At 73.0% G+C, this 54494-nt stretch carries 55 protein-coding genes and 1 pseudogene (1 of these 56 running past the window's edge); 34 read left to right on the top strand and 22 right to left on the bottom strand.

Features of this window, described 5'->3' with window-relative positions; all coding sequences use genetic code 11:
- The 4 genes in view from AB0E62_RS28190 to AB0E62_RS28175 are tightly spaced (each overlapping or abutting the next) and all read left to right on the top strand, a layout consistent with a single transcriptional unit that may run on beyond the window.
- Nucleotides 1-1245, top strand: the 3' portion of a protein-coding gene (locus AB0E62_RS28190) for a sugar ABC transporter substrate-binding protein (protein ID WP_362199629.1). The gene continues 72 nt to the left of window position 1, outside the view; the window shows 1245 of its 1317 coding nt (coding positions 73-1317); its start codon lies off the left edge, out of view; the stop codon is at nucleotides 1243-1245.
- Nucleotides 1242-2180 (top strand): sugar ABC transporter permease, encoded by a 939-nt coding sequence (locus AB0E62_RS28185; RefSeq protein WP_362199626.1) that lies wholly within the window; start codon nucleotides 1242-1244, stop codon nucleotides 2178-2180. Before AB0E62_RS28190 ends, AB0E62_RS28185 begins: the two co-directional genes overlap by 4 nt.
- The gene (locus AB0E62_RS28180) at nucleotides 2177-3082 is read left to right on the top strand and encodes a carbohydrate ABC transporter permease (RefSeq protein WP_362199623.1); all 906 of its coding nucleotides are present in this window, start codon (nucleotides 2177-2179) and stop codon (nucleotides 3080-3082) included. The genes AB0E62_RS28185 and AB0E62_RS28180 overlap by 4 nt, the downstream gene beginning before the upstream one ends.
- Complete coding sequence (locus AB0E62_RS28175) at nucleotides 3079-4110, top strand: LacI family DNA-binding transcriptional regulator (RefSeq protein WP_362199620.1); 1032 nt, start codon at nucleotides 3079-3081, stop codon at nucleotides 4108-4110. The genes AB0E62_RS28180 and AB0E62_RS28175 overlap by 4 nt, the downstream gene beginning before the upstream one ends.
- A 42-nt stretch (nucleotides 4111-4152) precedes the next feature.
- Here AB0E62_RS28175 and AB0E62_RS28170 read toward each other — a convergent pair whose 3' ends face one another.
- Nucleotides 4153-4335 (bottom strand): hypothetical protein, encoded by a 183-nt coding sequence (locus AB0E62_RS28170; RefSeq protein WP_362199617.1) that lies wholly within the window; start codon nucleotides 4333-4335, stop codon nucleotides 4153-4155.
- Between the two features lie 126 nt (nucleotides 4336-4461).
- Between AB0E62_RS28170 and AB0E62_RS28165 the strand changes: the two genes are divergently transcribed.
- Together AB0E62_RS28165 and AB0E62_RS28160 are read left to right on the top strand one after the other, a co-directional pair.
- Nucleotides 4462-4668: a hypothetical protein gene (locus tag AB0E62_RS28165; RefSeq protein WP_362199614.1), complete on the top strand. Its 207-nt coding sequence runs from the start codon at nucleotides 4462-4464 to the stop codon at nucleotides 4666-4668.
- A 378-nt stretch (nucleotides 4669-5046) separates the two neighbouring features.
- Complete coding sequence (locus AB0E62_RS28160; protein WP_362199611.1) at nucleotides 5047-5301, top strand: hypothetical protein; 255 nt, start codon at nucleotides 5047-5049, stop codon at nucleotides 5299-5301.
- Here the strand turns inward: AB0E62_RS28160 and AB0E62_RS28155 are convergent.
- The gene (locus AB0E62_RS28155) at nucleotides 5265-6047 is read right to left on the bottom strand and encodes an oxidoreductase (RefSeq protein ID WP_362199607.1); all 783 of its coding nucleotides are present in this window, start codon (nucleotides 6045-6047) and stop codon (nucleotides 5265-5267) included. The two genes, AB0E62_RS28160 and AB0E62_RS28155, sit on opposite strands and share 37 nt — an antisense overlap.
- A gap of 77 nt (nucleotides 6048-6124) precedes the next feature.
- Nucleotides 6125-6703 carry a TetR/AcrR family transcriptional regulator gene (locus tag AB0E62_RS28150; protein ID WP_362199604.1) on the bottom strand — a complete coding sequence of 193 codons (579 nt, stop codon included), beginning with the start codon at nucleotides 6701-6703 and terminating at the stop codon, nucleotides 6125-6127.
- Between the two features lie 237 nt (nucleotides 6704-6940).
- On the opposite strand from AB0E62_RS28150, the gene AB0E62_RS28145 reads away from it, so the two are divergent.
- Nucleotides 6941-7147, top strand: coding sequence for an NUDIX domain-containing protein (locus tag AB0E62_RS28145; protein WP_362199814.1), 207 nt, complete (start codon nucleotides 6941-6943; stop codon nucleotides 7145-7147).
- 164 nt (nucleotides 7148-7311) lie between these two features.
- On the opposite strand, the gene AB0E62_RS28140 is transcribed toward AB0E62_RS28145, so the two are convergent.
- The 3 genes from AB0E62_RS28140 to AB0E62_RS28130 form a co-directional block, all read right to left on the bottom strand.
- Complete coding sequence (locus tag AB0E62_RS28140) at nucleotides 7312-8868, bottom strand: hypothetical protein (RefSeq protein ID WP_362199601.1); 1557 nt, start codon at nucleotides 8866-8868, stop codon at nucleotides 7312-7314.
- A gap of 326 nt (nucleotides 8869-9194) precedes the next feature.
- Entirely contained in the window at nucleotides 9195-9323 is a 129-nt protein-coding gene (locus AB0E62_RS28135; RefSeq protein ID WP_362199598.1) for a hypothetical protein, read from the bottom strand.
- Between the two features lie 48 nt (nucleotides 9324-9371).
- Nucleotides 9372-10274, bottom strand: a complete 903-nt coding sequence (locus AB0E62_RS28130; protein WP_362199595.1) for an alpha/beta hydrolase — start codon at nucleotides 10272-10274, stop codon at nucleotides 9372-9374.
- A 41-nt stretch (nucleotides 10275-10315) separates the two neighbouring features.
- On the opposite strand from AB0E62_RS28130, the gene AB0E62_RS28125 reads away from it, so the two are divergent.
- The gene (locus AB0E62_RS28125) at nucleotides 10316-10789 is read left to right on the top strand and encodes a MarR family transcriptional regulator (protein ID WP_362199592.1); all 474 of its coding nucleotides are present in this window, start codon (nucleotides 10316-10318) and stop codon (nucleotides 10787-10789) included.
- Between the two features lie 705 nt (nucleotides 10790-11494).
- On the opposite strand, the pseudogene AB0E62_RS28120 reads toward AB0E62_RS28125, so the two are convergent.
- The 3 genes and pseudogenes from AB0E62_RS28120 to AB0E62_RS28110 all read right to left on the bottom strand — a co-directional run.
- Nucleotides 11495-11671 (bottom strand): annotated as a pseudogene (locus AB0E62_RS28120) (IS5/IS1182 family transposase); the annotation flags it as partial.
- Between the two features lie 92 nt (nucleotides 11672-11763).
- On the bottom strand, nucleotides 11764-11928 hold the full coding sequence (locus tag AB0E62_RS28115) for a hypothetical protein (protein WP_362199589.1): 165 nt from the start codon (nucleotides 11926-11928) through the stop codon (nucleotides 11764-11766).
- Nucleotides 11929-12526: 598 nt separating this feature from the next.
- The gene (locus tag AB0E62_RS28110) at nucleotides 12527-13504 is read right to left on the bottom strand and encodes a TauD/TfdA family dioxygenase (RefSeq protein WP_362199586.1); all 978 of its coding nucleotides are present in this window, start codon (nucleotides 13502-13504) and stop codon (nucleotides 12527-12529) included.
- Nucleotides 13505-14024: 520 nt separating this feature from the next.
- Here AB0E62_RS28110 and AB0E62_RS28105 point away from each other — a divergent pair.
- The 10 genes from AB0E62_RS28105 (at nucleotide 14025) to AB0E62_RS28060 (ending at nucleotide 27490) form a co-directional block, all read left to right on the top strand.
- Nucleotides 14025-15269 carry an ROK family transcriptional regulator gene (locus AB0E62_RS28105; RefSeq protein ID WP_362199583.1) on the top strand — a complete coding sequence of 415 codons (1245 nt, stop codon included), beginning with the start codon at nucleotides 14025-14027 and terminating at the stop codon, nucleotides 15267-15269.
- Between the two features lie 49 nt (nucleotides 15270-15318).
- Nucleotides 15319-15402, top strand: coding sequence for a putative leader peptide (locus AB0E62_RS28100; RefSeq protein ID WP_362199811.1), 84 nt, complete (start codon nucleotides 15319-15321; stop codon nucleotides 15400-15402).
- Between the two features lie 303 nt (nucleotides 15403-15705).
- Nucleotides 15706-17298, top strand: coding sequence for an ABC transporter substrate-binding protein (locus AB0E62_RS28095; protein ID WP_362199580.1), 1593 nt, complete (start codon nucleotides 15706-15708; stop codon nucleotides 17296-17298).
- Nucleotides 17299-17300: 2 nt separating this feature from the next.
- The gene (locus AB0E62_RS28090) at nucleotides 17301-18245 is read left to right on the top strand and encodes an ABC transporter permease (protein ID WP_362199577.1); all 945 of its coding nucleotides are present in this window, start codon (nucleotides 17301-17303) and stop codon (nucleotides 18243-18245) included.
- Between the two features lie 4 nt (nucleotides 18246-18249).
- Entirely contained in the window at nucleotides 18250-19113 is an 864-nt protein-coding gene (locus AB0E62_RS28085) for an ABC transporter permease (RefSeq protein WP_362199574.1), read from the top strand.
- On the top strand, nucleotides 19110-20984 hold the full coding sequence (locus AB0E62_RS28080) for an ABC transporter ATP-binding protein (RefSeq protein WP_362199571.1): 1875 nt from the start codon (nucleotides 19110-19112) through the stop codon (nucleotides 20982-20984). Before AB0E62_RS28085 ends, AB0E62_RS28080 begins: the two co-directional genes overlap by 4 nt.
- Before the next feature lie 98 nt (nucleotides 20985-21082).
- Nucleotides 21083-21910 carry a formylglycine-generating enzyme family protein gene (locus AB0E62_RS28075; protein WP_362199808.1) on the top strand — a complete coding sequence of 276 codons (828 nt, stop codon included), beginning with the start codon at nucleotides 21083-21085 and terminating at the stop codon, nucleotides 21908-21910.
- Nucleotides 21907-23754, top strand: a complete 1848-nt coding sequence (locus AB0E62_RS28070) for a sulfatase (RefSeq protein WP_362199569.1) — start codon at nucleotides 21907-21909, stop codon at nucleotides 23752-23754. The genes AB0E62_RS28075 and AB0E62_RS28070 overlap by 4 nt, the downstream gene beginning before the upstream one ends.
- Nucleotides 23751-26063 (top strand): arylsulfatase, encoded by a 2313-nt coding sequence (locus AB0E62_RS28065; RefSeq protein ID WP_362199566.1) that lies wholly within the window; start codon nucleotides 23751-23753, stop codon nucleotides 26061-26063. Before AB0E62_RS28070 ends, AB0E62_RS28065 begins: the two co-directional genes overlap by 4 nt.
- Before the next feature lie 218 nt (nucleotides 26064-26281).
- Nucleotides 26282-27490 carry a S8 family peptidase gene (locus AB0E62_RS28060; protein ID WP_362199563.1) on the top strand — a complete coding sequence of 403 codons (1209 nt, stop codon included), beginning with the start codon at nucleotides 26282-26284 and terminating at the stop codon, nucleotides 27488-27490.
- 210 nt (nucleotides 27491-27700) lie between these two features.
- On the opposite strand, the gene AB0E62_RS28055 is transcribed toward AB0E62_RS28060, so the two are convergent.
- Together AB0E62_RS28055 and AB0E62_RS28050 are read right to left on the bottom strand one after the other, a co-directional pair.
- Nucleotides 27701-28384: a response regulator transcription factor gene (locus tag AB0E62_RS28055; RefSeq protein ID WP_362199560.1), complete on the bottom strand. Its 684-nt coding sequence runs from the start codon at nucleotides 28382-28384 to the stop codon at nucleotides 27701-27703.
- Nucleotides 28381-29250, bottom strand: coding sequence for a histidine kinase (locus AB0E62_RS28050; RefSeq protein ID WP_362199558.1), 870 nt, complete (start codon nucleotides 29248-29250; stop codon nucleotides 28381-28383). The genes AB0E62_RS28055 and AB0E62_RS28050 overlap by 4 nt, the downstream gene beginning before the upstream one ends.
- A gap of 140 nt (nucleotides 29251-29390) precedes the next feature.
- On the opposite strand from AB0E62_RS28050, the gene AB0E62_RS28045 reads away from it, so the two are divergent.
- The 4 genes from AB0E62_RS28045 to AB0E62_RS28030 all read left to right on the top strand — a co-directional run bounded on the left by AB0E62_RS28045 (nucleotide 29391) and on the right by AB0E62_RS28030 (nucleotide 33390).
- Complete coding sequence (locus AB0E62_RS28045; RefSeq protein WP_362199556.1) at nucleotides 29391-30098, top strand: ABC transporter ATP-binding protein; 708 nt, start codon at nucleotides 29391-29393, stop codon at nucleotides 30096-30098.
- Entirely contained in the window at nucleotides 30095-32404 is a 2310-nt protein-coding gene (locus AB0E62_RS28040; protein WP_362199554.1) for an FtsX-like permease family protein, read from the top strand. Before AB0E62_RS28045 ends, AB0E62_RS28040 begins: the two co-directional genes overlap by 4 nt.
- 164 nt (nucleotides 32405-32568) lie before the next feature.
- The gene (locus AB0E62_RS28035; RefSeq protein ID WP_362199551.1) at nucleotides 32569-32919 is read left to right on the top strand and encodes a VOC family protein; all 351 of its coding nucleotides are present in this window, start codon (nucleotides 32569-32571) and stop codon (nucleotides 32917-32919) included.
- Between the two features lie 72 nt (nucleotides 32920-32991).
- Nucleotides 32992-33390 (top strand): MarR family transcriptional regulator, encoded by a 399-nt coding sequence (locus AB0E62_RS28030; RefSeq protein WP_362199548.1) that lies wholly within the window; start codon nucleotides 32992-32994, stop codon nucleotides 33388-33390.
- A gap of 67 nt (nucleotides 33391-33457) precedes the next feature.
- Here the strand turns inward: AB0E62_RS28030 and AB0E62_RS28025 are convergent, their stop codons facing one another.
- The 4 genes from AB0E62_RS28025 to AB0E62_RS28010 form a co-directional block, all read right to left on the bottom strand.
- Complete coding sequence (locus AB0E62_RS28025; RefSeq protein WP_362199545.1) at nucleotides 33458-33856, bottom strand: SseB family protein; 399 nt, start codon at nucleotides 33854-33856, stop codon at nucleotides 33458-33460.
- A 117-nt stretch (nucleotides 33857-33973) separates the two neighbouring features.
- A complete protein-coding gene (locus tag AB0E62_RS28020) occupies nucleotides 33974-35443 on the bottom strand; it encodes a cytosine permease (RefSeq protein WP_362199805.1) in 1470 nt (489 codons plus the stop codon).
- Nucleotides 35444-35707: 264 nt separating this feature from the next.
- On the bottom strand, nucleotides 35708-36031 hold the full coding sequence (locus AB0E62_RS28015; RefSeq protein ID WP_362199542.1) for a DUF2795 domain-containing protein: 324 nt from the start codon (nucleotides 36029-36031) through the stop codon (nucleotides 35708-35710).
- Between the two features lie 20 nt (nucleotides 36032-36051).
- Nucleotides 36052-36195: a hypothetical protein gene (locus tag AB0E62_RS28010; protein WP_362199539.1), complete on the bottom strand. Its 144-nt coding sequence runs from the start codon at nucleotides 36193-36195 to the stop codon at nucleotides 36052-36054.
- 175 nt (nucleotides 36196-36370) lie between these two features.
- Between AB0E62_RS28010 and AB0E62_RS28005 the strand changes: the two genes are divergently transcribed.
- Entirely contained in the window at nucleotides 36371-36565 is a 195-nt protein-coding gene (locus AB0E62_RS28005; RefSeq protein ID WP_362199536.1) for a DUF2795 domain-containing protein, read from the top strand.
- Nucleotides 36566-37027: 462 nt separating this feature from the next.
- Nucleotides 37028-37951, top strand: coding sequence for a CAP domain-containing protein (locus AB0E62_RS28000; protein ID WP_362199533.1), 924 nt, complete (start codon nucleotides 37028-37030; stop codon nucleotides 37949-37951).
- Here the strand turns inward: AB0E62_RS28000 and AB0E62_RS27995 are convergent.
- Nucleotides 37918-39189 carry an MFS transporter gene (locus tag AB0E62_RS27995; protein WP_362199530.1) on the bottom strand — a complete coding sequence of 424 codons (1272 nt, stop codon included), beginning with the start codon at nucleotides 39187-39189 and terminating at the stop codon, nucleotides 37918-37920. The two genes, AB0E62_RS28000 and AB0E62_RS27995, sit on opposite strands and share 34 nt — an antisense overlap.
- 54 nt (nucleotides 39190-39243) lie before the next feature.
- On the opposite strand from AB0E62_RS27995, the gene AB0E62_RS27990 reads away from it, so the two are divergent.
- Nucleotides 39244-40005, top strand: a complete 762-nt coding sequence (locus AB0E62_RS27990) for a helix-turn-helix transcriptional regulator (protein ID WP_362199527.1) — start codon at nucleotides 39244-39246, stop codon at nucleotides 40003-40005.
- Nucleotides 40006-40060: 55 nt separating this feature from the next.
- Here AB0E62_RS27990 and AB0E62_RS27985 read toward each other — a convergent pair whose 3' ends face one another.
- Complete coding sequence (locus tag AB0E62_RS27985) at nucleotides 40061-41836, bottom strand: sigma-70 family RNA polymerase sigma factor (RefSeq protein WP_362199524.1); 1776 nt, start codon at nucleotides 41834-41836, stop codon at nucleotides 40061-40063.
- Between the two features lie 152 nt (nucleotides 41837-41988).
- A complete protein-coding gene (locus tag AB0E62_RS27980; protein ID WP_362199521.1) occupies nucleotides 41989-42396 on the bottom strand; it encodes a helix-turn-helix domain-containing protein in 408 nt (135 codons plus the stop codon).
- Between the two features lie 107 nt (nucleotides 42397-42503).
- On the opposite strand from AB0E62_RS27980, the gene AB0E62_RS27975 reads away from it, so the two are divergent.
- From AB0E62_RS27975 to AB0E62_RS27965, 3 genes are all read left to right on the top strand, one after another.
- On the top strand, nucleotides 42504-43370 hold the full coding sequence (locus tag AB0E62_RS27975) for an alpha/beta hydrolase (RefSeq protein WP_362199519.1): 867 nt from the start codon (nucleotides 42504-42506) through the stop codon (nucleotides 43368-43370).
- 151 nt (nucleotides 43371-43521) lie between these two features.
- A complete protein-coding gene (locus tag AB0E62_RS27970) occupies nucleotides 43522-44595 on the top strand; it encodes an NAD(+)/NADH kinase (protein WP_362199516.1) in 1074 nt (357 codons plus the stop codon).
- A gap of 249 nt (nucleotides 44596-44844) precedes the next feature.
- Complete coding sequence (locus AB0E62_RS27965; RefSeq protein ID WP_362199513.1) at nucleotides 44845-45345, top strand: peptidylprolyl isomerase; 501 nt, start codon at nucleotides 44845-44847, stop codon at nucleotides 45343-45345.
- Between the two features lie 61 nt (nucleotides 45346-45406).
- Here the strand turns inward: AB0E62_RS27965 and AB0E62_RS27960 are convergent, their stop codons facing one another.
- Nucleotides 45407-46186 carry an alpha/beta fold hydrolase gene (locus tag AB0E62_RS27960; RefSeq protein ID WP_362199510.1) on the bottom strand — a complete coding sequence of 260 codons (780 nt, stop codon included), beginning with the start codon at nucleotides 46184-46186 and terminating at the stop codon, nucleotides 45407-45409.
- A 163-nt stretch (nucleotides 46187-46349) separates the two neighbouring features.
- Between AB0E62_RS27960 and AB0E62_RS27955 the strand changes: the two genes are divergently transcribed.
- Genes AB0E62_RS27955 through AB0E62_RS27945 form a run of 3 tightly spaced genes read left to right on the top strand, consistent with a single transcriptional unit; the run spans nucleotide 46350 to nucleotide 49207 of the window.
- Complete coding sequence (locus AB0E62_RS27955; RefSeq protein ID WP_362199507.1) at nucleotides 46350-47003, top strand: PAS domain-containing protein; 654 nt, start codon at nucleotides 46350-46352, stop codon at nucleotides 47001-47003.
- A gap of 14 nt (nucleotides 47004-47017) precedes the next feature.
- Nucleotides 47018-48187, top strand: a complete 1170-nt coding sequence (locus AB0E62_RS27950) for an alanine racemase (RefSeq protein ID WP_362199504.1) — start codon at nucleotides 47018-47020, stop codon at nucleotides 48185-48187.
- Between the two features lie 51 nt (nucleotides 48188-48238).
- Nucleotides 48239-49207, top strand: coding sequence for a threo-3-hydroxy-L-aspartate ammonia-lyase (locus AB0E62_RS27945; protein WP_362199501.1), 969 nt, complete (start codon nucleotides 48239-48241; stop codon nucleotides 49205-49207).
- 103 nt (nucleotides 49208-49310) lie between these two features.
- On the opposite strand, the gene AB0E62_RS27940 is transcribed toward AB0E62_RS27945, so the two are convergent.
- From AB0E62_RS27940 to AB0E62_RS27930, 3 genes are all read right to left on the bottom strand, one after another.
- Entirely contained in the window at nucleotides 49311-49817 is a 507-nt protein-coding gene (locus tag AB0E62_RS27940; RefSeq protein WP_362199802.1) for an NUDIX hydrolase, read from the bottom strand.
- Between the two features lie 323 nt (nucleotides 49818-50140).
- Nucleotides 50141-51250 carry an enoyl-CoA hydratase/isomerase family protein gene (locus AB0E62_RS27935; protein ID WP_362199498.1) on the bottom strand — a complete coding sequence of 370 codons (1110 nt, stop codon included), beginning with the start codon at nucleotides 51248-51250 and terminating at the stop codon, nucleotides 50141-50143.
- Between the two features lie 232 nt (nucleotides 51251-51482).
- Nucleotides 51483-52220, bottom strand: a complete 738-nt coding sequence (locus AB0E62_RS27930) for a class I SAM-dependent methyltransferase (RefSeq protein ID WP_362199495.1) — start codon at nucleotides 52218-52220, stop codon at nucleotides 51483-51485.
- A gap of 296 nt (nucleotides 52221-52516) precedes the next feature.
- Between AB0E62_RS27930 and AB0E62_RS27925 the strand changes: the two genes are divergently transcribed.
- Genes AB0E62_RS27925 through AB0E62_RS27915 form a run of 3 tightly spaced genes read left to right on the top strand, consistent with a single transcriptional unit; the run spans nucleotide 52517 to nucleotide 54443 of the window.
- On the top strand, nucleotides 52517-52855 hold the full coding sequence (locus AB0E62_RS27925; RefSeq protein WP_362199493.1) for an antibiotic biosynthesis monooxygenase family protein: 339 nt from the start codon (nucleotides 52517-52519) through the stop codon (nucleotides 52853-52855).
- Complete coding sequence (locus AB0E62_RS27920; RefSeq protein WP_362199490.1) at nucleotides 52852-53739, top strand: NAD(P)-dependent oxidoreductase; 888 nt, start codon at nucleotides 52852-52854, stop codon at nucleotides 53737-53739. Before AB0E62_RS27925 ends, AB0E62_RS27920 begins: the two co-directional genes overlap by 4 nt.
- A complete protein-coding gene (locus tag AB0E62_RS27915; protein WP_362199487.1) occupies nucleotides 53736-54443 on the top strand; it encodes an amidohydrolase family protein in 708 nt (235 codons plus the stop codon). Before AB0E62_RS27920 ends, AB0E62_RS27915 begins: the two co-directional genes overlap by 4 nt.
- Nucleotides 54444-54494 lie beyond the last annotated feature (51 nt).

The raw sequence follows: 54494 nt of genomic DNA, 5'->3' as shown, positions 1-54494 counted from the left end.
GCCTGTGGCTCCGGGGACGACAGCAAGGCCGAGTCGGGTCCCGTGTCGCTGACGTACTGGACCTGGACACCCGGCATGGACAAGGTCGTCGACCTGTGGAACAAGGGGCCGGGGAAGAAGGAGCAGATCACCGTCACGGTGAAGAAGCAGGCGTCCGGCGACACGCTGGTCACCAAGATCCTCACCGCGCACAAGGCGAAGAAGGCCCCCGACCTGGTGCAGGCCGAGTACCAGGCACTGCCGACGCTGGTCAGCAACGACGCCCTGGCCGATGTGTCCGACGACGTCGACGGCGTCAAGGACAAGTTCGCCGAGGGCGTCTGGCAGCAGACCACGCTCGGCACGGACGCCGTCTACGCGGTGCCGCAGGACATCGGCCCGATGATGTTCTACTACCGCGAGGACCTCTTCAAGCAGTACGGCCTCAAGGTTCCCACCACCTGGGAGCAGTTCGCCGAGACCGCCCGCCAACTGAAGAAGAAGGCGCCGGACAAGGACCTGACCACCTTCTCCGCCAACGACTCCGGTCTCTTCGCGGGCCTCGCCCAGCAGGCCGGCGCCAAGTGGTGGACCACCTCCGGCGACAAGTGGAAGGTCGGCATCGACGACGCGGCCACCCGGAAGGTCGCCCAGTTCTGGGGCGGCCTGGTCAAGGAGGGCGTCATCGACAACCAGCCGATGTACACCCCCTCCTGGAACAAGGCGCTGAACACCGGCAAGCAGATCGCCTGGGTCAGTGCCGTGTGGGCGCCCGGCACGCTGAACACGGCCGCGCCGGACACCAAGGGCAAGTGGGCCATGGCCCCGCTCCCCCAGTGGTCGGTCGAGCAGGACGTCACCGGCAGCTGGGGCGGCTCCTCCACGGCGGTCACCACCGACTCCGCGCACCAGGAGGCCGCCGCCAAGTTCGCGGTCTGGCTGAACACCGACCACGACGCCCTGAACGCGCTGGCGAAGGAGGGCGGCATCTACCCGGCGTCCACCTCCGCCCAGCTCAGCGGCGCCTTCTCCAACCCGCCGGCGTACTTCTCCAACCAGCCGGACTTCTACACCAAGGCCGCCGACATCGCGAAGACCACCGCGCCCGCGTCCTGGGGCCCGAACGTGAACGTCGCCTACACGTCCTTCAAGGACGCCTTCGGCGCCGCCGCCAAGAACAAGTCGGACTTCGCCGCCGCCCTGAAGAAGATGCAGGACGACACGGTCGCCGACATGAAGAAGCAGGGCTTCGGGGTTTCCCGGTGAGCAGCTCCGCCACGCGGAGGGGGTACGGGGTCAAGGCGGCCCCCTACACCTTCCTCATCCCCGCCACGCTCCTGTTCGCCCTCTTCTTCGCGCTGCCCATCGGCTACGCGGTGTGGCTCAGCTTCCGCAAGGTGCGTGTCTCCGGGCTCGGCCTGGGCTCGGGTGCGCGGCACGAGGTCTGGGCCGGCCTCGAGAACTACCGCGCGGCCTTCCAGGACAGTGAGCTGCTGCACGGCGCGCTGCGCGTGCTCGGCTACGGCTGCGTCGTCGTCCCGGTGATGCTCGGCCTCGCCCTGCTGTTCGCGCTGATGCTGGACTCCGAGAAGGTGCGCCTCGCCCCGTTCACCCGGCTCGCGATCTTCCTGCCGTACGCCATCCCCGGCGTGGTGGCCGCGCTGCTGTGGGGCTTCCTGTACCTGCCGGACGTCAGCCCGTTCTACTTCGTGCTCGACAAGCTGGGCCTGCCGCAGCCGGACCTGCTCGACGGCGGCCCGCTCTACCTCGCCCTGTCGAACATCGCGGTGTGGGGCGGCACCGGCTTCAACATGATCGTCATCTACACCTCGCTCAGGTCGATCCCGGCCGAGGTGTACGAGGCGGCGCGGCTGGACGGCGCCACCCCGCTGCAGATCGCGCTGCGGATCAAGATCCCGATGGTGGCGCCCTCGCTGGTGCTGACCTTCTTCTTCTCGATCATCGCGACGCTCCAGGTGTTCAACGAGCCGACCACCCTGAAGCCGCTCACCAACTCGGTCAACACGACCTGGAGTCCGCTGATGAAGGTGTACCAGGACGCCTTCGGCCGCAACGACATGTACTCGGCGGCGGCCGAGGCGACGCTGATCGCCGTGGTCACGCTGCTGCTGTCGTTCGGGTTCCTGCGGGCATCGAACCGCCGCGACAAGCGGGACGTCAGTCAAGGAGGGGCGCGATGAGTGCTCTCGCCGTCCACGAGGCGGCCCCGGCCGCCGGCACCACCCCCGGCACGGCGCGGCGCCCGCCGCTGCGCCGCCGGATCGCGCTGGTGCCGACGGTCACCCTGCTGCTCGGCGCGGTCTACACCCTGCTGCCGGTCGCCTGGGTGGTGATCGCGTCGACCAAGTCCGGGCACGAGCTGTTCTCCACGTTCACGTTCCTGCCCGGCACCGGCTTCGCCGACAACATCAGGGATCTCGACGCCTACCGGGGCGGGGTCTACTGGACGTGGATGGGCAACTCCGCGCTGTACGCCGGTCTGGGCGCCCTGCTGTCCACCGCGGTGTCGGCGTTCAGCGGCTACGCGCTCGCCACGTACCGCTTCAGGGGCCGCGAGACGATGTTCAACGTCCTGCTCGCGGGCGTGCTGATGCCGCCGGTGATCCTCGCGATCCCGCAGTACCTGCTGCTGGCGAAGGCCGACCTCACGGACTCCTACCTGTCCGTGCTGCTGCCGCAGATCCTCTCCCCGTACGGGGTCTACCTGGCCCGGATCTACGCGTCCGCCGCCGTGCCGGCCGACGTGGTGGAGGCCGGGCGGATGGACGGGGCGAGCGAGTGGCGGATCTTCACCCGGATCGCGCTGCCGATGATGATCCCCGGCATGGTGACGGTGTTCCTGTTCCAGTTCGTCGCGGTGTGGAACAACTTCCTGCTGCCGTACATCATGCTCAGCGACGACGAGAAGTTCCCGCTGACGCTGGGCCTTTACACGCTGCTGGAGCAGGGGGCGAACACGCCCGCGCTGTACACGCTGGTGATCACCGGCGCGTTCCTCGCGGTGCTTCCGCTGATCGCGCTGTTCCTGGTCATCCAGCGGTTCTGGAGCCTGGATCTGCTGTCCGGGGCCGTAAAGTCATGACCATGAGCAATACGGGGGGCCGGCGCAGGGCACCGACGATCCACGACGTGGCGCGCGAGGCCGGGGTCTCGCGCGGCACCGTCTCGCGGGTGCTCAACGGCGGGCACTATGTGAGCCCTGCCGCGCAGGAGGCGGTCAACGCCGCGATCCGCAGGACCGGATACGTCGTGAACCGGCACGCCCGTTCGCTGATCACGGGGCGTTCGGACTCGGTCGGCTTCCTGCTGACCGAGCCGCAGGAGCGGTTCTTCGAAGACCCGAACTTTAATGTGCTGCTGCGCGGTTGCACCCAGGCGCTGGCCGCGCACGACATCCCGCTGCTGCTGATGCTGGCGGGCACGCGGGACGAACGGCGCCGGATCACGCGGTACATCACCGCCGGGCATGTCGACGGGGTGCTGCTGGTCTCCAGCCACTCCGGCGACCCGGTCGCCGAGGAGCTGCGGGCGGCGGGCGTGCCGCTGGTCGCCTGCGGCAAGCCCATCGGCCTGGGCTCGAAGGTGAGTTATGTCGCCGCCGACGACCGGGACGGTGCCCGGGACATGGTGCGGCACCTGCTGTCGCTGGGGCGGCGCCGGATCGGCGTGGTCACCGGTCCGCCGGACACCCCCGGTGGTGTGGAGCGGCTCGCCGGGTACCGGGAGGTGCTCGCCGAGGCGGGCCTTCCGGCCGACGAGCGGCTCGTCGTCTCCGGCGACTACAGCCGGGCCAGCGGTGAGGCGGGGGCGGAGCGGCTGCTGGCCCAGGCGCCCGACATGGACGCCGTGTTCGTCGCCTCCGACCTGATGGCGCAGGGCGTGCTGGCGGCCCTGCACCGGGCCGGGAAGCGGGTGCCGGAGGACATCGCCGTCGGCGGTTTCGACGACTCCCCGGCGGCCACCGCCGCGACGCCGGCGCTCACCACGATCCGCCAGCCGTGGGACCGGATCAGCAGCGAGATGGTCCGGGTGCTGCTCGCCCAGCTCGGCGGTGAGGACCCGGCGGCGGTGATCCTTCCCACGGAGCTGGTGCGGCGCGCATCCGCTTAGAGTTTTCCTGACGGTATGCGGCTCGCAGGCGGCGCCGGCGGATCAGCGAGCGGGCGAGCCTGAGAACGCCCCCTGCGGCGCCTGCAGCCTGATGTCGTACTTCATCGTCCGGCGCGTGAGGGTGTTCAGGCGCGCGTACGTGAGGTGGGCCAGGCAGCGGGTCAGCTGGGCCCGCCTGCACGCCGTGCACGGCTTCACCGAGGACACCGCGAACGAAGCCGGCATCGGCGGGCTCCTCCAGGCTCCTCGAAGATCAGGCGCCGCGCACGCAGGCGGTCGTGCGCCTGACGATCATGGGCTTCCCCGACACCGAGATCGCCGAGCGGCTGAAGCTCACCACCGCCGCCGGGCGTGAGCGTACAGAACCTCCCGACCCTGTTCTTGGCGTTGGTCACCCTCGCCGCGGTCTCCGCCATCGCAGGTCTGATCGGATACGACGTCGCCCGCGAGGGAGGAGCGCCCATCTCCGCCGCCATCGGACGCGGCGGCTTCGTGTGCTTCAGCGCCATGACGCTCTTCACCGCGCCGCCGGCCGTCCTGGTCCCAGTCCTGACGTGAGGCAGGGGGTCCGGCAGACCGGCCGAGACGTTCGGCCGGCCCGGGGCCTTGCGGCGGCGGCTGGGAGTCACTCGGGGGAAAATCCCCCGTGGCGGTGCAGCGAGTGGCGGCCTGGACGCTGAGGCCGAACAGCTCGCAGAGCATCCGAGCATCACCGCCTGCCGCATGGACCTCGTCGTCGAGGATGCGGTCGCTGCGTAGCAGGTGGCTGGAGGCGGGGTAGTGCCGGTACCGCCAGGGCCTGCTGGGGGGACGGGCCCGCCTCCTTCACCGTCGAACACCACCTCATCCGCTGGGGCGGCTACGCGACCCTCGGCATCCGGAAGCCGTTCGCCCCGCGTGCCATGGCCCCCGCCCCCCGAGAAGGACGTGACCTGCGTGATGAACGAGCGCGGCGAGATGCGCATGCTCCGGCCCTTGCCCGACGGCGGCCACCACGTCACCCTCACCGGCCGGCACGGCACCGCGGAGGCCCAGATCACCAGCCGGACCCTGGACGAACCGGCCCTGCGCCACCTCCTGGACACGCTGCACCCGGTTTCGGACGCGGAACTGGAGTGCCTGATGGAGGAGAAGGCGATCGTCCGAGGGATCGGTCAGAGCGTTTTGACCGTGCCACCGTCGATGACGTAGTCGGCGCCGGTGATGTTGCCGGCGATACCGGAGAGCAGGAACGTGATCAGGGCCGCCACCTCTTCGGGTTCGGTGATCCGGCCGGTCGTGATGGCGAAGGCCTCCGGGATCCGCTCGAGGAAGGCCGCGTGCTCGGCGCCGGCCCCAGCCGCCACCTTGGCGCCGAAGCCTTGGGGGTCGTCCCAGATGGAGGTGCGGACCACTCCGGGGGAGACGGTGTTCACGCGCACGCCCTGGGGACCGAACTCCTCGGCCAGCGACTTGCCCAGTGCGGCGAGGGCCGCCTTGGCCGCGCTGTAGGCGACCGGGCCGGCGGCGGGCAGCCGGGAGTTGATGGAGGAGACGTTGACGATCGATCCGCGGCGCTCGATCAGGCTGGGCAGGGCGGCGCGGGTGACCCGGACCGCACTGAGCAGGTTGAGGTCGAGTATGCGGGACCACTGGGTGTCATCGGTGTCGAGGAAGCCGACGGGCTCCACGTCGTCCCCGGCGCCGACGTTGTTGACCAGCAGGTCGATGCCTCCCAGCTCGGCGAAGGCGCTGTCCATGAGGGTGGCGACGCCGTCGGCCGTGCTCAGGTCGGCCGACACCGTGTACGCGCCGGTCTCCTTCAGTTCGGGCGTGATGGTGCGGGCCGCGCCCATGACGCGGACGCCTTCGGCCGTCAGGGCCCGCGCGGTGGCGAGTCCGATGCCCCGGCCGGCACCGGTGACGACGGCCGTCTTGGAAGCGAGGTCGAGATGCATGACGCTCCAGTTCTTGAACTATAGGTACAAAAAATCGGCAGCGCGCGCTCAGGGAGGAGCGAGCGCTACGGTTCGGATCAGAGGGACTCGACGGTCGCGTCGATCACTCGAACGAGTCGGTCAGGGCTTTCGGCGATACGTGCCATGAGGCGCAGGCCCACGACCGTGTTCAGCAGCAGGCTGCCCAGCGCCGCTGGATCCCGCTCGGGCGCGATCTCTCCCGCGCGCTGCCCCTCCTCGATCAGCGCCCGGAAGGCGTCCTCCGTCCGGTCGAACATGCGCCGGACGAGTTCCGCCGCCGTCTGGTCCGTACGCGCCAGTTCCGCCGCCGTGTTCACGGCCATGCAGCCCCGGCGGTCGGGGTCGGCAAGGTCCAGTTCGGCGAGGAACTCCAGGGCCTTGCGCAGCCGCGCCTTGACCGGGCCGCGCTCTTCGAGCATCTCCATGAGAAGGACGGCCTGGCTGTCACGGTAGCGGCGGAGCGCCCGTTCGAACAGGGCGTGCTTGCTGCCGAAGGCGTTGTAGAGACTACCCTTGCCGATGCCGAGCGCGTCGACGAGGTCCTGCGGGGTGGTTCCGGCATACCCCTTCCGCCAGAACACCTGCATGGCCTGATCGACGGCCGCGTCCGGATCGAACTGCTTGGGCCTTCCCATGATCAGAACACTAACACGGTTTTTGATCCCCAGGTCAAAAAAGCGGCGCCGAAGCGATCGCGCTCCCCCTGACCGGGCCCGGCGGTACGCGGACCGTCGCGAGGTGACACCCGCGCGGCGACCGTGCCGAGAAGCCGCCCGCGAACGAGCGGACCTGCATCGCCGGCAGCGGCTGGGCGTGGACACAGACCCTGACCTGACCATCCGTCACCACAGACACCGTTGCTGAACACTCAGGTGGGAACGCGCGTTTCGGCGTACGCAATCGCCGTGGAAGGCGATCGGCTGCTGTCGGCCCGGCTGTCGGACGCTTCGCCCGTTTTCGAGCCGGGTCTCTGGCACTTGCCTGGCGGGGGAATCGATCCGGGAGAACAGCCTGCGGGCGGCTGTGCGACGGGGCTCCCCCATGCGACTTCTCGGCGGCCACCCAGCGTTCGTCGGTGAACCGCGTCCCGCAGTTGTACAGGCGGGCTGGCAAGCCGCAGGCCCCGGTCCGCGCGGGCGGCGGGTTCGGCATCGCTCTGACATATGCCGCTCGCACCGCACGCGACGAACCTCGCCGTAGCCCCGCCCGGGAGTACGGCGGGGTCCGTCACCCGCGGGAGATGTCAGGGCATGGCCACCCAGGACTGGGAGTTCGCACTGCCTCCCGATTTCAGAGTGACAGTGGATCCCGAGTAGACGCCCCCCGGTGTGTCGAGAGTGCTGTAGCCCCACGGGTCCGTGAACCGCAGAGCCCCGTTGGCTTTGATGCCCTTCCACGTCTTGTCACTTGGGTTCCTGTAGGCGGGTCTGGCGGTGACATAGGACTGGCTGTTGCCCATCTGGGTGAGGACGAGCGGCGTGGGACAGCCGTCGGTGATCGTCACCGTGCCGTCCGGGTTCGAGTCGACCTTCCAGCGCTGCTGGGGCCGACTGGAGTCGAGGGAGGCGAGGTAGACGTTCGAAGCGTCCCGGGGAACACTGCATCCGTCGGCGTGCTCCAGCGCCAGCCCGCTGCCGTTGGTGAAGGTGTGGTACTTGCCGTCACCGATGATGGTGGGTCCGTAGTCGATGGCGTGCTTGAGCAGTTTGTCGAGCACCGGGCCGGTGGTGGCCAGCGGCGGATAGGCGCCGGGCCGGGCCAGGTTGAAGTACTCGGCGAAGGTGGACGGCCGCTTCCAGGCGAGCACGTTGATGGTCCGGTCCCAGCCGGCGTCGTGGTAGTAGCTCAGGTCGATCAGCGAGCCGGCCACGTTGCCCTGGACCGTGTCCCCTACGCCCCAGCCACTGCCGTAGGTGAGTTCGATACTTCCTCCGTCGTTGAAGACGTAGCGCGGAGGGTACTCGGCGCTGACATAGGTGGAGACCGCGTCGGCGAAGCCCTCGGTCCACGCGCACGTGTCGGAGCTGGCACGGTTGACGTAGTGCGGCTGGCAGTTGGTGACAGTGGGGAAGGTGCGCCCGTACAGCACCCACATGAAGAAGTGGCCCAGTTCGTGCAGGGTGACGTGCTGGGAGTCGGGATCGGCGCCGGAGAGCTGGATGATGCCTTCGTCGAAGCTTGTTCCCCTGCTCTCCTCGCCCCAGCGGATGGTGACGCCGGTGCAGGCGTTGTTGTCCGTCTCCTTGGCGGTCCAGCAGCGGCTCACGTCATTGATGCGACTGGTGTACAGGTCCAAGACGGTGTTGAAGGCGTGCCAGGCACGCGAGCTGGCCGCCGGGGCCTTGACCGTGCCGAGGTTCGTGCTGGCCGAGACGTTCGTCCGGGGCGGTGTGTCGAAGGTGTACAGGCGCCCCGAGTTGTCGGTGACTTTCCAGAGGTTCAGGTACTGCGCGTTGAACCGCACCCACAGGGCGCTCATAGTGGTGGTCGTCGTGGGCGCGTGGCAGAGGTCGAAGCCGCCGTTGTCGGTCCTGGTGAGCCCGGAGGCGAGGAGACGGGGGGCGTCGGTCGGCTTCTCGTTGCCCCAGAGTTCGACGCCGGCGGCGCGGGCCCACTTGGACCGAAGGGGTTTGGACGGCCCTTCCTCGGCGTTGAGGAAGTCGAACTCGAGCGCGCCGCTGAGACAGATCGGGGTCGCCGCCCTCGCGGAGGTGGCGGTGAGCGGGACGAGGGCCACGGCGAGGAACAGAGCCGTGGCCAGGGCGGCGAAGGGGCGCGGTATGCGCCGTCTCAGGATCATCCGGTGCCTTTCCGAAGGCCGACGGATCCGGGAGTGACAGACCGACGACGCGGACCGAGCGCGGTGCGTGGTGAAGACACGGCTACCGCCCCACTGCTCACTGCCGATCAGTCCCGGTTGACGACCTCATAATCGAGTGGCACTGCTCCGGACGGCAGAGCGCGCGGAAGAGCACAGACAGGCGCGCGGAAGCACATAGAGGTACTGAGGCATTACGGGGCGGGAACTCACGCCTGTCTGGGTGGCAGCGCCGTCGCTCGAGGAGAGGTGGGCCGGGTCGGGGTCTTCCGCGATGAAGAACGTTGTGGCTCCGGCCAGTTCGTGGTTCAGAGGCAGTAGGCGGCGGGCTGTCCGGCTCCGGCGGCGTACTGCCGCCAGAACCGGGCGCCGTCGTCGGTGTCGGTCAGCCGCAGGCCCGGAGCTCGGCAAGGGCGGGCGGGCCCCTCCGGTGACATGGCCGCGGTCTCGGGGTGATGCCCCGTCGCACTGGTGCGGTCGAGGCGTCAGCGGGTGGAGATGTGCTGGGTGAGGAAGAGTGCGGCGCGGTCGAGTGCCTGGTCGGCTTCGTCGAGGGTGCCGCCGGCGAAGGCCTGGAAGACGTGGGGGGCGCCGGCGGTGATGTCGAGGATGACGTCGACTCCGGCGTCGCGTGCGCGGGCGGCGAGACGGGTGGAATCGTCGAGGAGGATCTCGTTGGTGCCCACCTGGATGAGGAGCGGGGGGAACCCGGTCAGGTCGGCGAAGAGGGCCGGACTGAGCAGGGGCTGCTCGGGGTCCTGGCCGGCGAGGTACATGGCCCCGGTGTGCAGCACGGCCTCGCGGGTGAAGATCGGATCGATGCCGTCCTTGGTCGTCATGCTCTCCCCGGTACGGGTGGCGTCCAGCCCCGGGGAGAAGGCCACGATCGCGGCGGGCAGCGGAAGCCCCGCGTCGCGGGCGGCCAAGGCGGTGGTGACCGAGTAGCCGCCGCCGGCGGAGTCCCCGGCAAACGCGATGGCGGACGGGTCCAGGCCGCTGTCGAGGAGGGCGCGGTAAGCGTTCAGGTTGTCATACAGACCAGCCGGGAACGGGTGCTCGGGGGCCAGCCGGTAGTCCACCGAGTACGAGTCGAACCCGGTCCTCGAGACGAGCTGCGCGGTCAGCGACAGCGCGGTCTCGGGGGAGCCGAAGACGAAGCCGCCACCGTGGAAGTACAGGATCGTGCCCGGGCGCGCGCCGTTGTCCGGTGTGACGTGCAGGGCGCGTCGGCCGCCGAGCGTGGTCGAAGTGGTGCGGACACCGTCCGGCACGATCATCGTGTCCATGAGTGCCCTGAACCCGGCGCGCAGCTCCTCGACGGAGCGCTGACCCTCAGGTCGGGGCTGGCGGAGCATCGCGTCGACCTTGGCGAGCTGTTCCTTGCTCATCTGCTTCCTCCTGTGGAATGGCTCCCCCTAAACTATATGCCGTGGCATATAAATCAACTGGCTTCGCCGACCTTCAGAGCTTCTTCGCCGATCTCGTCCGCTGCGAGACGCGCCTGTACAACGCGCTGAACGACCGCCTGCGCGAGCGGCACGGGATCGTGACGTCGCAGTTCGAGTTCCTGCGGTTCCTGCGCGAGCACCCGGGGTCCCGGGTGGCCGACCTCGCCGCGGAATTCGCCATCGGCGTCGGCGCGACCAGCAAGAGTGCCGACCGCCTGGAGAAGCAGGGATGGATCGTCCGCCAGACCAACCCGGAGGACCGCAGGTCCTCGCTTCTGGCGCTGACGGACGACGGCTCACAGCTCCTCGATGCCGCCGAGACCACTTTCGCCGCAGGCCTGAGCGAGCTGGTCGAAGGAGCCCTCGACCAGTCCACGACGGCCGCCGCCGCCAAGGCCCTCCGCCAGTTGCGCTCCGCACTCGAACGCGACCGGATCGGCACCCCCACCGGCTGAGGCGCCGGCCCAGCCGACGGCTCGACACCCGGTCGCCTGGCAGAGGCGTGGCCGGCCGCAGCGTCCTGCGGTCGTCCATGTCGTCGGATCCGATCGGCTTTCGCCACAGTGCGCCGCCGATCCGGGCGGCGAGCGGAACGTCGAGGACCGGGGCGGGGCCGAAAGGGAGATCGACAGATTTTCGAGTCTTCTGTTCGCCGCTCCCGGCGAACGAGCGCGAGGTGATCTCATGCGACGAACCGAGTACGACGCGGGCCAGGCCGCCAAGCGCCTGGAGGTGCCCGCGGCGGCCTTCCAGCAGGCTCGCCACACCGGCCTCGTCCCCGCCCCCCGACGTGTCGTCGTCCAGTGGTCCCGGGCCGCCATGGAGGCGATGGGTGCCGACGCCATCCGGGCCGCGATGCCCACCCCGCCGGTCGGCGGCGGACCGGATCGCCGCCGCGCTTCTCCGAGTGGTCCACTCCCACCCGGCCAGCGGTCTACGCACAGGGCTGTTGGTGAGTCCACCGTGACCGCTCATCCCCGGCGGCGACCCCGTGCGGTGCGCCACGGATCCGGTCGGCCACCGGGGTACTGCCGTGAGTGGGAGCGACGCCGGAAGGGCCGCGGCTTCGGTGACGAGTACAGCTCCGCGACGCGCAGCCGGGACGCGTCGGCGAGCTCCCCCAAGAGTTCCTGACGGAATGCGGCTCGCAGGCGGCGCCGGCAGATCAGCGAGCAGGCGAGCCTGAGGAACGCCTCGTGGATGTCGTCGCGGACCTCCCACCGGATGCGCGGACGGCCGAACCAGTGCAGCAACGCGATCGTCTGCTCGACCACCCGCCGTTTGGTGACCAGGCCGGAACCGGGGTCGGTGCCGCGACGGGCGATCACGGGCTTGATGCTCGTCCGCTACGGAGGCGTGGGAGTCCAGCCCGATCAGGTTGTCCAGCTCGTACGGATCCGCCGCGAGATCGTGGAGTTCGGTCTCCCGGTCATGGGTCCGCGCGCAGAGGACGCCCGATCTGGTCCTCGCTGATCCGCACGAGGACCGGCCTCGGGCGCTGCGGATCGGGCCCCCCGTGCAGCAGCGGCAGCGAGGACCTTCCGTGCAGGCCCTCGGCGACCACCAGCCCCGCCGCGTCGACCAGCGTCGGCATCAGGCCGACGGTGCTCAGCGGCTGCCGGACGAGACCGCCGCCGCGGCCGGCACGGTGTCGTCCTCGGTGCCCAGGCCGAACAGCACGTCACGCAGCCGACCCGATCCCTCGTCGACCCGCTGGACCTGGCCCGGACAGCCGCCCGGATGACGGTACGGCCCGCCCGTGCGGCACGCCGTCCCTCGTCAGCGCTCCCGGCAGCCGCGCGGCGCCGGACAGTCGTCTGCCGCGTTCTGGTGGTGCGGTTCGAGCAGGAGAGGAAGAAGCGGACGCACCGGCTCGCCGCCCCCGTCGTGGACCACCGTCCGACGGGCGTCGGACGTGAACCCCAGCCGGTCCGAGGCGAGCCAGGAACAACGTCGCGTGGGAGTGGCAGACCGTTGCGGAACACTCCCGTGGCTGTCGGGTACGGGCGGGTCCGGAGGGACGGACGGACCGGCGCGCACACCGGGTCGGGGGTGATCGCGTGCTCGACGAGCCTGCCCTCGCCGGGCCGGCCGAACTCGGGAGTCGCCCGCCCGGTTGCCGTGCACGCCCGTGGTGTCCCAGCGCTGCTGGTCGGTGAGGACCACGATCACGCGGGGACGCCGGGGCACGGTCATGCGGTGGCGGCCTCCGCGGCCGGGACGCCCGACGCGCCCGGTGTGCTGGACGCACCCGACGCGACGCCGAACGCCGGGTCCGGCACCGACTCGGGGGACAGCAGCACGGAGGACCGGCCGTCGACACCGACCGGGACGTCACCGTCGATGGTGACCCGGCGCAGTTTGCGCTCGTGGTCGTCGGAGTCGTCCACCCCGTAGTGCTGCGTCGCCCGGTTGTCCCAGATGGCGACGTCGCCGGCCTGCCACTGCCAGCGGACGGTGTTCTCGGGCCGCTCGATGTGCGCCTGGAAGAGCTGGAGCAGGGCACGCGAGTCCGGCGCGGTCAGCCCCTTGATGCGCTGGACGAAGTTGCCGAGCAGCAGGACCCGCTCCCCGGTCTCCGGGTGGACGCGCACGACGGGGTGCTCCGTGAGGAACTTCGTCGAGGTGAACACCTCGCGGAACCGGGCCAACTGCTCGGGCAGCGCGTCGGGGCGCAGCGCGGCGTAGTCGTAGTCGTTGGAGTGCACGGCGCGCAGCTCGTCGGCGAGGCGGCGCAGCGGCTCGGGCAGCCGGGCGTACGCGGTCGCGGTGTTGGCCCACAGGGTGTTGCCGCCGTACGGGGGCACGACCAGGGCGCGCAGGACGGAGAAGGCCGGGTACGCGGGGACGAAGGTCACGTCACTGTGCCACTGGTTGGCACGGCCGCCGTGGTCGGAGTCGATCGGGAAGGAGTAGCGGCCGTCGGCGGAGGGGACGGTCGGATGGGCGACCGGCGTGCCGAGCAGGCGGCCGAAGGCCTCGTGCTGCTCCTCGTCCAGGTGGTCCTGGCCGCGGAAGAAGACGACCTTGTGCTCGAGCAGGGCCGCGCGGATCTGGGCCACGGTGTCCGCGGGCAGGTCGCCGCCGAGACGGACGCCGGTGAGGACCGCGCCGAGGCGGCCACCGACCTTCTGCACGGTGACGGCGGGGGCGGGGGCTGTGGTGGTCATGTGTGCTTCCTTCCGTGGACACAAGCAACGCACGTCGGCTTGCGTGGAGTTAATTCCTGAGGGGAAGTAATTGAGGTGAGACAGGGACCGTGCCCCGGGAACCGTGCGGCCGAGGCGGATGACGCGGAGAGCGGGGGCGCGCGGGTGCCATGACGACGGTAGCGGCGCGAACCCGCGGCGCGGGACGCTCGGTTCAGGCGCCTGCGGCAGCCCGGCAGAGGCCCGGACAGAGCGCCGGGGCGGCGGTGCCGAGCCGCGACTCGCAAGCGGCCGTGGTGAGCATGCCCCGGAGACTGACAGGGTCCCGCGAGGCTCGTCAAGGACACGGACCGAGACCCGGATCCTGTCCCGGGGGTGCTTCAATTCCCCCTGCACGGCACCTGGCCGTCGGCCCGGGGACCCGCTCTGACCAGGCGGTTTCAGGCGCCGAACCGAAGGAACCGAAGCCTTGGCACCGCTTTGCGGGACGGCCCGTGACCGGCTTCGGGATTTCATGTCCCCGCAACGTGGAGAGGCAACGATGACGTCCAGCGCCCACCCGCCCAGAATGGTCGGCGACGGCCGGCGCGAGGCGAACGCGGCTCTCGTGCTGCGAACGGTCCTCGATCACGGCCCGGTCGCCCGCAGCGCCGTCGCCCGGCTCTCGGGACTCAGCCCGGCCGCCGTGTCCCGGCAGGCCACCGACTTGACACGGGCGGGGCTGCTGCGCGAACTGCCCGACCTCGTCGAGGGCCGGGGGGTGGGGCGCCCGCAGATCCCGATGGACCTGCACGTCGGTGCGGTCGGCGGGCCGGTGGCCGGCGGCGTGCACCTGGGCGTGCCCGCGTCGACGCTGGGCCTGGTCGACCTGCGGGGCAGGGTGATCGCCCGGCGCTCGGTGCCGCACGACGGACTGGACCGGGAGCTGCTGCCGGCCGCCGTCGCCGCCGAGTTGCGCGCCTTCCTCGCCGAACACGTGGGCGGACGGCCCCTGTTGGGAGTCGGTGCGGCGCTGGGCGGCTGGATCGACCCGGTGCGGGGATCGGTCGTCCGGCACGAGGCGCTCGGGTGGCGGCGCCGCCCGCTCGCCGTGGAACTCACCGAGGGCCTGGGCGGTGTGCCCGTGCGGATCGACAACCACGCGCGTGCCATCGCCCAGTCGGAGATCCTCTTCGGCAGGCCGGCCGCACGGCGCAGTCTCGTCCACCTCTTCGTCGGCAACGTCGTGGACGCGGCGCTGGGCATCGCGGGCGTGGTGCACCAAGGGCCGGGTTCGGCGGCGGGCGACGTCGCGCACCTGCCCGTGCCCGACTCCACCGTCCCCTGCCCGTGCGGCCGTTCGGGCTGTCTGGAGGCGACCGCGTCGAACACCGCCGTCGCGGCGACCGCGGCGCGCCGGGGGATCGTGCCGGAACCCGACATCTTCCTGGTCGTGGACGCGGCGGCCGCCGGTGACCGGCGCGCGGACCGGCTGCTGAGGGAACGGGCCCGGGCGGTGGGCAGGGCGGTCGCCCTCCTGCTCGACGTCGTCAACCCGGACCTGGTGGTCGTCACCGAGCACGCCAGCGTGCTCAACGCCGAGTACCTGGAGGAGGTCCGGGGCGCCGCCGTCGATCTCTCGTCCGTCTGCGACGACCCGGAACGCATTGTCAGCCCCCACGCGGGCCCGGCCACGCTGCCCGTCGCGGCCGGCACCGTCCTGCTGAATCCGCTGTTCAGGGCGCCGCTGAGGACCATGGAAGAGCGGGCAGGGGCCGAAGCGGAAGGGCTGACACCGTCTCACTGAACGGACAGCGTCGTTGACCGCCGGACGACGTCACTGTCATATTGCTGCCGTGAGTCCACAAACGCGCCTCGTCTCCCGCAGGCATGTCGACCTGTGTCGACAGGCCAGCGCGGTCTGTGCCGTTCGCGTCTGACCACCTCGCCCGCGAGCGGACCCGGCCACTGCGCCGGTGCCTCCGCCTCGCCCCGCATCCTTCCTCCCTCTTGATGCGCGCCGACACACACTGACCAGGCCGATACGCGCCGACAGCGCGGCTCCGCGCTGACAGTGACGACGTGCGCGCTCCCGCGCCGAACCGTCAGCCGCCTGCACGGCCTCGCAGCCATGAATTCCGCTCGCAGCGGAAGTAATGGTGCGCGACGCCGGGCGCACGACGCCGTTCTCCGCGTCTCGTCATCACCTCATCGTCCCTCGAACCGTCACAGGCAGGCATCAGATGACCGAGTCGTACCCTTTCCCGGCCGCCACACCCTCCCGGCGGACCGCCCTGCGTGCCGCCGGCGGTGGCACCCTGTTCCTCGGGCTGGGACTGGCGGGCTGCCGCTCGGCCGTCTCCGCGTCGGAGTCCGCCGAGAAGGGGGGCGCCGCCGAGCCGAGACGGGGCGGCACGGTGAGCGTCGCCATCAACAGCGACTTCACCCCCAGCCTCCTGTTCGCCCAGAGCGGCCAGTCCCTCCAGCACCGCCTCGTCTACAACACGCTGACCCGCTACGACGACGAGCTGACACCGCGGCCCGAACTGGCGACTTCCTGGCAGTACGCGAAGGACGGCCGCAGCATCACGCTCGAACTGCGCTCCGGGGTGACCTTCCACGACGGCCGTCCGTTCACCGCCGATGACGTGATCTTCGCCGTGAAGAACCTCCAGAACCCGGCCAGGGCCGCCCAGTTGAGGGCGACAGCGAGCGTGGTCACCGGTTTCGAGAAGCAGGGCGACCACAGGCTGGTGCTCAAGCTGGCCCACCGCGTCAACAACCTCTTCGACCTCTTCGAGTTCATGATCATCACTGATCGGAACTCCGTCGAGGAGGCGCTGAAGGGAACCAGGCTCAACGGCACCGGGCCGTTCCGGCTTACCAAGTGGAGCCCGGGCTCCGGACTGAGCTTCACCCGCAACGACACCTACTGGCAGCGGGGCCGCCCCTACCTCGACGCCGTCGAGTTCCGCGTGATCCCGCAGGCCGACGCCCTCGTCTCCTCCTTGCGCACGGGTCAGTCGCAGCTCACGTTCCAGGTGCCGGGCAGGAACCTCGCCGTCGTCAAGAGCAGTCCCGGCCTCACCGTCACCGAGTACGACACGGGCGGCGGAGCCCAGTACCTCGGCGTCAACACCACGGTCGCCCCGCTCGACGACCGCACCGTCCGGCAGGCCCTCGCCCACGCCGTCGACCGCGACCGCATCCTGAAGCAGACCCTCGGCGGCTACGGACTCGCCTCGGCGGCCCCCTGGCCGAAGTCGTCGCCCGCCTTCACCGAGGCCGGCCGCACCCACTACGCGCACGACCCCGCGAAGGCGCGCGAACTGCTGAGGTCCGCCGGACACACCCGCCTCGACCTTCCCCTGCTGCACCTCGGTCTGCCCGGGGACACCGCCGTCGCCGAGTCCCTCCAGTACGACCTGAAGCAGGTGGGCGTCCACGTGACCCTCCAGCCCACCGACCCGGCCAGCGCGCAGAAGAACCTCATCTCCCAGAAGATGCCCGCCCTGTGGACGATGAGCCACGGGTTCGCCCAGGTCCAGCCGTCGACCCTCGCGGTCAGCGCCTATCCCTTCAACGAGGCCAAGAACACCTCGGAATACCGGTCGGCGAAGTACACCCGGGTCGTCCGCGAGGCGTGGACGAGTCCCGCCACCGGCGCCGCGGCGAACGCGCTGCACCGCGAGATCTCCGACATCCTCCTCGACGAGGCGTTCATCATCGACCTCGTCATCCGCGGCAACGTCCAGGTCGCCGCCGAGGACCTGCACGGCGTCACGCTGAACAAGTTCGCCTACCTCAACCTCGACAACGCCTACCTGGCGGCCTGAGCATGGGCGTCCGACTGCTGCGGCGGCTCCCGTCCGCCCTCCTCGTCCTCCTCGTCGCCTCCCTCGTGATCTTCTCGATCCTCCGCCTGGTGCCGGGTGATCCCGCGACCTCCCTCGCCGGACCGGACGCCGGTCCCGAGACCGTCGCCGCCATCCGGGACCGCCTCGGCCTGGACGAACCCCTGCCCCTCCAGTACGTCCACTGGATCGGCGGCCTCCTCACCGGCGACCTCGGCGCCTCGTACGCCATCGGCGGCCAGACCGCCGACCTCATCGGCGACGGTCTCGGCGCGACGGTCGAACTCACGCTGGGCGCCCTGCTGTTCGTCGTCGTCCTCGGCACCGCGTCCGGGGTGCTCGGTGCCACCGCACGCCACGGCTGGGTACGCGCCGCGGTCCGGGTCCTGACGACCGGGGCACTGGCCGTGCCGCCGTTCGTCACCGGTGTCCTGCTCGTGCTGCTGTTCGCGGTGGTGCTGAAGGTCCTGCCGTCCGGCGGCCGGGTCTCCGTCCTCGCCGCCCCCGACCTGGGTGTGCAGTACCTGCTGCTGCCCGCGCTGTGCCTGGCGCTGCCCAGCGCCGCGATCCTCGGCCGCTACCTGAAGGACGGCATCGAGCGCGCCCTCTCCGAGGACTACGTGCGCACGGCCACCGCGGCGGGCGTCCACCCGCGCCGGCTGCTGTGGCGCCACGCCCTGCCCAACGCGCTGCCGCCCGTCGTCACCCTGCTCGGCATGCAGACCGGCCACCTGCTGGGCGGCGCCGTGCTCGTCGAGGCCATCTTCGCCTGGCCCGGCCTCGGCCAGCTCGCCGAACAGGGCCTCACCCGCCGGGACTACCCGGTCGTGCAGGATCTGCTGCTGCTCCTGGTGACCGTCTTCGTCCTCGTCCAGTTGATCACCGATCTCGTCCATGCCTGGCTCGACCCCCGGATCAGGTGGGAGTGACCCCATGTCCGCCATCACCCTCCCGGCCCCCGGGAAACCCGCCCGCAGGACCCCGCGCCACCCCTACCGGGCCGCACTGGCCTCCGTCAGGGGCCGCGTCGGTCTCGCACTCGTCCTGCTCGTCGTGCTCGCCGGGGTCTTCGCCCCGCTGCTCGCCGGGCACAGTCCGACCGACCAGTCCGCGCTGTCCCTGGCGGCCCCCGGCACCCCGGGTCACCTCCTGGGCACCGACGACCTCGGCCGCGACCTGCTCGCCCGCCTGCTCTACGGCATCCGCGCCGACCTCGGCATCATCGCCCTCGCGGTGCCCCTCGGGGCGCTCCTGGGCTGCCTGTCCGCGCTGCTCGCGGCGACCCACCCGGCCGTGGACACCGCCGTCCAGCGGGCCTTCGACCTCGTCCTCGCCTTCCCCGGGCTGATCCTCGCCCTCGCCGTCACCGCCGTCCTCGGCCCCGGCCGCCTGCCCGTCGTCCTGGTCATCGCCCTCGCCGAGATCCCCGCCTTCGGACGGCTCCTGCGCACCGGCATCCTGGTCGAGCGGGAACGCGAGTACGCCACCGCCGCCCGGGTCGGCGGCGCCTCCCCGGCCCGTGTCCTGACCCGGCACATCCTGCCCAACGCCGTGGACCCGCTCGTCGTGCAGATCGCCGTCTCGCTGACCGTCGCGGTCTTCATCGAGGGCGCGATGAGCTTCCTCGGCGTCGGTGTCCGCCCCCCGCAGCCCACCCTGGGCGCCGTGCTGAGCCAGTCGATCCCCTACCTCGCCGACGCGCCGCACTTCGCCGCCGGCCCTCTGATCACCGTGACCGCGCTCGTCCTCGGCCTGACCCTGATCGCCGAGGCACTGAACCGGGAGATACGCCGATGACCGCCTCCGCACTGCTCGAAGTACGCGGTCTGGACGTCGAGTTCACCGCACCCGACGGCACGGTCACCCGCGCCGTGCGAGACGTGTCCTTCACCCTGGACCGGGGCGAGACCCTGGCCGTCGTCGGGGAGTCCGGTTCCGGCAAGTCCACCACCGCCCTCGCCCTGCTGCGGATGCTGCCCGGCACCGGCCGCGTGGCCCGCGGCTCCGTCCTGCTGGACGGGCAGGACCTCGCGACCGCCGACGAGGCCGGGCTCCGGCGGGTCCGGGGCGCCCGCATCGGCATGGTCTTCCAGGACCCGATGACGGCCCTGAACCCGGTGCTCACCGCGGGCGCCCACCTGGACGAGGTGCTGCGCGCCCACGGCGGCCGCGACAAGGCGGCCCGCCGCGCCCGAGCCGTGGAACTCCTCGGCCTGGTCGGCATCCCGGATCCGGAACGCCGTCTGGACGACCATCCGCACCGCTTCTCCGGCGGCCAGCGCCAGCGCATCCTGATCGCCATGGCCCTGGCCGGCGAACCGGACGTCCTGGTCGCCGACGAGCCCACCACCGCCCTCGACGCCACCGTCCAGGACCAGATCCTCACCCTGCTCGGCGACCTCAACCGCCGCACCGGCACCGCCTTGGTCCTCATCACCCACAACATGGGCGTCGTGGCCCGCGCCTGCGAACGGGTCCTGGTGATGTACGGCGGCACCGTCGTCGAGGACGGTCCCACCGCCGAGGTCCTCACCCGCCCGCGGCACCCCTACACCGCCGGCCTGCTCGCCGCGGTGCCCCGCCTGTCCGCGCCGTCCGGCACCCGTCTGGCCGGCATCCCCGGTGCTCCGCCCGACCTCTCGGTCCTCACCGACGGCTGCGCCTTCGCCGACCGCTGCGCCTTCACCGAAGACAGTTGCCGCACCGTCACCCCGCCGCTGGTCCCCGTCACGACGCGGGCCGCGCCGGGAGCGGGCACGGTACGGGTGGCCTGCCCGCCCGCGACGAGCCGGTCCGCGCCGCTGCCCGCCGCGCCCCCGCCCGCCCGGATCGACCGGCCCCGGCCCGGCGCGGTGGTCCTGGAGGCCGTAGGACTGCGCAAGACCTACCGGGGCCGCGGCCTGCGCGGCCGTCCGCTGACCGCGCTGGACGACGTCTCCCTGACCCTGGCCGCCGGCGAGACCCTCGGCGTCGTCGGCGAGTCCGGCTCCGGCAAGTCCACCCTCGCCCGCGTGCTCGCCCACGCGCACCCGAGCGACTCGGGCACCCTGCGGCTGGACGGCGTGGACATCAGCCGCCCCTCCCGCCGCGAACTGCACACCGTACGGCGCCGCGTCCAGATGGTCTTCCAGGACCCGTACGCCTCCCTCAACCCCCGCATGACCGCCGGCCAGATCATCGCCGAGCCGCTGCACGCCTTCGGCATCGGCGACCGGAGCCGACGCGCACAGCGGGTCGAGGAACTCCTGCTGCTCGTCGGACTCGACCCGTCCGCGGCCGACCGCCGCCCGCGGTCCTTCTCCGGCGGCCAGCGCCAGCGCATCGGCATCGCGCGCGCCCTCGCCCCCGAACCGTCCGTGCTCATATGCGACGAGCCCGTCTCCGCGCTCGACGTCTCCGTCCAGGCCCAGATCGTGGGCCTGCTCACCGACCTGCAACGCGATCTCGGGCTCTCCCTCGTCTTCATCGCCCACGACCTCGCCGTGGTACGGCAGGTCAGTCACCGCATCGCCGTCATGCACCGGGGACGCGTCGTGGAGACCGGCAGCGCCGACGAGGTGTGCGAGAACCCGGCCGACCCCTACACCCGGGCCCTGCTCGCCGCCGCCCCCGACCCCGTCCCGCCGGCGCGCCACCGCGAGCCCCGCTCCACGCAGGTGCCCGCATGAGCGGCTGCTGCGCCCCCGGCCGCGCCCGCGGCGGCGGAGCGGGGCCGTTCACCGGGCCGCTCCCCCTGCCGCGGGCGCGCCGCGCCGCCCATCCCGCCCTGGTGGAGCTGCCCGGCGGCACCTTCCTGCGCGGCGACGCCTTCGACGAGGGCTACCACGCCGACCACGAGGGCCCGGTCCGCGAGGTGAGCGTCGCACCGTTCGCCATCGACGCCACCGCCGTCACCAACGCCCAGTACGCGGCCTTCGTCGAGGCCACCGGCCACCGCACCGACGCCGAGCGCTTCGGCTCGTCGTACGTCTTCCATCTCCTGCTCCACCCCGCCGCCGAGCGCCACGTCCTCGGCCGCGTCCCGGGAGCACCCTGGTGGCTCGGCGTCACCGGAGCGTCCTGGCACGCCCCCGAGGGCCCCGGCTCCGGCCTCGACGGCCGCGCCGACCACCCGGTGGTGCACGTCTCCCACCACGACGCCCTGGCGTACTGCGCCTGGGCGGGGTTGCGGCTGCCCACGGAGGACGAGTGGGAGTACGCCGCGCGCGGCGGCCTGCGGGGCGCCCGCTATCCGTGGGGGAACGACTTCACGCCGGGCGGGCGGGAGATGTGCAACACCTGGCGGGGACACTTTCCGCACCGCTCCGACCGGCCCGGCGGCAGCACCGGCACCATGCCCGTCACCGCCTACGAACCCAACGGGTTCGGCCTGTACAACACCTCCGGCAACGTGTGGGAGTGGGTCCAGGACACCCACGGCACCGGCGAACGGGTCATCCGCGGCGGCTCCTACCTCTGCCACGCCTCCTACTGCAACCGCTACCGGGTCGCCGCCCGCTCCCACAACACCCCCGACTCCTCCACCGGCCACGGCGGCTTCCGCTGCGCCCGCGACCCGGAGCCGGCCGTACCGGAAGGACGTACCACCCCGTGAAGGCCGTCATGGTGATGTTCGACAGCCTCAACCGGCACATGCTGCCGCCCTACGGCGGACCCGGGTGGGTCCACGCCCCGAACTTCGCCCGCCTCGCCGCCCGCACCGTCACCTACGACACCTGCTACGCCGGCTCGATGCCCTGCATGCCCGCCCGCCGCGAACTGCACACCGGCCGCCACAACTTCCTGCACCGCGGCTGGGGTCCGCTCGAACCGTTCGACGACTCCATGCCCGAACTGCTGAAGCAGAACGGCGTCCACACCCACCTGGTCAGCGACCACCAGCACTACTGGGAAGACGGCGGCGCCACCTACCACGGCCGCTACAGCACCTGGGAGTTCTTCCGCGGCCAGGAGGGCGACCCGTGGAAGGGCCACGTCGCCGACCCGCGCCCGCCCGAGGACCTGCGCGCCGGCCGGGGCGAACTGTGGCGCCAGGACTGGGTCAACCGGCGGTACCTCGGCAGCGAGGCAGAGCAGCCGCAGACCCTCACCTTCGACGCGGGGCTGGAGTTCCTGAGCGTCAACCACGCCGAGGACGACTGGTTCCTGCAGATCGAGACGTTCGACCCGCACGAGCCCTTCTTCACCCAGGCCCACTACAAGGACCTCTACCCCCACGACTACGACGGCCCCCACTTCGACTGGCCCGACTACAACCGGGTCACCGAGACGCCGGAACAGGTCGAGCACGCCCGCTACGAGTACGCGGCGCTGCTGTCCATGTGCGACCACTCGCTCGGCCGGGTCCTGGACGCCATGGACACCCACGGCCTGTGGGAGGACACCCTCCTGATCGTCTGCACCGACCACGGCTTCCTGCTGGGTGAGAAGGGCTGGTGGGCGAAGGTGGTCCAGCCCTGGTACGAGGAACTGGTCCACACCCCGCTGTTCGTGCACGACCCGCGTCGCCCGGACCGTGCCGGCACCCACGACGCCACCCTCGTCCAGACCATCGACATCGCACCGACCCTGCTGGAGTACTTCGGCGTCGACCGCACGCCCGACATGCAGGGGCGCCCCCTGGGCGGGACCGGCGGGACGGCCGGCGCCGGGGCCGGGCGGACCTCCGCCCTGTTCGGCATGTTCGGCGGCCATGTGAACATCACCGACGGCCGCTACGTCTACATGCGCGCCTGCCACGACGACACCAACCAGCCCCTCAACGAACACACCCTGATGCCCACCCGCATCCGCGGCCGCTTCACCCCGCACGAACTCGCCGGCATCTCCCTCGCGGAACCCTTCTCCTTCACCAAAGGGGTGCGGACCGTCCGGGTCCCCGCGCCCGCGCCGGCGCTCCTCGGCCCCCAGCGGTTCGGCACCCTGCTCTTCGACCTCGCGACCGACCCGCACCAGGAACGGCCGATCGTGGACGACGCCGTCGAACTGCGCATGATCCGGCTCCTGGTCGAGCAGTTGCGCGCCAACGACGCCCCGCACGACCAGTACGAACGCCTCGGTCTCCCGCACGAGCCGGACTCCGCCGACGAGAGGCACCTGCTCGTGGCCGCACAACGCGAGCGGGCGGACGTCGCGCGCGAACCGGCCGCCCGCGCCGACGAGTTCGCCGAGGGCACCCTGAACCTGCGCACCCCGCTCGCCCGGCTGCTGGCCGAACCGGCGGCGGCCGACGCCGTGCGCCGCATCGTGCCGGGACTGCTCGACACCGAGCTGCTCACCCTGCGCGGCGGCGGCACCCTCCTGCACATCGCCGCCTTCACCGGCCGGCCGGGCCGCGCGCAACTCACCGAGCTGGCCGGCGAACTGGCCCGCCTCTTCCCGGCTCCCCGCACCGACAGCACCGACAGCACCGCCGACGACGCGGAGGTCCCCGCATGAGCAGCGCCACCCGACGCGACCCGTACGAGGGTTTTTCCGGCCACGTCGGCCGGACCTTCGCCGAATCCGAACCGGCCTGGCCCGCACCCGCCCCCACCGGGAAGGCACCGAACATCGTCGTCGTCCTCGTCGACGACATGGGGTACAGCGACACAGGCCCGTTCGGCTCGGAGATCCCCACGCCCGTCCTCGACCGCCTCGCCGACGGCGGAGTACGGCTGACCAACTACCACACCATGCCGCTGTGCTCCCCGGCACGGGCGGCGCTGCTCACGGGCCTCAACCCGCACCGCGTCGGCTACGCCATGGTCGCCAACTCCGACCCGGGATTTCCCGGATACGGCATGCAGATCGCCGACGACATCCCCACCCTCGCCGAACTGCTCCACGACGCCGGATACGCCACCTACGCCGTCGGCAAGTGGCACCTGGTGCGCGACTCCGCGTCCAACGCGGCGAACGACCGCGCCGGCTGGCCGCTCCAGAAGGGCTTCGACCAGTACTACGGCGTACTGGAGGGCTTGACCAGCCTCTTCCACCCGCACCAGCTCGTCCGGGACAACAGTCCGCTCGACATCGACGAGTTCCCCGACGACTACTACTACACCGACGACATCACGGACCAGGCGATCGCCATGGTCAAGTCACTGCGCGCCCACGACCAGGACAAACCCTTCTTCCTGTACCTCGCCCACAACGCCGTGCACGGGCCGCTCCAGGCCAGGGCCGAGGACATCGACCGCCACCGCGGACGCTACGACGACGGCTGGGACGCGTTGCGCGAACGTCGCTTCGCCGCGCAGAAGGCCGCCGGCCTCTTCCCGCCCGGCACGGAACTGCCCGCACGCAACAGCGAGGCAGGCCTCGACGTACCGGCCTGGGAAAGCCTCACCGAGGAGCAGCGCCGGCTCTACGCCCGGTACATGGAGGTGTACGCGGCGCTCGTCGACAACATCGACCAGAACCTCGGCCGCCTCACCGGCACTCTCGACGCGCTCGGGGAACTCGACAACACCATCATCGTCTTCACCTCCGACAACGGTGGGACCGGAGAGGGCGGCGCCGAGGGCACCCGCTCCTACTTCAGCCGCTTCGTCCACCACCCGGGGCTGCCGGACGACTGGACGCCCGACGTCGACCGCGCCCCGGAGCTGATCGGCGGCCCCCGCAGCCTCGTCCACTACCCGCGAGGCTGGGGCATGGCCTCCAACACGCCGTTCCGCCTCTACAAGGGCCACACCCACGCCGGCGGGGTACGCGTCCCGTTCCTGCTGTCCTGGCCCGACGGCGCCCGGGAAGGACGGCTCGCACCGGGCCTGCGCCCGCAGTACCAGTACGTCACCGACATCGCACCCACGCTCCTGGAACTGGCCGGACTGCGGCGCCCCGGCACCCGGCGCGGCCGCCCCCTCCAGGAACCGGACGGCACCAGCTTCGCCCCCGTCCTGGCCGACGCCGCCCACGACTCCACCCACCACGAGCAGTACTGCGAGATGAGCGGCAACCGCAGCCACTACCGCGACGGCCACAAACTCGTCACCCTGCACCGGCCCGGCACGCCCTACGACGACTCCGAATGGGCGCTGTACGACATCCGTACCGACCCCACCGAGATCCGCGACCTCGCCGCCGAGCGCCCGGACCTCGTCAAGGAACTGTCGGCGGCCTGGGAGGAGGCGGCCTGGCGCAACGGCGTCTTCCCGCTGCCGGACGGCAGTGGAGCCCTCGCCCGCCGCAACCCCGCCGAACGGAGGCTCGCCCGGCCGCTCACCCTGCTGCCCGGCACGCCGGAACTGGAGCGCTACCGCTCCTCCCGGCTGATCTCCCTGCGGTCCTTCGACATCGAGGTCCTGCTCGACGAGACCGGCGACGGCGTCCTCGTCTCCCACGGCGACCAGGGAGGCGGCTACAGCCTGTACGTCGAGGACGGACGGCTGCGCCTCGCCTACAACGAGTACGGCGTCCTGCACGAAACGGACGCCGGTCTCCTGGCGTCGGGTCCGCACCACGTCCTGCTGAGCGCCACCGCCGAGGAAGGCCTGCGCTGGCGGTTCACGCTGGCCGTCGACGGGAGAGAACGGGCCGTGTCCGGCAGCGTGCACCAGCTCATCGGCATGGCGCCCTTCCAGGGCATCAGCGTCGGCGTCGACCGCAAGTCGCCCGTCTCCTGGCCCCTGTACGAACGCCACCGCACCTTCCGGTTCACCGGACGGCTGAGGTCGGTGACGTACCGGCCCGGACCGCCGGGCCCCGACTCCCCGGAAGCGGTGGCCACCGCGCTCCGCGAGGCGGCGTCCGCGTTCGAGTGAGCCCTCCCTGCCAGACCCTCGTTATGTCGTGCGCATGGCAAGTTTATTGATGGTTCGTCAACTGCCTTGTGAGTGACGTCAGTTGTCGGCAACTCTTGATCACAGCCCGAGCGGGATGCCATGCCCCCGCCTCGGCAGGGGCGCGCGATCGCGCGCACCCGCCCCCCACAGACGCGCGCCCCACCCGTGCGCGCCGCCAAGAGGAGGAATCCCTCGTAATGGCACAACTGCGGAGCAAGAGAATACGGTTCGTCGCGACCGCCGCGATCGCGGCGACCACCTTGGCCGGCGGCCTCGCCGCCGTCCCCGCCCAGGCCGCTCCCGCCGTGGGCAAGGTGATCGGTGCCGGCTCGCCCACGGCGGTCCGGGACAGCTACATCGTGACGCTCCGGAAGGACGCCGGATTCAAGGCCTCCTCCATCACGGGCAGGAAACTGGTCAAGGAGTACGGCGGCAGCGTGACCAGGACGTTCGGCAGCGCGCTGAACGGCTACGCCGCCGCCCTCTCCGCGACGGAGGCCGAGCGCCTGGCCGCCGACCCTGCGGTGGCGGCCGTCGAGCAGGACCAGCGGGTCGCCGTCGCCGACACCACGCAGTCCAGCGCGCCGTGGGGCCTCGACCGCATCGACCAGACCGCCCTGCCCCTGTCCGGCACCTACACCTACCCGGACAGCGCGGGCAGCGGTGTGACCGCCTACGTCATCGACACCGGCGTACGCATCACGCACCAGCAGATCAGCGGCCGTGCCTCCTACGGTTACGACGCCGTCGACGGCGACACCGACGCCGCGGACGGCAACGGCCACGGGACCCATGTGGCCACCACCATCGCCGGCTCCACCTACGGCGTGGCCAAGAAGGCGAAGATCGTCGCCGTGCGGGTGCTGGACAACAACGGATCCGGGACCACCGCCGGAGTCATCGCCGGCATCGACTGGGTGACCCGGAACCACTCCGGGCCCTCCGTCGCCAACCTGTCGCTCGGCGGCGGTGCCTCCGCCACGCTGGACGCGGCCGTCCGCAACTCCATCGCGAGCGGCGTGACGTACGCGGTGGCCGCCGGCAACAGCAACGCCAACGCCTCCTCGTACTCCCCGGCCCGGGTCGCCGAGGCCATCACCGTCGGCGCGACGACCAGCACCGACGCCCGGGCGAGCTACTCCAACTACGGCTCGGTGCTGGACGTCTTCGCCCCGGGATCCTCCATCACGGCCGGCTGGAACACGGGCGACACCGCGACCAACACGATCTCCGGCACCTCCATGGCGACCCCGCACGTCGCCGGAGCGGCCGCGGTCTACCTGTCCGGTCACGCCTCCGCCACACCGGACCAGGTCGCCGCGGCCCTGGTGAACGGGGCGACGACAGGCAAGGTCACCGGCGCCGGCTCGGGCTCGCCCAACCGCCTGCTGAAGCTCGTACCGTGACCGCTTCGCCCGCGGTCCGGCCGTCGTGAGCGCCGTGCCCCGGAGGCCGTCCCGCCTCCGGGGCACGGCGTGGCGAGGCTCGGAACAGGAGCGGGGACGGCACCGTCGAGGACGGACCGGGCGGGGCGGACGGCGCCGGATGCGACATGGGCCGTCGGCCCGGGCCCTGCGCGCCCGGCCCCGCCCCGTCCCGCCCCTTCGGCGCGCTCGTCACCGTGTCCCCGGTCTCACCAGGCCCGTCTCGTAGGCGATGACGACCGCCTGGGCGCGGTCGCGCAGGCCGAGTTTGGCGAAGATGCGGGCCACGTGGGATTTCACCGTGGCCTCGCTGAGTGACAGTTCGGCGGCCAGTTCGGTGTTGGACAGGCCCCGGCCCATCAGGGTGAGCACCTCCCGTTCGCGCGGGGTGAGCACGGACAGGCCGGCGGGGACGGCCATGCCCGGCCGGTCGGCCTCGGCCGCGTACCGCTCCACCAGGCGCCGGGTGATCTGCGGGGCGAGCAGGGCGTCGCCGGTGCCGACGAGCCGTACGGCCGCCGCCAGGTGCTCGGGGGTGACGTCCTTGAGCAGGAAGCCGCTGGCCCCGAGGGACAGGGCCGTGTACACGTACCGGTCCAGGTCGAAGGTGGTCAGCATGACCACCCGGCACCCGGGTGCCCCGGCCAGGATCCGGCGGGTGGCCTCCAGACCGTCCATGACCGGCATGCGGATGTCCATGAGGACGACGTCCGGCCGCAGTTCGCGCGCCTTGGCGACCGCTTCGGCGCCGTCGGCGGCCTCACCCGCCACGTCGATGCCCCGGGCGGTGAGGATCAGCCGGAAGCCGGTCCGGATCAGCCTCTGGTCGTCGGCGATCAGGACGCGGGGCGCCCGCTCGGGCCCGTGAGAGGTCACGGCCGGTCCAGAGGTATGCGGGCGCGGACCCGGAAGCCGCCGCCGAGTCTGCGCCGGGCGTCCAGTTCACCGCCGTGCACGGCGACCCGTTCGCGCAGCCCGAGCAGGCCGCGGCCGGTGCCCTCGCCATACGGTCTTCCGGCGGGACGCGTGCCGCCGGTGCCGGTGCCGGTGCCGGTGCCGGTGAGGACGCTCGGGCCGGTGCTGAGGATCTCGACGCGCAGGGCGTGGTCGGCGTAGCGCACGGTGACCTGGGCCTTGCCGCCGTCGCCGTGCCGGAGGGCGTTGGTCAGGGCCTCCTGGACGATGCGGTAGGCGGTCACGTCGACGCCCTGCGGCAGCGGGCGGGGCTCACCGGAGACGCGGACCTCGACGGGCAGCCCGGCGAACGATATCCGGTCCACCAGCGGGCCGAGCCGGTCCAGGCCGGGCTGCGGGGCGAGCGGCGGACCCGCCGCTTCCGCGTCCGGTCCCGGGCCGGCGTCCGTGCCGTCCTGGGCGGGCGCCAGCAGGCCCAGCAGGTGTCTCAGCTCGGTCATCGCGCCTCGGCCCGCGTCCTCCACGGCGCGCAGCGCGGTCGCCGCCTCGTCCGGCATCGTGCCGAGGACCTCGCGGGCGGCGCTCGCCTGGACGACCATCAGGCTGACGTTGTGACTGACGATGTCGTGCAACTCCCTCGCGATCCGGTCCCGTTCGGCCGCGATGGCGGCCTCGGCGGCGCTCTCCCGCTCCCGCTCCAGCAGCCAGCCCCGCTCCCCGACCGCCGCCTGCCAGCGGCGCCGGGTGCGTGCCAGCGCGACGGCCAGGCCCAGGACGGCCGCGCACGCCACCGCGAGCGCCGCCGTCAGCACCTCCGACTCCCCCATGGCGACCACTCTCGCAGACGGCACTGACATCCGCATCGACCTGGGGATCCAGCGCACTGCATCCCCGGGATGAGTCCCGCGGCCGAGTGCCGTCCCGGGAGGGATGCCCGGGAGGCGGGGCCGCGTCTAGCGTCCTGCTCATGGTCACCGAGGTGAGAACGGAAGACGCCGTCGTACGGCTCGACGGGGTGCGCAAGGAGTACGGCGAGACGGTCGCGCTCGACGGGGTGTCGCTGGAGATCCGGGCCGGGGAGGCGGTCGCGGTGATGGGCCCCTCGGGGTGCGGCAAGTCCACGCTGCTCAACGTGATCGCCGGGCTGGACCGTCCGTCCGCCGGGCGGGTCGTCGTACACGGCGAGGATGTCGGGGAGCTGGGCGAGAAGGGGCTGGCGCTGTACCGGCGGCGGCGGATCGGGATGATCTTCCAGTTCTTCAATCTCGTCGACGACCTGTCGGCGCTGGACAACGTGGCGCTGGCGGCCCAGTTGACGGGGACGCCGGCCCGGCAGGCCCGGCGGCGGGCGCTGGAGCTGTTCGAGGAGCTGGGGATCGCGGACCGGCGCAACGCCTACCCGGCGGTGCTCAGCGGGGGTGAGCGGCAACGGGTCGCGGTGGCACGGGCGTTGATGAACCGGCCCGCGCTGCTGCTGGCCGACGAGCCGACCGGCGCGCTGGACAGCCGGGCCGGGGAGCAGGTGATGGACCTGCTGATCGACCTGAACCAGATCGGCCAGACTCTGGTCATCGTCACCCACGACGAGCAGCTCGCGCAGCGCTGTGCGAGCCGTCTGGTGCTGCTGGCCGACGGCCGGGTGACCGGTCAGCACGCCCTGGAGCCGTCCGCGTGAGGGCGGTGTGGCCGGCCGCGCGGGCGGCCGTGCGCCGACGGCGCCTGCAGACGCTGGTGATCTGGCTGGTGACGCTGGTGTCGACGGGGTCGACGGTGGTGGCGCTGGGGCTGGTCGACGCGGCGTCCGCGCCGTTCGACCGGGCCTTCGAGAAGCTGCGCGGGCCGCATGTCGTGGCCGCCTTCGACAGCGGCAAGGTGTCGGACGGGCAACTGGCGCGCGCGGCACGGCGGCCGGGCGTGGAGGCGGTGGCCGGGCCGTTCGCGCGGGCGGCGGTCAGTGTTCCGCGCGGTGCGGCGGACTTCGGTCTCGGCGGCGAGATCACGGTGGTGGGCCGCCCCGGTCCCGGCGGGCCGGTGGACCGGCTGGACGTGTGGGCGGGCCGCTGGCCCACCCGGCCGGGCGAGATGGTGCTGAACCGGCAGCCCGACTGGACCGCCGACGACCTCGGCAAGGAGTTCCGGGTGCCGTCCGGTCCCACGCTCACCATCGTCGGGTTCGCGTTCGACCTGAGTCACACGGCCGATGCCTGGGTCGCCCCGGAGCAGATCGGGGCGCTGCACCCGGCCGGCCGGCAGCTGCTGTTCCGGTTCCGGGACGCGGCGACGGAGCAGCAGCTGCGCACCCGCCTGTCCGAGGTGACGGGGGAACTGCCGCCGGACGCGCTCGCCGGATCGCAGACGTACCTGGCGCTCAAGCACCGGATCGGCGGCAACGCGCGGGCGTACGCCCCGTATCTCATGGCATTCGGGGTGCTCGGCATCCTGGTGGCGGTGCTGATCGTCGCCAACGTGGTCGGCGGGGCCGTGGTCTCCGGGTTCCGGCACATCGGCATCCTCAAGGCGCTGGGCTTCACCCCGGGGCAGGTGCTGGGCGTCTACCTGACGATGATCTCCGTGCCGGCGGTCCTGGGCTGTGTGCTCGGCACCGTGGCCGGGAATCTCCTGGCGCGGCCGTTCCTGGAATTCGTGTTCTCCGGGCCGGCCTCGGGGGTGCTGCGCGACAGCCTGGGGATCCCGCTCTGGGTGAACCTGTCGGCGCTGCTCGGCATGCCCCTGGTCTGTGTGCTCGCCGCCCTCGGGCCCTCGGTGCGGGCGCGGCGGCTGCCGGCGGCGCGGGCCATCAGCGCGGGCAGCGCGCCCCGGGCCGGCCGGGCGCTCGGCCTCCAGCGGCGGCTGGCGGGGGCCCGGCTGCCCCGCTCGGTGAGCCTGGGCGCCGGGCTCCCCTTCGCCCGTCCCGCGCGCAGCGCGCTCACGCTGGCCGCCGTGGTCCTCGGTGTGACGACGGTGACGTTCGCGACCGGGCTGGCGGCGACGCTGAACGGCTTCGGGAACAGCGGTGACCGCACCTACGACGTCACCGTCTACGTAGGGACGCACCGGCACGGCAAGGAGGTGCGGCCGGTGCGCGGCGACCGTGAACTCGAGGCGCTGCTGGACTCGTTGCCGGGCGCGCGGCATGTCACGGCGCGGTCGGACGACGAAGTGCTCCTGGTGGGCAGTACGAACGTGGTGATGCTCGAGGGCCGGCGCGGCGGCCGGTCCCTGGGCACCGTGCTCGTGAGGGGCCGTTGGATGAGCCGGCCGGGGGAGGTGGTGGCCGGGTCGCCGTTCCTGCGCCGCAACGGGGTGCGGCTCGGGGACCGGCTGCGGCTGCGCAAGGACGGCCGCGAGGAGCGGGTGACCGTGGTGGGCGAGACGCTGGACAGCGACGACCGGCTGGTCGTCGGCGACTGGCCGACGGTCACCGAGCTGCTGCCCGGGGCGCGCCCCATCGCGTACCACGTGAAGCTGGACGAGGGCGCGGGTCAGGAGGCGTACGCCCGTGCGGTGCAGGCCGCCGACCGGGGGCTGTCCGTCCAGCTGAGCGGGGCGAACACCGTCACCGGCACCATTGTCGGCTCGGCGACCGCGCTGACCCTGATGCTGGCCCTGGTCGCCTCCCTCGGCGTCTTCAACACCGTCGTGCTCAACACCCACGACCGGCGCCGTGACCTCGGCATGCTGAAGTCGATCGGGATGACCCCGGGCCAGGTGACGGTGATGACGGTGACGTCGATGGCGGTGCTCGGCGTGCTGGGGTCGCTGCTGGGGGTCCCGCTGGGCATCGTCGCCCACCGGGTGGTGGTGCCGCGCATGGCGGCCGGGCTGGACATCACGCTGCCCGGTTCCATGACGGCCGTGTGGCATCCGCCTCTGCTGGCCGTCCTGGCGCTCGCCGGAGTGGTGATCACGGTCATGGGGGCGCTGGTGCCCGCGCGCCGGGCGGCCCGGCTCACCGTCGCCGAGGTGCTGCGCAACGAGTGACGCCGCGACCGGCCGGGAGAGGTCCCGCGCGACCGGGGGCGGCAACCGGTCAGGATCGGAGAAGCCGCCGCGGGCTCGCCCGTCCTAGCGTGGGGGCACCGACGGGGAACCCGTCGGTGCCCCGCCCGCGAGGCCGGGCGCCGCTGTGCGAAGGAGTGAGCATCATGACCGCAGGCCTGCGGACGATCATCTACCCGGTGAAGGACCTGGACCGCGCCAAGGCCCTGTTCGGCGCGCTGCTGGGCGTCGAGCCGTACGCGGACGAGCCGTACTACGTCGGTTACAAGGCCGCCGGGCAGGACATCGGGCTGGACCCGAGCGGGCACGCCAAGGGCATGACCGGGCCGGTGCCGTACTGGCATGTGACGGATCTGCGGGAGCGGCTCGCGGCGCTGGTGGCGGCGGGCGCCGAGCTGCTCCAGGACGCGCAGGACGTCGGCGGCGGCCGGCTGATCGCCTTCGTCAGGGACTCCGACGGCAATCACCTGGGGCTGCTCCAGGACCCGTCGGCCTGAGCCGGAGCGACCGCCCGCCCCGGCACTAGTTGCACAGTCAACGAATGCTCGGGACGGTGCTACCGTGCGGTTATGGCAGTGAAGACGGCTGAGACCCGGCTGGAGGAACGCTGGCGGGACATCCTCGCCGTGCACGCGCGCACCATGTGCGAGATCGACCGCGTCCTGCACCCGCACGGGCTCGGCGCCAGCGACTTCGAGGTGCTGGACCTGCTGGCCACGGAGCCGCCCGAGCAGGGCGAGCAGTGCCGGGTGCAGAACCTGGGCGGCCGGGTGCACCTCAGCCAGAGCGCGCTGTCCCGGCTGATCGGCCGGCTGGAGAAGGACGGCCTCGTGGAACGCTCGGTGTGCGCGGAGGACCGGCGCGGGGTGTGGGTCGCGCTCACCCCCAGGGGCCGGGCGCTGCACGCCGAGGTGCTGCCGCTCCAGCGGGCGGTGCTGCGCCGCACGCTGGCCGGGCAGGACGCCTAGAACGTGCCCGCGGGCGCCGCGTCGGGGGCGGCGCCCCGGCGGCGCCCGCGGGGCGGGTCCGGGCGGCTCAGCGGGCCAGCAGCGTGCGGACCCCCTGTGACGTGAGCGTCAGCGCGTGGGAGGAGCTGCCGTCTATGGCGAGGGACAGGTTCTCGTCGGGCCACTGTGCGGCGAGCGCGCCGAGCGGGATGAGCCGGTAGCGCGAGACGAAGGGCAGCAGATCGGCCATCTCGCCCTCGGTGGTGAACACCGGGACGACCGCGTCGCCGCTGGGCTGTTCCAGGACGGGCAGGGCCACCGTGGTGGCATCGGCGCCCTCTCCGTCCAGCGCGTCGTCCGGCACCGGGACGAGTACGTCACTGTGGGCGAGGGTGTCCAGGGCCGTCTGGTCCTCGGCGTTCACGGTCAGCGCGTCCAGCGCCTGCTGGGCCGGCGTCGGCGGGTCGGCGTGTGCGGGTGTCTCCATGACTGGTCCCCAGGTTCGACGGTCGTACGGGCCGCCCGGACGGCTGGCGCCCGGGCCGTGCTCCCGCCTCGCGTACCCGGTGGGGTGCGGGGCATGCCTACGCGGAACACCGGATCCTCAGGGGTGCGGCAGCCGCGCGGGGACCGGCCCGGGCGCCCGCGCCTCCTGGCGCCGTACACGGCCCCGGCCCGTCGGCAGCGCCCCGAGGAAGGCGAGGACCAGGGCGGCGAGGACACCCAGGTTGGCGTACGCCCAGGGGCCGGTCCGGCCGCCCAGGCCGAGCGGCTCCAGCAGATACCCCTGCCAGGTCAGCCAGTGCGCGGCGGTGTTGGTGACCAGGCCCCAGCCGACGGCGGTGGCGGCGAGGGTGACCCCCAGCGGGCCGAGGGGGACGTCGCCGTAGCGGCCGTGCGGGCGGTACAGGTCGGCTTCGTCGTAGTCGCGGCGGCGCAGCGCCAGGTCGGCGAGCATGACGCCGGCCCAGGCCGCGATGGGTACGCCGAGTGTGGTGAGGAAACCCGTGAACTGGCCGAGGAAGTCGTCGGCGAAGAACACGATGTAGACCGAGCCCGCGATCATCAGGATGCCGTCGAGGAGGGCGGCCAGGTAGCGGGGCGCCCGCAGGCCGGCCGAGAGCAGGGCCAGGCCGGAGGAGTAGATGTCGAGGACGGCGCCGCCGACCAGGCCGAGCACGGCGACCAGGGCGAACGGCACCAGGAACCAGGTCGGCAGGAGGGTGGCCAGCGCGCCGATCGGGTCGGCCGCGATCGCCCGGCTCAGCTCCGGCGCGGAACCCGCCAGCAGCAGGCCGAAGACCAGCAGCACCAGCGGGGCGAGAGTGGCGCCGAACGTGGTCCAGCCGATCACCGCCCGGCCGGAGGAGTTCCGGGGCAGATAGCGGGAGTAGTCGGCGGCGGCGTTGACCCAGCCGAGGCCGAAGCCGGTCATCATGAACACCAGCGCGCCGATGAACCGCTGGGCGGAACCGGCCGGCAGGGCGTCGACCGCGCTCCAGTGGATCCGGTCGGCGACGAGGGCGACGTAGACGAGCGTGAGCACGCCCGTGACCAGCGTGATCCCGGTCTGCAGCCGCATGATCAGGTCGAAGCCCATGACCCCGCCGACGACGGTCAGCGCGGCCACCACCAGGAGGGCGACGGCCTGGGTGCCGGTGCCGCCGCCCCAGCCGAGGCGGGCGAGGACGGTCGCGGTGGCCATCGTGGCGAGCGCGGTGAGGACGGTCTCCCAGCCGACGGTGAGCATCCAGGAGACGGCGGCCGGCAGCCGGTTGCCGCGCACGCCGTACGCGGCCCGGCTGAGCACCATGGTCGGTGCCGAGCCGCGCTTGCCGGCGACCGCGACCAGGCCGCACAGCAGGAACGAGGCGACGATGCCGAGCACGCCGGCGGCGAGGGCCTGCCGGAAGGAGATGCCGAAGCCGAGCGCGAAGGCGCCGTAGCCGAGTCCGAGGACGGAGACGTTGGCGCCGAACCAGGGCCAGAACAGGGTGCGCGGGGTGCCCTTGCGCTCCGTGTCCTCGATGACGTCAAGGCCGTGCGTCTCCACCCGCAGGGGGCGGCCGGCCATCACCCCGTCCGGGGTGCCGTGCGGATGGGCCGTCACCGAGCCTCCTGGCCTGCCTCTGTCCTGATGTGCGCGTCACGCTAGGCCGCGCCCGGGGAGGGGTCAAGGCGCGGGGTGGAGCGCGGCCGTGGGTGCGGGGCCGGTCCGGCACCGGAGGGCGGTCGCCGGAGCGCTGGGGGTCGTGCCGCCGTGCCGCGCGGTGGGGACGTCGTGCCCGGGGGCGGCGGGTGCGGGGCACCGGTGCCCTGTCGCGGCCCCCGGACCCGTTCAGCGGTCGAACTCCTCCTGGATCGGGGTCTTCGGTTCTTCCCGCAGGTGCTGGGAGACGCCCGGCTTGCCGCCGCGCCGTGCCTGTTCCGCCCGCTGCCCCGCGTCGCGTCCGAGATCCGAGTCCGGGTCCACCCGCACCGACCGCGCGACCTCCGCGCGGCCGGCGTACTCCTCGGCCGGAATGCCGCGCAGGGCCTTGACGACCTCCTCCGGGGCTCCGGCCTGCCGGGCGGCCGAGACCAGCTGTTCCTTGCCTGCCGGGTAGGTCACGTCCTTCAGCGCGTCCAGCACCTCCGGGACGCTGGTGTGTGCCGTGCTCATGACGCCTCCCTCCTACGCGCCTACGCGTCGTCCTCCTCGTCCGGGTTCTCCTCGGCGGTGTCCTCCCCCTCCGCCTGGGAGGGGGTGGTGCGGGCCGGCTGCTCCGTGTCCGGGGCGTCCGGCTCCCGCTCGCCCTCGGCCTGGGATGGGGTGTTCTCGCTCATCAGGTCCTCTCATCCGACGGTCCCGTGCCTGTCGCGGAACCACCGGGTACCCGCGCGCGCCGCGGCCCATCACCTGACGGAATCCCTGAATCCGCTTCCGTCGGATGGGTACCTGTGCGGTCCCGGCACGGCATCCCGCGCCGGGACGAGCACCGACTCACTGCCTGGAGGAGCCATGGCGGGCATCACCCCACCTGATCTGCAGAAAGCCCTGCACGGCGTGGACTACCCGGCCGATACCGACCAGCTGCGGAAGGCGGCGGAGAAGAACCACGCGCCCAAGGAGATCACCGAGCGGATCTCCCACCTGGGCAAGAAGAAGTTCGAGAACCCCGCCGAGGTCAGCAAGGCCGTCTTCCGCAACGAGTGACGGCGCACGCCCGACGGCGTGGAACACGGGTACGCGGTGGCCGGACGCCCCAGGCTCCGGCCACCGCGGCATGCCGTCCCGCGCTCACTCCCGGATCGCCGGAGCGACGGCGTCCCGGCCGTACGTGACAACCGTCACAGGTCCGGCGGCCACTAAGGGTGCCGGATAGTAGACGCCGGTTCCATGACATAGGGGATTTGTCCGTCTTGCCGCGGGCGCGAGGCCCGGACGGCGTGCCGGCGGGGCGGCCCACGGACGGTCCGCCCTATCCCGCGTCCCCTGCGGGTTCCTGAGCAACCGACAGCTCGGCGCAAACATCGCGGTCGCGAAGTTCTGCATCTCCCGGTGCGGCTGACAAGGGCCGTGACGGTCTACGACGCGCGGTAGTACTCGGTCCCTTTGCGTCTCGTGCGAGGCCCTCCCAAGAATGGGCGCTCCGCGATCACCGAGTGAGGTTGACGTATGGGCCAGCACCGCAAGACCAAGCACTACCGGCGAATAGTCATCACCGCCGCCGCCGTCGGCGCCGTGGGCGTGCCATCCGTCGCCCTGGCCTGTTCCGACTGGCCGTACGGCACGGACCCGCGCCCACAGGCCGGCGCGACGAGCACGCCCGTGCTGCCGGGACAGCAACTCCGGACACATCACCACCGCAACGGCGTGGAGGCGGCCTCCGGACAGATCACCGTGCCGGGGACCACGGCACCGGTGACCACGAGTCCAGTTGCCACGGCTCCGGTCACCTCCGCGCCGTCCCCCTCCGCGTCGGTCACGGCACCGGCCGGGGAGGAGCGGTCCGCGCACCCGCGAGGGGCCGTGAAACCGAGGACGCATCGAGTGGTGACGGCCCGGCCCACCGCCCAGCGGCCCCAGTCCCCCGCCGCGCCCGGCACCGCCGAAGCCACCCCCGCGACCGCCGCCCCCACGGCCGCCGCCCCCACGGCCACCACTGCCCCCACGACCGCTGTTCCCGCCGCACCCGGTTCCCCCGCGCCCGCCGCCACGGCGTCCGGGGTCACCGCCGAGGTCCTGCGGCTGGTCAACGCCGAGCGGGACAAGGCCGGTTGCCGGCCGCTGACCCTGAACCCCGCGCTGACCAAGGCCGCGCAGGCCCACAGTGAGGACATGGCCGCCCACCGGAACATGTCGCACACCGGATCCGACGGCTCGGACCCGGGCCTGCGCATCACGGGCGCGGGCTACACCTGGAGCAGCTACGGCGAGAACGTGGCGTACGGCTACACCACCGCCGAGCAGGTCATGGCGGGCTGGATGGCGAGCCCCGGCCACCGGGCCAACATCCTCAACTGCGGGTTCCAGGAGATCGGCGTCGGACTGGCGCAGCCCGGCAGCTACTGGACCCAGGACTTCGGCACGGCCCGCTGAGCCGGACCGGCCGGCGGGTCCGCCCGTCGGCCGGGGCCCGCGGGCTCGGCAAGATCCGCGGGTTCGGGAAGGGCCGCGGGTTCGGGAAGGGCCGCGGGTTCGGGAAGGGCCGCGGGTTCGGGAAGGCCGCGCAGCAGCAGCCAGCTCAGCACCGGCATCACCACCAGCGGGGCCAGCGCGGTCCGCAGGGAGGCCGCGTCGGCGATCCGCCCGATGAGGGGGCTCACCATCCCGCCGACGCTGACGGTCAGCCCGAGCGTGATGCCGCCGGCGGTGCCGACGCGGGAGGGCAGGTAGTCCTGACCGAGCGTCACCTGGAGGGAGAAGGGGACGTACAGGCCGGCGGACGTCAGCGCCACACACACGTACAGGGCGGGCCCGGGGACGAACACGACGCCCGCGACCGCGACGGCCGAGAGCAGGTACGACCAGCGGCACACCGTCACCCGGTCCCGGTACCGGGCCAGCCGGCCGCCCAGCACGGAGCCGGCCGCGCCGCCGAGGTAGAGGACGAACAGCGCGGCCGTACCGGCCGCCACGCTGCCGCCCAGGCGCTGGGCCGCGTACAGCGCCAGGAAGCTGCTCAGACCGGTGAACACGACCGAGCGGCACACCACGGCCAGTGACAGTCTCAGGAAGGACGCCCGGTCGTCGGGGCCGGCGGCCGGTGCCGGGGCGAACAGGCGCCGCCGCTGCCCGGGTGCGCGCAGCACCGCCAGGCTCAGCGCGGCCCCGGCGAGCGCCGGCAGGGCCAGCAGCGGGGTCCAGCGCAGTCCGCCGGTGCCGACGACGGCCGCCACCAGCGGCGGGGCCAGGGCGAAGCCCACGTTGCCGCCCAGCGAGAACCAGCCCATGGCGCCGTGTCCGCCGCCGCCCGCCAGCCGGGCGACGCGGGCGGACTCGGGGTGGTAGGCGGCCACGCCGAGCCCGGACACCGCCACGCACGCCAGCGTCAGGGCGTACGAACCGGCGCCGCCGCTCAGGGCGATGCCCAGGCCGGCCAGGAGCGTACTGGCGGGCAGCAGCCAGGGCAGCGGACGGCGGTCGGTGAGCGCGCCGAACAGCGGCTGGGCCACCGAGGAGAGCAGGGAGGCGGCGAGGACGACGCCGGAGGCGGCCGCGTAGCCGTAGCCTCGCCCGGCGACCAGGAACGGGACCAGGGACGCGACGGCTCCCTGGTAGACGTCGACGCAGGCGTGCCCGACGGACAGCAGGGTGATCGATGCTTTCCTTCGCATCCGGCCATGCTCCGGCCCCGGCCGTCTGGCGCGCTTTCGATAAACTGCCATCTGATGACGCCGATCCGCCATCAGCCGGTGGCACCGACCCACACGCGGTGGCTGGACCCCGGCGCGGTGATAGACGCCCACCGGCACGACGACCACCAGATCGTCTGTGCGGGCCGGGGCGTGCTGGCCGTCACCACCGACGCGGGGTCCTGGATCGCGCCGGCCACCCGCGCCCTGTGGATACCGGCCGGCACCGTGCACGCCCATCAGGCGCACGGCACGCTGGAGTTGCATACGCTGGGGCTGCCCGCCGCCGAGAACCCGCTCGGCCTCGACACGCCGACCGTGCTGGCCGTCGGTCCGCTGCTGCGCGAGCTGATCGTCGCCTACACCCGTGGCCCGCGGGACGGCAGCCCCGAACGGGCGCGGCTGCGCGCGGTGTTGCTGGACCAGCTGCGCGCCTCGCCGCAGCGGCCGCTGCATCTGCCGGCGCCCGCGTCTCCCGTGCTGCGCGCGCTGTGCGACATCCTGCGCGCCGATCCGGCCGACCGCCGGACGCTGGCGGAACTGGGCCGGCAGGTCGGGGCGAGCGACCGTACGCTCTCCCGGCTGTTCCGTCGTGACCTCGGGATGACCTTCCCGCAGTGGCGCACCCAGTTGCGGCTGCACCACGCGCTGGTCCTGCTGGCCGAGGGCACGCCGGTGACCGCGGTGGCGCACCGGTGCGGCTGGTCCTCGGCCAGCGCGTTCATCGACGTCTTCCGGCGCGCCTTCGGGCACACGCCGGGCAGCGCTCCCACGGCGGCCCGGCCCGGGGACGGATGACGGGCCGGGGACGGATGACGGGCCGGGGCAAGGCGGGTGGCGGTCGCCCGGCGGTTCAGAGTTCCGCGCCGAAGTCCTGGGTCCACCACGGGCCGCCCGCGCCGTTGTGGACGCCCACGCCGATGTTCTCGAACGAGCAGTTGAGGATGTTGGCGCGGTGGCCGGGGCTGTGCATCCAGGAGTCCATCACCGACCGCGGGGTCCGCTGGCCCCGGGCGATGTTCTCGCCGTACGTGGACCAGCGGTAGCCGGCGGCGGTGACGCGTTCGCCGGGGCCGGCGCCGTCCGGGTTCGTGTGGTCGAAGAAGCCGCGCGCGGCCATGTCGTCGGAGTGTCCCCGGGCGGCCCGCTCCAGCCGCGGGTCCTCGGTGACCGGGCCGCATCCGGCGGCGGCCCGCTCCTTGTTCACCAGCGCGACCACCTGCGCCACGGTGCCGGTGGGCGCCGGGGGTGCCTCGGGGGTCGTCCGGGAGGCGCTGGGCCTCGCGGGTGCGGGCGGCTGGGCCTTCGGCGTGCCCGTGGTACGCGCCGGGCGGGGGCTCTTGGCGGCGGCCGGCTTCTCCGGCCGCGAGGGGGAGGGCGACGGGGAGGCCGAGGGCGATGCGGAGGCCGAGGGCGACGCCGAGGTCCGGACGGGAGTGGGGGCCGGCAGGTCCGCCGCGAAGGCGTCGGCGGTGGGTGCGGCGGTCGCCTCCCTGGTCTGCGGTCCGGAGCCGGTGCCGAGGTACCACAGGCCGCCGCCCGCCACACAGGCCGCCACCACGGCCCCGCCGACGGCCCGGCGCCGGATCCGCCGCCGTCGCCGCGCCTCGCCGCGGGCAGACGTACGACGACGGGGGGCGCGTACGCCGACGACGCCCGCCTGCCCGCTGTCACCGTCCTGTCCGGCCCCCGGGTGGGAAGCACCGGGGGCCACGTCGTCCGGCCCGGCGAATCCCGCCCGGCCCGGGTCCGGCCCCGTAGCACCCGTGTGCGGCGCGGCAGAACCCGCGTGCGGCGCGGCGGAGCCCGTGTGGGCGGTCAGGTGGAGGGCGGGCGTCGCGGCGGACCGGGTCGTCGCCAGCAGGGTGGAGGACACCGCGACGAGCGCGAGTCCGGCGAGCAGTCCCTCCGCCGGCAGCAGGCCGCTCCCCAGGCCGCCGCAGCGGGCGCAGTCGCGGGCGTGCCGGGCTATTCGCTTGCGCCAGAGGGCGGAGGGCAGGCCGTCCCAGGAGGCCAGCACGCCGCGCAGGTCCGCGCAGGCGGGGCGGGTGTCGAGCGCCCGTACCACCACGCGGGCCGTTTCCAGGCGCGCCTTCATCCGCTGCACCCGTACCGCCGTGTGCTGCGGCGACACCCCGAGGGCCGTGGCGACCTCGGCCCGGGTCAGCTCGCCGGCGCACTCCAGCCACCACAGCGAGAGCACCTCGCGGTCCTCCGGCTCCAGCCAGCGGGTGGCGCGCGCGGTCTCCTGGCGCTGGCCGGACAGCTGGAGCCGGGCGATGGTCAGGTCCACGAAGTCGGCGCCGGGGTCGGCGACGTCGGCGGCCTCCTCGACCGCGTCCGGGGCGAGCCGGCGGTCCCGCCAGTGCGCGCGGACCCGGTTCATCGCGATGGCCACGAGCCAGGAGCGGAAGCTCTCCGGGGTGCGCAGGTCGCCGAGCGAGCCGAGGGCCCGGAGCATGGTCTCCTGGACCACGTCGTCCACGTCGACCGAACCGTTCAGGGCCCGCCCCACGATGTTGTACACCAGCGGCAGGTAGGCGCCGACCAGGGCGTCCTGGGCCGCCGGGTCTCCCGCTCGGGCGGCGTCGACCAGTGCCGCCGTGTCGACCGTGTGCTGTGTCCTCATCAAAGCTTCCCTGTCCTCGGCGCCGAACGGTGCTGTGCGTCATCTGGGAGACCGTCCGGCGCGGGGCCGATAACAGTTCTCGGGACGACAGTTCGGAGCGACGTTCGAGGGGGAGGCTCACAGGGGCGGTGCGGCGGCCGCTAGGGCGGAGATCACACCGGGCGGGCCGGAGCGCCGTCGCTCAGCGCGTTGGCCCGGTCGACCTCGGCCATGTGTTCCTCGGCCCAGTCCCGTACGGCGGCGAGCACGGTGTCGAGCGACAGGCCGAGCGGGGTGAGCCGGTAGTGCACGGCGGGCGGTACGGAGGGCTCCACCCGGCGCGCGGCCAGGCCGTCGCGGACCAGGCTCCGCAGGGTCGCCGCGAGCATCTTCTGGGAGACGCCCGGCATCCGGCGCAGCAGTTCGGTGAAGCGCACCTCGCCCGGGGCGGCCTGGGCGAGCACCTTCACCGCCATCGACGTCCATTTGGTACCGATCCGGTCGAGCAGCCGGCGGGTCGGGCACGCGGGGTCGAACAGGTCGCCGCGCGCGGCGGGCGCGTCCTTGGCCTGGGAAGTCACCTGGAGCTCACCAACTGACAGGAAAGTGCGGTCTGTTGCGGGTGAGCCTAGTCACCTAGCGTTCCCTTGTCACCTTTCGTAACTCAAGGAAGTCCACGGGGTCGCTCATGACTGTCACCTCCCTGCCCGGTGTGCGGCTGCGCCGGGTCACCCTCGACGGGACCGGACTCAACGTCGCCACGGCCGGCACCGGCCCGGCCGTGCTGCTGCTGCACGGCTTCCCGCACACCTGGCGGCTGTGGAGCGAGGTCATCGGGCCGCTGGCCCGCCATCACCGGGTGATCGCGCCGGACCTGCGCGGGTTCGGCGACAGCGACCGGCCGGCGGACGGCTACGACGCCGGGACGCTCGCCGACGACGCCGCGGGCCTGCTGGCGGCGCTCGACGCGGGCCCGGCCGCCGTGGTCGGCATCGACCTCGGCGCCCCGCCCGCGTTCCTGCTGGCCATGCGCCGGCCCGGCCTGGTACGGCGGCTGGTGCTGATGGAGTCCCTGCTGGGCGATCTGCCGGGCGCCGAGGAGTTCCTCGCCGCCGGGCCGCCGTGGTGGTTCGGGTTCCACGCGGCGTCCGGGCTCGCGGAGTCGGTGCTGACGGGGCACGAGGAGGCGTACGTCGACTGGTTCCTCGAGCGCGGCACGCTGGGCCGGGGCGTACGGCCGGACGTGCGCGCCGAGTTCGTCCGCGCCTACACCGGCGGTGCGGCGCTGCGCGCGGCGTTCGGCCCCTACCGGGCACTGCCCGCCGGTGCCCGGCAGATCCGGGAGGCGGTGGCCGGCGGCCGTCTCACCGTGCCCGCCCTCGCCATCGGCGCCCACCCGGTGGGCCGCTCGCTGGAACGGCAACTGCGCCCGTACGCCGACCGGTTGACCGGCAAGGTGATCCCGGACTGCGGCCACATCATCCCGCTGGACCGTCCCGAGGCGCTGCTGGCCCTGCTGGAGCCGTTTCTCGCGGCGGACGGGCCACGGGGGTGACGGGTCCGGCCGGCGCCCGGGGGTGAGGGCTCGCCGGACGGCCCGCTCCGCGGGACCGCGCCGCCCCGGCGGCGTGGCGCGCGCCGGGGCGGTGCCGTCCGCGGCGAGGATGACGCCGGGCAGGAAACCGGCTGGAGGCGGGTGTGCGGGTATGACGGTGAACCGTGTCGGTCTGGTCGTGCACGGCGGGCGCGCCGAGGCGGTGGCCGCCGCGCGCGAGGTGCGCGCGTGGTGCGACGCGCACGGGGTGGGCTGCGCGGACATCGACGTCTGGCGGGAGGGCGCGCGGCACAGTGCCCGCGAGGAGTTGGACAGCGCGGGTGATCCCGACCTGATCGTCACCCTGGGCGGTGACGGCACGTTCCTGCGCGGGGCCCGGCTGGCGGCCGAGAACGACGCCCTGGTGCTCGGTGTGGACCTGGGCCGGGTCGGTTTCCTCACCGAGGTGCCCGCCCCGGCGGTCCGGGCCGCGCTGGACGCCGTACGGGAGGGCCGGATCCATGTGGAGAACCGGATGCTGCTCACCCTGCGCGCGTCCTGCCGGCTGAAGGTGCCCCCGCAGATGGAGGCGCTGCTGAGCCATGGGCGCGGGCCGCTGCTGCCCCCGCCGCCGGTGCGCACCGAGTGCGAGGCGGGCGCGGACTGGGGGGTCGCCCTGGACGTGACCGCGCTGAACGACGTGGTCCTGGAGAAGCTCTCCCGGGACCGGCAGGTGTCGGTCGGGGTGTATCTGGCGGGCCGGCTGCTGGCCTCCTACTCGGCGGACGCGCTGCTGGTGGCCACGCCCACGGGGTCGACGGCGTACAGCTTCGCCGCGGGCGGCCCGGTGGTCTCGCCGCGGGCGGAGGGCCTGGTGTTCACGCCGGTGGCGCCGCACATGGTGTTCAACCGGTCAGTGGTGGCCGCGCCGGACGAGCCGATCGCGCTGCGGGTGCTCCAGCGGTCGGGGCGGGCCGCGGTCAGCGTCGACGGCCAGTTGCGCGGGGTGCTGGGCCCCGGGGACTGGATCGGGGTGTACGCCGCTCCGCGCCGGCTGAAGGCGGTCCGGCTCGGTCCGATGGACTTCTACGGCCGGCTGCGGGAGCGGATGAACCTGACGGACGCTCCGGCCGCGCTCGCCGACGGGCAGGCCGCCCCGCTGTGGCCGGTGACCTCCCCGCCGCCGGGGGATCTGGCCCATCTGGCGCTTCCACCGGCCCCCGGCGACCCGGCCCGGCCGTCCTGACCCCCGCCAAAGCGGCGCCGGCCGGAAAGGTCCGCGCAGAGGGTCCCGGGGGCCGTCCGGGGGCCCGGCGTGACCCGGATGGCCGTTCGAGGCGCGGGGCGGCGCGGCGTCGTACGTGTGCCCTGTGGTCGTATATTCCATGGTGCCCTCGGGCCGTCGGACCGGCGTGCCCGTCGGTCGCACCGGAGAACGGCCGGCCGGGCCGTACCTGTAGCGTGGGCGAGTCCCACCGGAATGAGGAGATTTTTGATGTCGACAGTCGAGCTGAACACCAGCGCCGGCCGGATCGTGCTGGAGCTGAACGACGCCGCGGCCCCCAAGACGGCCGAGAACTTCCTGGCGTATGTGCGCAGCGGCCACTACGACGGCACGATTTTCCACCGGGTCATCAACAACTTCATGATCCAGGGCGGCGGTTTCACGACGGACATGCGGCAGAAGCCCACCCAGGCGCCGATCACGAACGAGGCCGACAACGGGCTGAAGAACGACAACTACACCGTGGCGATGGCGCGGACGAACGACCCGCACTCCGCGACGGCGCAGTTCTTCATCAACGTTTCGGACAACGCGTTCCTGAACCACACCTCCAAGTCCCCGAACGGCTGGGGTTACGCCGTGTTCGGCCGGGTCACCGAGGGCCAGGACGTCGTCGACGCCATCAAGGGTGTCAAGACCGGCAGCCGGCAGGGCCACCAGGACGTCCCCACCGAGCCGGTGGTCATCGAGTCCGCCAAGGTCCTCGGCTGACCCACCTTCCGCGGGCGGTACCGGCTCGGCCGGTGCCGCCCGTCCCCTGTGCCCGGCGGCCTCAGACCGCCGCCCCGGCGCCGGGCGCGAACCGCCGCAGCGCGGCCCCGATCCGGGCCAGGACGTCCCGCTGCCGCGCGACCAGGTAGAAGTGGCCCCCGGGGTGGACGTGGCACTCGAACGGACCGTCGGTCTCCCGGGCCCAGGCCCGTACCTCCTCGGGGGTGACCCTCGGGTCGGCGTCGCCCGTCAGCGCGACGACGGGGCAGCCGAGCCGCGGTCCGGGGGTGGGCCGGTAGGTCTCCACGACGCGGTAGTCGGCCCGCAGCCCGGGCAGGACCATCTCGAGCAGTTCCTCGTCCTGGAGGACGGCGGAGTCGGTGCCGTCGAGCTGGACGACCTCCTCGATGAGCCGCTTGTCGTCGCCCAGGTGGACGGTCTCGGTCCGCTCGACGGACGGGCCCCGGCGGCCGGAGAGGAAGAGCACCGCGGGGGGCCGGCCGGCGTTCTCCAGCAGCCGGGCCGTCTCGAAGGCGACGAGGGCGCCCATGCTGTGCCCGAACAGCGCCAGCGGTGTCGTCTCCCGCTCGTCCAGCGCGTCGAAGACCCCGTGGGCGAGTTCCTGCACGGAGTCCGCGAAGGGCTCCCCGGCGCGGTCCTGGCGGCCGGGGTACTGCGCCGCGCGCACGTCCACCGTGGGCGACAGTGCCTTGGAGAGGGCGAAGTAGAAGCTCGCGGAGCCGCCGGCGTGCGGCAGGCAGAGCAGTCGCGGCGCACCCGGCACCGGCTGGTGGAAGCGGCGCAGCCACTGCGAGCGCCCGGCGCTGGACGGGTCTGCCATGGATCCCCCTCGACGGTACGTGCCGTGTGCGAAAGCTGCCGGTAGGGAGCGTAGTTGACGTCCGGGTGCGGTGCGGTCCGGTTGCCGTGGACAGTGACCGCCCCCACGGCCTAGACTCGTCATCCAGAAATAGATCGCATGTCCAGGACGGTGGGGAGGCCCCGTGGACCACCCGGCGAGGACCGCCGAGGACGACGGCGCGGACGAGCACCTCCTGGGTGAGGCGGAGAAGATCGCGGTCGCGCTGGGCCGCATGTTCCCCGGCCTGTGCGAGGTCGTACTGCACGACCTGCGCGACCCGGACCACGCGATCCGCGCCATCGAGAACAACCTGTCGGGCCGTCAGGTGGGCGATCCCGCGACCGAGTTGGGCCTGGCCCGCATCGCCGACCCGGACTACCCCGGCGTCGTGCAGAACTACCCCAACCGGTTCCCCGACGGCCGCCCGGCCAAGAGCACATCCATCGGCATCAAGAACGCGGCGGGCGAGTACGTCGCCGCCCTGTGCCTGAACCTGGACGTGTCCGTCCTCTCCCCCGTCACCCTCGCGCTGTCCAACCTCGTGGCCACGGACCGCGAGCACCGTGAACGGCCCCTGGAGACCCTGCGGGACCGCACCGCGCGGGAGCTGCGCGAGGCGGTGGAGGCCCGGGCCGCCGAGCGCGCCGCCACCCCGCGCTCGCTGAGCCGTCAGGAGAAGAAGGCGCTCGTACGGCAGTTGCAGCGCGACGGCTACTTCGACTCGCGCGACGCCGCGCAGACCATCGCGGACCTGCTCGGCGTGTCCCGGGCGACGGTCTACAACTACGCGAAGTGAGGGGACCCCCGTCCATGAGCACCGCCTTCTCCCCCGCCGCCGTCCGGACCCTGGCCGGCCCCGGCACCCCGTTCGCCGTCGTGGACGCGCACCGGTCCCGGCGCAACATCGCCCGCCTGCGGGCCCGCGCCGACCGCCTCGGGGTCGCTCTGCGCCCGCATGTGAAGACGGCCAAGAGCCTGGACGCCGCCGCCCTCCTGCACGACGGCGCGCCCGGCCCGGTCACCGTCTCCACCCTGGCCGAGGCCGAGGCGTTCGCGGACGCGGGGTACCGCGACCTCACCTACGCCGTCGGCATCGAACCGGGCAAGCTGCCGCGCGTGACCGCCCTGGTCCGTCGCGGTGTCACCCTGCGCGTCCTGCTGGACAGCACCGAGCAGGCGGAGTTCGTCGCCGCGGCGGCCCGGGCGGCCGGGCTCGCCCTGCCCGCGCTGATCGAGATCGACTGCGACGGCCATCGCGGCGGTCTGAGGCCCGACGCCCCGGGGCTCACCGGGATCGGCCGGATCCTGCACGAGGCGGGCTGCCTGGACGGCGTCCTGACGCACGCCGGCGAGTCGTACTTCGCCTGCACCGCCGAGGAGCGGCGGGCGGCGGCGCGGAACGAACGCGACGCGGCGGTCACCGCGGCGGACCGGCTGCGCGCGGCCGGCCTGCCCGTGGGCACCGTCAGCGTGGGCTCCACCCCGACCGCGCACGCCGCCGAGGACCTCACCGGGGTCACCGAATTGCGCGCCGGGAACTACGTCTTCTTCGACCTGGTGATGGCCGGCCTCGGCGTCTGCGCACTCGACGACCTCGCCCTGTCGGTGGTGGTCACCGTCATCGGGCACCGCCCGGAGTACGGGTGGATCGTCACCGACGGCGGCTGGATGGCCCTCTCCCGCGACCGCGGCACCGCCGCCCAGCCCGAGGACCAGGGCTACGGCCTGGTCACCGACCTGTCCGGCACCCTGATCCCGGGACTGGTGATGACCGCCGCCAGCCAGGAGCACGGCACCCTCACCGCCCGGGACGGCGCGGCCCTGCCCGAACTGCCCGTCGGTACCCGGCTGCGCGTCCTGCCCAACCACGCCTGCGCCACCGCCGCCCAGCACCACGGCTACCACGTCGTCGACAGCGCCCGCGGCACGTCGGCGCCGCCCGCGATCGAGGCGTACTGGCCCCGCGTCTCCGGCTGGTGACCGCCCCGCTCCCCTTCTCCCCGCCCGTCCCGTCGTCCCGAGGACCAGCCCATGGCCGCCGCACCGTCCCTCACGTTCGCCGATGTCCGCGAGGCCGCCGCCCGTATCAAGGGTGTCGCCCACCACACCCCCATCCTCACCTCCCGCACCCTGAACTCCCTGGTCGGAGCGGAGGTGTTCATCAAGGCCGAGAACTTCCAGCGGGTCGGCGCCTTCAAGTTCCGCGGCGCCTACAACGCCATCGCGCAACTGCCCCCCGGGCAGCTGGCGAAGGGCATCGCGGCCTACTCCTCCGGGAACCACGCCCAGGCCACCGCGCTGGCCGCCCGTGAACTGGGCACGCGCGCCGTCATCCTGATGCCCGAGGACGCTCCCCGCTCCAAGCGGGAGGCGACCGCGGGATACGGTGCGGAGGTCGTCACCTACGACCGTTACACCGAGGACCGCACCGCGCTCGGCCACGCCCTGGCCGAGGACCGCGGGCTGGCCCTGATCCCGCCCTACGACCACCCGCACGTCATGGCCGGCCAGGGCACCGCGGCGCTGGAACTCCTGGAGGAGACCGGCCCGTTGGACGCCCTGCTGGTCCCGGTGGGAGGCGGCGGCCTCCTCGCCGGCTGTGCCACCGCCGCCACCGCGCTGCACCCCGGCATCCGGGTCGTCGGCGTCGAACCGGAGGCGAGCGACGACACCCGGCGCTCCCTGGAGGCCGGTGCCCGCGTCACCGTCCCGGTGCCCCGCACCATCGCCGACGGGCAGGCACTGGCCACACCCGGCGAGCTCACCTTCCCCGTCAACCAGCGGCTGGTCGACTCCGTCGCCCTGGTCGGCGACGCCGAGATCGTCACCGCGATGCGGTTCGCCTTCGAACGTCTGAAGATCGTCCTGGAGCCGAGCGGTGCCTCGGCGCTGGCCGCGCTGCTGGCCGGACGCGTCGGCCGTCTCCCGCGGCGGATCGGCGTCATCGCCTCCGGCGGCAACATCGACACCGCCCGCTTCACCGCCCTCGTCGGCGGCTGACGGCCCGGCCGGCGCGGGTGCCGTACTCGGTGACGTGCGGGCCGCGCACGTCCGGCACGGACCCGCAGACGCCTCGCGCCGGGCTGGGGGCGGGCCGCCGGGGTCACCCCTCCCCCCAGTCCCAGGTGTCGAAGTACCCGGCCACACCGGTACGGCGGGCCTCCGTCACGGCCGTCAGTCGCGCGAAGTCCCGCTCCGGCATCAACGGCCGCCAGTCCGCGAGCGGCAGCACGCGCACCTCGTCGTGCTCCTCCGGGTCCAGGGTGATGCCCCGGATCTCCGCCTCGCCGAGCCGGCCCCCGTCGAAGATGAAGCCCATGGTGCTGTACGGCCACTCGTCACCGGGCAGGCCGTAGACCGCGGCCAGCAGCCGGGGCGGGCCGGCGACCGTGATGCCGGTCTCCTCACGGCACTCCCGCACGGCGGTCTCCCACGGCCGCTCGCCCGGTTCCATCGTGCCGCCGGCCAGCTGCCACGGGTGCGCGGGGCTGTAGGGGGCGTGCAGCTGGACGGGACGGTCCTGCTCGTCGGTGAAGTGGACGCAGGCGAACCCGGTCGCCTTCATCAGCTGCTCGGCGTACTCCTCGGGCGGCAGCCAGACGCGGCTCACTGCGTCACCCGCCCGGGGGACTTCGGCGGGGGAGGTGAGCGGGCGGGTGGCGCGGGGCTTGCGGATCACGTGCGAAAGGGTCCTTCCGAACCAGTGCCGAACCAGTGCCGATCGGCGTGCGGACGGTCGTACACGCGGTACAACGCCGGCGGGCGCCGAGCGGCACGCCGTGCTCGCGCGCTCACCGGGGCGTCTCCGGGGGCGGGGAGACGGTCCTGCCGGTCACCGGGGCTCCCTGTCGCGGGGTGAGCCGTCGGGGCGGGGTGCGGGGAGGGCGGGGCCGGCCGGCGGGGTGGGGGCGAACTGGGCGGCCTGGGCCGTGCTCAGCGCGGGTCGTCCGCGGCTCCGTCCGCGGCCCGGTCCGCGCCGAGGCCCAGCTCCCGGTCGCCGAGCGGGGCGAAGAAGCGTTCCACGTCGGCGTCGGTGACCTCGGCGAGGGCCGCCGGGGACCAGCGCGGCCGGCGGTCCTTGTCGATGATCTGCGCCCGGATGCCCTCGACCAGGTCGGGGCTGTCCAGGGCGGCGCAGGAGACGCGGTACTCCTGGTCGAGGACCCGTTCCAGCGAGCCGAGGCGCCGGGCGCGGCGGATCGCGGCCAGGGTGACCTTGAGCGAGGTGGGCGACCTGCCGAGCAGGGTCTCGGCCGCCTCCTTCGCCTCCGTACCGCCGTGGGCGGACAGCCGTCCGACGATCTCCTCGACCGTGCCGGCGGCGTAGCAGGCGTCGATCCAGGCGCGTTGCTCGGCCAGCCGCCCGTGCGGCGGCCGCTGTTCGTGGCGGGCCAGCGCCTCGGGCACGGGGAGGGCGGCGAGGTCCGCGGTGAAGGAGGGGAGGGACGCGGACGGCAGGTAGTGGTCGGCGAGCCCGCACAGCAGGGCGTCCCCGGCGCCGGCCTGGGCGCCGGTCAGCGCGAGGTGGGTGCCCAGTTCGCCGGGGGCACGGCCGAGCAGGTGGGTGCCGCCGACGTCGGGGACGAAACCGATGCCGGTCTCGGGCATGGCGATCCGCGAGCGTTCCGTGACGACGCGGACGCCGCCGTGCGCGGAGACGCCGACGCCGCCGCCCATGACGATGCCGTCCATGACGGCGACGTACGGCTTGGGGTAGCGGGCGATGCGGGCGTTGAGGCGGTACTCGTCGCGCCAGAACGCGGCGGAGGCGGTGCCGTCGCCGTCGCGGGCGTCGTCGTGGACGGCGCGGATGTCGCCGCCCGCGCACAGGCCGCGCTCGCCCGCGCCGGTGATGACGACGGTCTCCACGGCCGGGTCGTGTTCCCAGGCGGTCAGGGCCTCGTCGATCCGGCGGACCATGACATGGTTCAGGGCGTTGAGCGCCTCGGGCCGGTTGAGCGTGATGTACGCCGCCCGCCCCTCCGTGCGCAGCAGGACGGGTTCGGCGGTGCCGGGCGCGTCGGTCCGCGCGCTGCCGGTCATCCGGACGCCTCCATCAGGCCACCGGCCACGATGACACGCATGATCTCGTCGCTCCTTCCGGTCGGGTGCACCCACGGTCGGGAACGATCTTCTCAGTGCGGTGCCCGCCGGGGTGGCGGCGGCCCCCTCCCCGCCGGGGACGCGCGAGGACGCCCGGCACCACCGGCCCGTGCGGCAGCCCGGCACCACCGGGCCGTGCGGCAGCCGGTCCGGTGGTCGCGGCCGCCGTCGCTCAGAGCGTCGTCGGCCGCAGCACGAGGCAGACGAAACCGAAGGCGTCCCGGTAGAGACGGAGCCACTCCTCGCGGTGGGCCGTGGCCGTCGCGAGCGCCTCGGCGCTGTCCGGGTGGCCGGGGTGGTCCAGCGCCCAGGAGGCGAGCGTCCCCGTCCAGGCCCATTCGTAGTCGTCCAGTTCCCGGCGGGTGCTGACGTGCCCGTGGACCGGTGTCCAGCCGTCCGCGACGACCCGGTCCAGGGTGGTCGGCAGGTCGTCGAGGTCACCGAGCAGCGCGACGGCCCCGCCGGCGGGCTCGCGGTCCCAGAACCCGTCCCCGACCAGGATCCGTCCGCCGGGCGCGAGGTGCCGGCGCGCCGCCGCCAGGGCCGGCGGCAGGCCGCCGAACGCGTGCGCGGCCCCGACGCAGAGCACGAGGTCGAAGGAGTGCGGGGCGGTGAACCGGGCGGCGTCCCCGCGGTGCAGGACCAGGCGGTCCCCGACACCGAGCCGGTGTGCGGCCCGGCGGGCGTCCTCCAGCGCGCGCCCGGACAGGTCGACGCCCTCGGCGCGCAGCCCCGGTCGCGCGGTCAGGGCGCGCAGCAGCCACTCCCCGCCGCCGCAGCCGAGGTCGAGCACGCGTCCGCCGTCGCGCGGCAGGGCCCGCTCCAGCAGCCCGCGCACCGCGTCGTCGTCGAGCGGCGCGGCTATCGGGTGATCCGCGTGCGCGCGCCTGGAGATCTCCTCACGGTCCACCGGCGGAGCCTGACACGTCCGGCGGCACCCGCGCACCCGGATTTCCGCGCGGCACGCGCACCGGGCGGGCCGAAACCCGTCGGCACTCGAAAGGGGTGCGCGCCGGGCCCTGTCCGGGGCCCGGTCCCGGCGCCTCCGGCACCGGATCCCGGACCGTCCCCGCTCACCCGAACCGGCTAATGACGCAGCGTGCACCCCTTGTGCCCACTGGGGCGTCCCCCGTTCGGAGTTGCGGCCGTACGGGCGACATGAGTCCGTGGGAGTCGTGTCCCACCGGATCTCACTCAGGAGGAGACATGGGCACCAACCACCAGGGCCGATCGGCCGACACACTGGGCGTCGTCTTCGCGGTCCGCGTCATCGAGGGCCGTGAGCAGGGCTTCCTGGACCTGTACGAACAGCTCCGGAAGTCGGTGGCCGGCACCCCCGGCCACATCGTGGAACGGCTCGGCCGGCCCGCCGACGACTCCCGTCAGTGGGTGATCACCAGCGAGTGGCAGTCGGCCGAGCAGTTCTTCGCCTGGCAGCAGAGCGAGGAGCACCGCGAACTGGTCGCGCCGCTGCGCGAGTTCGTCGACCAGCGGCAGTCGCTGCGCTACCGGGTCGTCAAGGAGACACGGGGGGTGGCGTCGTGACGCGCACCCCCACCGGCCCCGTCGCCGTGCTGGGCCTCGGCGCGATGGGCGCCGGGCTGGCCCACCGCCTGCTCGACCAGGGCGTACGGGTCCGGGTCTGGAACCGTACCCCGGACCGGACCGCGCCGCTCGCCCAGGCCGGCGCGCACGTCGCCGCCCACCCCGCCGAAGCGGTCGCGGGGACGAGCGCCGCCCTCTGCGTCGTGGCCGACGGGCAGGCCCTCGGCACCGTGCTGCGCGGGCCGGACGGCGTGCTGGCCCACGGGCCGTACCCGGGCACGCTGCTGTGCGCCAGCACCGTGGCCCCCGAGGAGGTCGTGCAGATCGCCGGGGACCTGCCCGCGGCGCTGGACGTGGGGATGCTCGGCAACCGCGACCACGCCCGCGACGGGGAGCTGCGGCTGTTCGTCGGCGGCACGAAGGAGGCGTTCGATGCCGCCGGTCCGCTGCTGCGGGCGCTGGGCAAGGACGTCGTCCATCTGGGCGCGCTCGGGTCCGGCATGCGGATGAAACTGCTCCTCAATCTGCTGATGGGCATCGAGGTGCAGGCGCTGGCCGAGGCCACCGAGCTGGCGGAGGCCTCGGGACTGGACCGGCAGCTGGTCCTGAAGACCGTCGCGGGCAGCGGTTTCGCCTCGCCGGTCATGGCGTTCAAGTCGCGGCGGCTGGCGTCGGGCCGCTTCGACGAGCCGGACTTCCGGCTGCGGCTGATGGCGAAAGACCTCATGCTCGCTACCAAGCAGGCGGCAGCCGCCGGCCTGAGCCTGCCGCTGGCGACCGCCGCGGCGGAGACCCACGTCCGCGCCACCGAGCAGGGACTGGGCGACCAGGACTGTGCCGCGATCACCCGCGCACTGAGACCGAAACCGGGAACCGACACGTGATCATCGACATCCACGGGCACCTGTCCCCGCCGGAAGCCGCCGAACGCTTCCCCATGCCCCCGGCCCTGACCGACGTCGACGGCATGCTCGCCGCCCGCGCCGAGGCCGGCATCGACCTGACCATCATCGGCAGCCCGGTCGGAGCCGGGGCGATGGCGCGGGTGCCGGGCGTGGACAACTACGCGCAGCCGCGCGACCGGCTGCGCGCGTTCCACGCGTGGATGTCGGGCCTGATCCGCCGGTTCCCGGACCAGTTGCGCGGCTATGTGTACGCCAACCCGTTCGGGGACGACGATCACCTGGAGGGGGTGCGGGAGACCCTGGCGGACCCGGCGTTCGTCGGCCTGATCACCACCTCCAGCGTGCACGGGGAACTGCTCGGCTCCCCTCGCGCGGACCCGTTCTTCGCGCTGGCCGCGGAGGCGGGGGTGCCGGTCCTGGTGCACGCCCCGGCGGAGCCGGCCGGCACCGAACGGGTCGAGCAGACGCCCTTCGTGGAGCAGATCGGCCGCTTCGGCGACGTCACCCTGGGCATGGCGATGATCGCGTTCGCGGGGTGGCTGGACAAGTACCCCGGTCTGCGGCTGATCGGCGCGACCGGCGGCGGCGCGCTGGCGCTGCTGCCCGAGCGGCTGCAGACCGCGGCGCGCCCCCGGCACTGGGCCGGGTGCGGAAGCCGGCGAGGTCGTAGAACGGGCTGGTGACATGGAGGGACACGCGCTCGTCCCACAGGGCCCGGTTGTCGTCCCGCCAGC

Source organism: Streptomyces sp. NPDC038707 (assembly GCF_040636485.1).
Taxonomy (GTDB): Bacteria; Actinomycetota; Actinomycetes; order Streptomycetales; family Streptomycetaceae; genus Streptomyces.
The sequence above is the reverse complement of the archived record's forward strand: the minus strand, read 5'-3'. Positions and strand labels throughout refer to the sequence as shown.

Excerpts from the sequence above, each read along its gene's own strand:
- AB0E62_RS28180 (WP_362199623.1), top strand. The coding sequence starts at position 2,177 with ATGAGTGCTCTCGCCGTCCACGAGGCGGCCCCGGCCGCCGGCACCACC.
- AB0E62_RS28175 (WP_362199620.1), top strand. The coding sequence starts at position 3,079 with ATGACCATGAGCAATACGGGGGGCCGGCGCAGGGCACCGACGATCCAC.
- AB0E62_RS28170 (WP_362199617.1), bottom strand. The coding sequence starts at position 4,335 with ATGCCGGCTTCGTTCGCGGTGTCCTCGGTGAAGCCGTGCACGGCGTGC.
- AB0E62_RS28155 (WP_362199607.1), bottom strand. The coding sequence starts at position 6,047 with ATGCATCTCGACCTCGCTTCCAAGACGGCCGTCGTCACCGGTGCCGGC.
- AB0E62_RS28150 (WP_362199604.1), bottom strand. The coding sequence starts at position 6,703 with ATGGGAAGGCCCAAGCAGTTCGATCCGGACGCGGCCGTCGATCAGGCC.
- AB0E62_RS28140 (WP_362199601.1), bottom strand. The coding sequence starts at position 8,868 with ATGATCCTGAGACGGCGCATACCGCGCCCCTTCGCCGCCCTGGCCACG.
- AB0E62_RS28135 (WP_362199598.1), bottom strand. The coding sequence starts at position 9,323 with ATGTCACCGGAGGGGCCCGCCCGCCCTTGCCGAGCTCCGGGCCTGCGG.
- AB0E62_RS28130 (WP_362199595.1), bottom strand. The coding sequence starts at position 10,274 with ATGAGCAAGGAACAGCTCGCCAAGGTCGACGCGATGCTCCGCCAGCCC.
- AB0E62_RS28115 (WP_362199589.1), bottom strand. The coding sequence starts at position 11,928 with ATGCCGACGCTGGTCGACGCGGCGGGGCTGGTGGTCGCCGAGGGCCTG.
- AB0E62_RS28110 (WP_362199586.1), bottom strand. The coding sequence starts at position 13,504 with ATGACCACCACAGCCCCCGCCCCCGCCGTCACCGTGCAGAAGGTCGGT.
- AB0E62_RS28105 (WP_362199583.1), top strand. The coding sequence starts at position 14,025 with ATGACGTCCAGCGCCCACCCGCCCAGAATGGTCGGCGACGGCCGGCGC.
- AB0E62_RS28095 (WP_362199580.1), top strand. The coding sequence starts at position 15,706 with ATGACCGAGTCGTACCCTTTCCCGGCCGCCACACCCTCCCGGCGGACC.
- AB0E62_RS28090 (WP_362199577.1), top strand. The coding sequence starts at position 17,301 with ATGGGCGTCCGACTGCTGCGGCGGCTCCCGTCCGCCCTCCTCGTCCTC.
- AB0E62_RS28085 (WP_362199574.1), top strand. The coding sequence starts at position 18,250 with ATGTCCGCCATCACCCTCCCGGCCCCCGGGAAACCCGCCCGCAGGACC.
- AB0E62_RS28080 (WP_362199571.1), top strand. The coding sequence starts at position 19,110 with ATGACCGCCTCCGCACTGCTCGAAGTACGCGGTCTGGACGTCGAGTTC.
- AB0E62_RS28065 (WP_362199566.1), top strand. The coding sequence starts at position 23,751 with ATGAGCAGCGCCACCCGACGCGACCCGTACGAGGGTTTTTCCGGCCAC.
- AB0E62_RS28060 (WP_362199563.1), top strand. The coding sequence starts at position 26,282 with ATGGCACAACTGCGGAGCAAGAGAATACGGTTCGTCGCGACCGCCGCG.
- AB0E62_RS28050 (WP_362199558.1), bottom strand. The coding sequence starts at position 29,250 with ATGGGGGAGTCGGAGGTGCTGACGGCGGCGCTCGCGGTGGCGTGCGCG.
- AB0E62_RS28045 (WP_362199556.1), top strand. The coding sequence starts at position 29,391 with ATGGTCACCGAGGTGAGAACGGAAGACGCCGTCGTACGGCTCGACGGG.
- AB0E62_RS28035 (WP_362199551.1), top strand. The coding sequence starts at position 32,569 with ATGACCGCAGGCCTGCGGACGATCATCTACCCGGTGAAGGACCTGGAC.
- AB0E62_RS28030 (WP_362199548.1), top strand. The coding sequence starts at position 32,992 with ATGGCAGTGAAGACGGCTGAGACCCGGCTGGAGGAACGCTGGCGGGAC.
- AB0E62_RS28025 (WP_362199545.1), bottom strand. The coding sequence starts at position 33,856 with ATGGAGACACCCGCACACGCCGACCCGCCGACGCCGGCCCAGCAGGCG.
- AB0E62_RS28020 (WP_362199805.1), bottom strand. The coding sequence starts at position 35,443 with ATGGCCGGCCGCCCCCTGCGGGTGGAGACGCACGGCCTTGACGTCATC.
- AB0E62_RS28015 (WP_362199542.1), bottom strand. The coding sequence starts at position 36,031 with ATGAGCACGGCACACACCAGCGTCCCGGAGGTGCTGGACGCGCTGAAG.
- AB0E62_RS28010 (WP_362199539.1), bottom strand. The coding sequence starts at position 36,195 with ATGAGCGAGAACACCCCATCCCAGGCCGAGGGCGAGCGGGAGCCGGAC.
- AB0E62_RS28005 (WP_362199536.1), top strand. The coding sequence starts at position 36,371 with ATGGCGGGCATCACCCCACCTGATCTGCAGAAAGCCCTGCACGGCGTG.
- AB0E62_RS28000 (WP_362199533.1), top strand. The coding sequence starts at position 37,028 with ATGGGCCAGCACCGCAAGACCAAGCACTACCGGCGAATAGTCATCACC.
- AB0E62_RS27995 (WP_362199530.1), bottom strand. The coding sequence starts at position 39,189 with ATGCGAAGGAAAGCATCGATCACCCTGCTGTCCGTCGGGCACGCCTGC.
- AB0E62_RS27990 (WP_362199527.1), top strand. The coding sequence starts at position 39,244 with ATGACGCCGATCCGCCATCAGCCGGTGGCACCGACCCACACGCGGTGG.
- AB0E62_RS27985 (WP_362199524.1), bottom strand. The coding sequence starts at position 41,836 with ATGAGGACACAGCACACGGTCGACACGGCGGCACTGGTCGACGCCGCC.
- AB0E62_RS27975 (WP_362199519.1), top strand. The coding sequence starts at position 42,504 with ATGACTGTCACCTCCCTGCCCGGTGTGCGGCTGCGCCGGGTCACCCTC.
- AB0E62_RS27970 (WP_362199516.1), top strand. The coding sequence starts at position 43,522 with ATGACGGTGAACCGTGTCGGTCTGGTCGTGCACGGCGGGCGCGCCGAG.
- AB0E62_RS27965 (WP_362199513.1), top strand. The coding sequence starts at position 44,845 with ATGTCGACAGTCGAGCTGAACACCAGCGCCGGCCGGATCGTGCTGGAG.
- AB0E62_RS27960 (WP_362199510.1), bottom strand. The coding sequence starts at position 46,186 with ATGGCAGACCCGTCCAGCGCCGGGCGCTCGCAGTGGCTGCGCCGCTTC.
- AB0E62_RS27950 (WP_362199504.1), top strand. The coding sequence starts at position 47,018 with ATGAGCACCGCCTTCTCCCCCGCCGCCGTCCGGACCCTGGCCGGCCCC.
- AB0E62_RS27945 (WP_362199501.1), top strand. The coding sequence starts at position 48,239 with ATGGCCGCCGCACCGTCCCTCACGTTCGCCGATGTCCGCGAGGCCGCC.
- AB0E62_RS27935 (WP_362199498.1), bottom strand. The coding sequence starts at position 51,250 with ATGACCGGCAGCGCGCGGACCGACGCGCCCGGCACCGCCGAACCCGTC.
- AB0E62_RS27925 (WP_362199493.1), top strand. The coding sequence starts at position 52,517 with ATGGGCACCAACCACCAGGGCCGATCGGCCGACACACTGGGCGTCGTC.